This window comes from Arthrobacter sp. UYP6 (genome assembly GCF_040547315.1).
GTDB lineage: Bacteria > Actinomycetota > Actinomycetes > Actinomycetales > Micrococcaceae > Arthrobacter_B.
The window spans coordinates 1-45,545 of the sequence record NZ_JBEPPM010000026.1; the positions used below are offsets into that span (position 1 = coordinate 1).

Below are 45,545 nucleotides of genomic sequence, written 5' to 3' on the forward strand. Positions count from 1 at the left end.
GCCGGGCCAGCACCCTACCAGCCTCCTCCTGGGTGAAGGCCTCAACACCCTGCAACACCAGGGCCCCGGTAAACCCGTCCCGATACCCACCGGCATCCGCCGCCGCAGCCGCCCCCGATCCAGCCTCAGCCCCGGGCCCCACACCGGCACCGGGCTCACTGCCGGTTCCTGCGTCAGCTCCGGTTCCTGCGTCAGTTCCGCTTCCGGCCTCAGCTCCGGCTTCAGTTCCGCGACCACCACTGGCAGACCGTTCCACAGGCCCCGGCTCGGCCTCATAAACCGCCAGGCTGGGCACTGAATCTCTTCCTGACTCCCGCCCTGAATCTCTTCCCGTATTCGGGACAGCGCCCTGCCCGGCAGCGGCGGAACCACCGGTGCTGGTCTTGGGAAAAGATCCGTGCTGATCCATGACTTCAGGCTTTCACCTGCCACTGACATTCCTGGCTCCGGAAAGACTGAAATATCGCACAGCCTACTTGTCGGAGTCACCAGCAGAGCCTCCGCACTACGTGCCAAGGACCGGGAAGGCGTAGCCGCAATTCGCACCTTCGGAGTATCCAGCCTGGATGCGCGTCCGGGGATCACCACCGGATAGATCCCCAGACGCCTCCTACCACCTGTCAGCGACTCCAGCAGGCACACCACTTCCCTGCAACAATTATAACGATTCAAAAATCTATTGACGGACTGGCATATCCAGCCATAGGTTGGTCTCAATCGCGGGAAACCGCATTCCAAGCTGTACTCACAAAGAGGTGTGGTTGATGTTTGGCGATTCCATCAGCAAAGATCCAACGTCTTGAAGAAGGGCAGTCTGGCAGCACGTGCCTACGACTTCTTCGACACCTTGACGTGGATCGCCCTGCTGAATCTGGCGTTCATCGGTTTCACTGTCCTGGGAGGCATTGTTTTCGGGTTTGGGCCTTCCTTCGTCGCTGGGTCTGCACTGGTCCGGAGACGGGCCAGCGGTGAGGCTTTCAACGTGTTTCCTGCTTTTTGGAGGCATTGGAAATCTGATTTCGTCAGGGCGAATGTTGCTCTGCTGCCCGCAGCAGTGGTACTGGCATCACTGTTGTCCAGCTGGGAGTTCTTTCGCAGCGGTCAGGATGGTTTTTCTTCGCTGCTGGCGCCGGTAGTCCTCGTTGTTGCAGGCATCTGCGCCACCATCGTGACGGTGTTCGTGCCGATCCTGAACCACTACGACATCAGGACTGTCGCAGCGGTTCCGGCAGCAATCACACTGACGCTTACCAACCCGCTGCTGCTCATTCTGAATGGGCTCATCCTGTCCGGGGTAACGGTCGCCACCATCCAGCTGCCCGGTCTGGTGCCTTTCTTTTCCTTTGGGTTGGCCATTTACCTGACTACCCGGGTGGCTCTCGACTTTTTTGTTCGCAATGAGGCCCGCCTCGCTGCCTCCCCCGCTTGAGCCGGCAGGTTTCTAGCCCGATATAGATAACTGCACTCACCCGCTGCGGCCGGCATCATGCCGCGATAAAAGCTCTCATCTCTACTTGCTGCATCCATCAAAGGAGATCACAATGCAACGCAAACCTCTCACGGGACTGGCCATTATTCTTAGCGCGGGCATGGCCCTTTCGGCCTGCTCCTCCACCCCGGAGGAGGCCCCATCCCTGGATACCGTCTCCATCATGGTGCCCTTCTTGGAGCCTCAGCCGCCGGAAAAGGGAGATACGGTTCAGACCAAGCTTGAAGAAATTACGGGAAAAAAACTCGACATCAATTGGGTCCCCAACGCCGACTATGAAGAGAAGACCAACATCACCCTTGCCGGAGATGATCTTCCGCACGTAATGATCATTCAGGCCAAGACACCTGGCTTCGTCAAGAATGCTAAGGCGGGCGCTTTCTGGGAGCTCTCGAACTATTTGGATGAGTATCCCAATCTTGTGACTGAAAACCCCGATATTGAACGCAATGCCAGTATCAATGGCGAAGTGTACGGCGTTTACCGGGCACGCGACGCGATGCGAACCTCTGTCATCCTGCGCAAGGACTGGCTGGAGAACCTCGGCCTGGAAACGCCCACTACGGTTGATGACCTTTATGAGATTTCCAAGGCCTTCACCGAAAACGATCCGGACGGCAACGGGGTCAAGGACACCTATGGCCTTATTGTTCCCAAGTGGCCCGGGACCGTGAACTCAAACAGCCCTTACGACGTCGTGGCCACTTGGTTTGGCGCCGGAAACACCTGGGCCGAGCGGGACGGAGAGCTGGTGCCCAACTTCGCCACTGAGGAGTTCATTGAAGCAAATCAGTACCTAAAAAAGTTCGTGGATGAAGGCCTGATCAACGGCGACTACGCGACCATGGACTCGGCAACCTGGAATGAACCGTTTTTCAACGGCAAGGGCGGAATCATCATCGACGTGCACTCGCGCGCTTCGGTGCTCATCGACCTCTTCAAGACGCAGGATCCAACCACCTTTGAGAACTTCGTAGACATCGCCGGCAACCTTGAAGGCCCTGACAGTGAGCTTCATGCCCACCCGACCCCCGGGTTCTCTGGTTTCCTTGCCATTCCCAAAGCGACGGTCAAGACCGAAGCAGAACTGAAGGAAGTCCTTAGCTTCCTCAACGATCTCAACTCAGAGGAGGCCGCAATCCTCATCAACAACGGCATTGAAGACGTCAATTTCACGCTCGATGGCGACCTGACCGTCCCCAAAACCGAGCTCGGTGCTGAAGGCGCGGAAGTCGCCCAGGCGGTCAAGAGCTACTCCCAGCTGGGAACCAATGTGGACGGAATCAAGTATTACCTTCCCAAGCAGGCAACCGCATACGAACAGGAGATGTTCGACAAGCGGCTGCAGCTGCAGGAATCAGATCTCGAATTTGCAGATCAAAACCCGGCCTCAGCTTTCGTCTCCGAAACCCAGGTTGCCAAGGGGGCACAGCTGGACAATATCGTCACGGACGCCCGGATCCAGTTCCTGGCAGGACAGATCGATGAGCAGGCGCTGCGCGACGCCGTCGAGCGCTGGAAGACCAGCGGGGGCAACGACATCATCGCCGAAATCAACGAACAGACCAATTCGACCAAATAAGCATCATCAGGGGGTGCGGCCACATTGGGCGCTGCACCCCCCCGGCCCCCTAGTAAGGACACACCGTGACCAGCATCCTTCAAAACGCGGACCCAATATCCGCAGCCTCCGGACCATCGGCCCCGGCATCACGCAAGGTCTCGTTCAAGGCTCGCCTGGTTCAATACCGGTGGCTGTACCTGCTGCTTATGCCCGGGGTCATTTACTTCGCCGTTTTCCGCTACTGGCCCATGTGGGGCGCACGCATCGCGTTCAAGGACTTTGTTCCCTTCCTTGGCATCGATGGCAGCCCCTGGGTAGGGTTTCAGCACTTTGAGGATTTCTTCACCAACCCGGATTTCCCCCGACTCCTCTCAAATACCCTCATCCTTGCAGCGCTTTCCCTTTTCGTTGCGTTTCCGCTGACCATCATCATGGCCCTGCTGCTCAACGAATTGCGTCTCCAGATCTACAAGCGCACCATCCAGACTCTCGTCTACATTCCCCATTTCCTTTCCTGGACCATTGTGGCGTCGCTGAGCTATCTTCTGCTGGCAATGGATGTAGGCCCGCTATTTACCGGACTGAACAACCTCATGGGTACCAATATCGATTTCCTGGCCGATCCGGACTGGTTTCGTCCGATCATTGTTGCCCAGGAAATCTGGAAGAACACCGGCTGGGGAACCATCATTTTCCTTGCGGCCCTGGCCACCGTAGATCAGGAGCAATATGAGGCCGCCGTCATTGACGGTGCCGGCCGCTTCCAGCGGGTCTGGCATATTACGCTGCCCAACATCCGCGGCGTCATTGTTGTCCTGCTGATCCTGCAGATCGGTCAAATCCTCAACACCGGATTCGAGCAGATCTACCTCATGTCGAACAGCCTGAACCGAAACGTGGCAGATGTCTTCGACACCTATGTGTACTTTGTGGGCATCACCCAGGGTGCTTACAGCTACAGCACCGCCGTGGGGCTGTTCAAGGCGCTTGTGGGCGTCATCCTCATCTTTGGCGCGAATTCGCTCGCCAAGCGGTTCAATCAGTCGGGACTTTTCTAGATGGATAATCGATACAACACAAAACCGGGACGCGTTTTCGACGCTTTCAACATTGTGCTCTTGGGCGTGGTGGGGGTTCTTGCGCTCCTGCCGTTTCTCTTTGTCATCGCGGGGTCGTTCGCAACAGAAGCAGAGCTCACTCGGCGATCATTCTTTCTCTGGCCCGAAGAGTTCACCCTAGGATCCTACGAAGCGATCCTTCAAACTCCGGCCTTTCTCCGGGCAATGGCCACCACCATTGGCGTGACGGCAACCGGGACGGTCATCCAGCTCGCGCTGACTGTGTGCATGGCCTATCCGCTCTCCAAGCGTGCGCTGCCCGGCCGCAACATCATCCTCAGCCTAGTGGTGTTCACCATGGTGTTCTCCGCCGGAATGATCCCCACTTTCCTGGTGGTCAAGGACCTGGGGCTGCTGGATACATGGTGGGCATTGATCCTGCCCATGGCCGTAAACCCCTTCAGCCTGATCATCATCAAAAACTTCTTCCAGGAGCTGCCTGCAGAATTGGAGGAATCGGCCAAGATCGACGGCGCCTCGGAGCTGCGCATCCTCTGGAGCATTCTGCTACCGCTGTCAAAGCCCGTTCTGGCTACGTTTGCCCTCTTCTACGCCGTGGGCATCTGGAACGACTTCATGTCTCCTTTGCTCTACCTCAATGACAGCAATATGTGGACCCTCCAAATGTTCCTGCGCCAAGTGACAGTGGCGTCTCAGGCCATGCTGGACAACCCTGATCCCAGTTACATTCCGCCGTCCCAAGGAATTAAATTTGCCGTGGTGGTGGTTGCCACTGTTCCTATCCTCTTGTTCTACCCGTTCCTCCAAAAGCACTTCGCTAAAGGCATCATGATTGGCTCGGTGAAGGGTTGAGGATACTGTTGGCCGGAGATTCCACGGTGGCCGCCTGCCCTCCGGAGGAGTACCCCATGAGCGGCTGGGGCGCGGTGCTTGCTGCCTTCCTCGACGAGACGGACACGGTGATGAACTTCGCCAAAGGCGGCGCCACCACCGAATCGTTCATCAGCGAAGGCCTGTGGGGCGAGCTCCTGAAAGAGCTCGAGCCGGAGAACCTGGTGCTGATCCAATTTGGTCACAACGACCAAAAGCAGCCTGCTCTCCTGGCGCCCGACGGCGGTTACACCTACAGGTTGGCCGGTTTCCTGGCCGATGTGCGGTCCCGCGGAGCGCTGCCGGTCCTTTGTACTTCTGTTGAGCGCTGCTGGTTCGAGGACGGCCGGTTGGTCCCCTCACACGGCGCCTACCCCCAAGCGGTGCGGGCCTTGGCTGCCCGGGAAAATGTTCCGGTTATCGATCTCACCGTTTTTTCGGCCTGGCTGTACGAATTCCTGGGCGAGGACGCGGCGCCGAGCCTCTTTGCGGAAGGAGACAGGACACATTTCTGTATCCGCGGAGCCAGTGACATCGCCTCGTATGTTGCCCGCGCGCTGCGGGCGTACACGGGCCGGGATGCACTGTTACCGCCGCGGGGACTAAATCTGTGAGCTTTTATACGAACGCTTTGCAGTCCCCCGCCGATTTGGCCGGATGGATCCCCGAGGGCCCCGCGGCTATCAGCCAGGGTCCATCTGGTGTGGTGCTTGCCAGTTCCGCTACGAACCCTGATCAGGACTCTGCGCACTGGACCCTTTGGTGTCCCGTTCCCTTTGCTGACAGGGTGCGCATTTCATGGGATTTCCGGCCCATCGAAGATCCCGGTCTGGCCATGGTTTTTTTCTCAGCGCAGGGGCACTCAGGTGAGTTGTTCGGGCCGGGGCAGCTCCCCCGTGACGGCCGCTACCCGCAATACCATTCAGGGGATATCAATGCCCTGCACCTTTCCTACTTTCGCCGCCGATGGCCCCAGGAGAGGGCTTTCCGCACCTGCAACCTGCGCCGGAGTTCGGGATTCCACCTGGTTGCTCAGGGCGCGGATCCGTTGCCGCCTGCTGTGGACGCGGATGGGTTTTACCGCCTCGTCATCGACAAGGACGGCCCGGACGTGCGCTTCAGCATCAATGGGCTCCCTCTTTTCACCTGGCACGACGACGGCACCCCCGGCGGCGCCCCGCTCACCGGCGGACACTTTGGGTTCCGGCAGATGGCGCCGCTGGTGGCCGAGTACCGCAACCTCTCCGTCTGCACCCTCAATCCACCGACCTGACCCTTCCTGGAGGAACCCCCATGCATGATCCCGTTGTCCTCAATTGGCTGGAGCCAATCGATGTACCCGACACCGCCCCCCTGCCCAGCGGGATGACCTTTGGGGTTCCCTTTGCCCGGGGCACGGTGTCCAACGCCGGCGCACTGACGCTGACGGATGCCGGCGGCCGGGCGGTAGTCCACCAAATATGGCCCGCGGCCACCTGGCCCGACGGATCACTCAAGTGGGCCGGTATAGCAACCGGAGCCCTGCCTTCGGCTTCTTCAAGCGGCCCACTGCTTCTGGCTACATCGAGGCAGCTGGATTCAGCAGCAGCGCAGGAGACTGCCGCTGAAGGCAGCCGGGTCTCGGTGGAAAGCTCGGAAACGGATATCAGGGTTGATACCGGGGCGCTGGTCTGCGTCGTGGGCCGCACCGGCCGCGACTTCCTGAAATCCCTTGCCCGGGACAACGTTGTTGTTGCCGCCGGCGGCCGGCTGATCAGCTCCACGGTGGACACAGTGGATGAAAACGCCACCTCTGTCACTCGCTCCAGCTACGAATCCCAAGTGAATGACGCCGTCGTCGAATCCAGCGGGCCGGCTCGCGTGGTGGTGCGGATCGACGGGGTACATGCCGGGGACGGGCGGAACTGGCTGCCGTTTGTCGTCCGCCTCTACTTTCATGCGGGGGCCAGAAGCATCCGGATGATGCACACCTTTACCTGGGACGGCGACGAGCACAGCGACTTCCTCTCCGGACTGGGGGTCCGCTTCACTGTGCCGCTCCAGGGGCAACTGCATGATCGCCACATACGCATTGCCGGAGCTGACGGCGGATTCCTCATGGAGGCGGTGCGTGGCATGACCGGGCTGCGCCGAGATCCCGGTGCTGATGTCCGCGCTGCCCAGATTGCCGGTGTTGCCACTCCCGATCCGGAAACTTGGAACCCTGAGGTCAGCGGACGGCTGGACCTCATCCCGGCTTGGCCGGACTACTCGCTGGCCCAGCTCACTAGCGACGGGTTCAGCCTGCAAAAACGCACCGGACAGAACCACCCCTGGATCGGGATCTCCACCGGCACCCGCTCTGAAGGATTCGCGTACCTCGGTACGCCCAATGGTGGCTTCGGCATTGGAATCCGTGATTTCTGGAAGTCCTACCCTGCGGGAATCGACATCCGCGGCGCGGACAAGTCGGCCGCTGAGCTCACACAATGGCTGCATTCCCCGCAGGCACAGCCCATGGACCTGCGCTTCTACCACGACGGGCTGGGGCAGGACACCTATGAAAAGCAGCTCGAAGGGCTGGAAATCACCTACGAAGACTATGAAAAAGGGTTCGGAACGCCCCACGGAATCGCACGCACCCACGAGGTGACACTCTTTGCGTACGATGCCACACCGGCGGCCCTCCGCCTCGCTGCGGACGCCCGATGGGCCTCCACGCCCCCGCTGCTCCAGGCAACACCCGCCCATATCTCCTCCGCCCGCGTTTTCGGGGACTGGGCCCCCGTCAACCGCAGCAGCACCGCAGCGGCGGCACTGGAGGACAAGCTGGATTTCCTGTTCGATTTCTACGCAGGGCAGATTGAGCAGCGCCGTTGGTACGGCTTCTGGAATTACGGCGATGTGATGCACACTTACGACGCCGACCGCCATGTCTGGCGCTACGACGTTGGCGGATACGCCTGGGACAACTCCGAACTGTCACCGGATCTATGGCTTTGGTACGCCTACCTCCGGTCCGGCAGGGCGGACATCTTTCGCGTGGCAGAGGCCATGACCAGGCACACCGGCGAAGTTGATGTGTACCATTTGGGCCGATGGGCCGGGCTAGGGACCCGGCACAATGTGCAGCACTGGGGCTGCAGTGCAAAACAGCACCGGATATCCAGTGCTGCCTACAGGCGTTTTTATTACTTCCTGACCGCGGACGACCGCACCGGAGACCTGCTGGATGAATTGGTGGACGGAGAACGGAACTTCCTGAAGCTGGATCCGACCCGGAAAGTCCGGGACGACATCTATTCACCGGATCCCGCGGCCTTAGCCGTTGGTCTCGGCACTGACTACGGCGCTCTCGCTGCTGCATGGCTGACGGCGTGGGAACGCCACGGTGATCCGGAAGCGCGCGCCAAGCTCCTGGGCACTATGCAGGACATCGGTGCGCTAAAGTACGGCTTCCTGACCGGAGAAGCCCGCTATGACATGCATAGCGGACGCTTCGATGCCGGACGTGAGCGGATCAGCGTCTCCCACCTCAGTGCAGTCTTTGGCTTGGTGGAGATAGCCAGCGAATTGATCAGCTTGGTCGACGTTCCCGGATTTGAGCAGGCCTGGCTACAGTACTGCCGCCTTTTTCTGGCTCCGCCGGAGGAACAGGAAGCTGAAGTTGGCCAGCCACTGGCTGGTATATACCTGACTCAGGCGCACAGCCGGCTCACGGCTTACGCCGCTGCACGCCTCTCCGACCCCGCCCTCGCTCGGCGGGCGTGGGTGGAATTTGCTGCCGGCGGGGAGCTGCTGGGAAATGATGTCGCTTTTCAGCTGCATCCTGTCTCACCTCCGCACGTGCTTGTGCCGGTGACCGAGGCCAGAACGGTATCCACTAATGATGCTTCCCAGTTTGCTTTGGCCGCTATCCAGCTGCTCGCGCTGGTGGGCAGCTACGCCCCTGAACCGTAGGCGGCACCCAGGCGGACCAGCAGAAAATACGTCCAACAAATTCGTCCTAATTATTGGCGCGCAGCGGTGGTACGTTCGGAATTCGACAGACAGCAACTCCCTCTGGAGGAACCATGACTGATCATGTGGCACCCGTCAGCGATTGCTCCGTCCACAGCTGCGACTACAACCACGATGGCTGCACCGCATATGCCATTACCGTGGGCGGAACCCCCAACCATGCCAGCTGTTCCACGTTCATCGACACCACGGCAACCGGGGGCCTGCCCAAGGTCCTGGCCTCCGTCGGAGCCTGCACGCGGAGCGAATGCCGGCACAACGACCACCTCATGTGCACCGCTCACGACGTCAAGGTGGGCCCCGGAGCCGAGCAGGCCGACTGCCTGACGTATTCGGCCAAGTAACTGGGCGTAGTGTCTGCGCCCACAAACGGGCGCAGACACAGCGGCGCCGGGCGGGAACCCCGGAAATGTGATCCAAGCCTCACAAAGCCTGTAGCGTTAGAGGCCATCAACCCGCCCCAAGGAGAAACATGCCAGGCTTGGACACCGCCTTGACACCGCTTCGCTTCCTGGAACGGGCAGCCCAGGTGCACCCGGACAAGACGGCGGTGATCGACGGCGACCGGCAGCTGACCTATCGGCAGTTCGCCGCAGAGGTAACCCGCGCCGCCCATGCACTGCGCGCCTCCGGATTAGAGGAGGGCGGCCGGGCGGCCTATCTGGGCGCCAACTCCGCGGAGCTGCTGATTGCCCATTACGCAGTACCGCTGGCCGGCGGTGTCCTTGTTCCGCTGAATACGCGCCTCTCTGCTCACGAGGTTGCCTATATCTGCAACCACGCCGGCGCGTCCCTGCTGTTTGGCGATCCGGATCTACTCCGCGGCCTCGGCCCTGCCGATCTGACCACCGTTCGTGAGGTGATTTCCTTCCCCCTGCAGGACGGAACCGCGGACACGGTGGAGGGAACGACGTCGTACGCCGTTTTCCTGGCCCGCGGCACCGACAATCCGCTCCCCTGGGAGGTCGAGGACGAAAACACTGTCATTAGCCTGAACTACACCTCAGGCACCACAGGGCGGCCCAAGGGCGTCATGTATACGCACCGCGGGGCGTACCTGAATGCGCTCGGCGAAGTGCATCATCAGGGCTTCGGTGCCGATACGGTCTACCTCTGGACGCTGCCGATGTTCCACTGCAACGGCTGGTGCACCACATGGGCACTGACTGCTGCCTCGGGAACGCATGTCTGCCTGCGCGCGGTCCGCGGTCCGGACATCTGGCGATTGATCGACTCCTGCGGGGTGGACCATCTGGCGGGCGCCCCCACGGTCCTGAGCGCCATCGCCACGGCGGCTGAAGCGCACGAACTTGTTCATCCGCTGACCATTGTCACTGCCGGCGCCCCACCCAGCCCCACCATCATCAAGAAAATCCACCAGCTGAAAGCTACTGTGGTGCACGTTTACGGCCTCACCGAATCCTACGGACCGTATGCAGTCTGTGAACCGCAGGCCGCCTGGCGGCCACTGGACGGCGACGCCCTGGCTCGGAAGATGGCCCGGCAGGGCGTGGGCATGCTGACCTCGGACCGGCTGCGTGTTGTCCGCGACGAGGTTGGAGCGTCAGGAGACCTCATCGATGTGGCGGACGACGGCGTGGAAATGGGTGAGATTGTCATGCGCGGGAACTCCGTGATGAACGGCTACTACCGCGACGACGCCGGGACCGCTGATGCCTTCCGCGGCGGCTGGTTCCGCACCGGCGACCTGGGCGTCATGCATGCCGACGGCTACGTCCAGTTACTGGACCGTTCCAAGGACGTGGTGGTTTCCGGAGGCGAGAACATCTCCACGATCGAGGTGGAGCAGGCCCTGGCCAGCCATCCGGCCGTGGCCGACGTGGCGGTAATCGGCGTTCCGGATGACCGCTGGGGTGAACGGCCCAAGGCCTTTGTGGTGCTTGCCCCCGGCGTGACCGTCACAGCAGAGGACCTCCTGGCTCATGTGAAGGAGCAGATCGCCTCCTACAAGGCACCGCGCAGCGTGGAATTCATTCTCGACCTGCCCAAGACATCCACCGGCAAAATCCGCAAGAATGAACTGCGGTCCCTGGAGTGGGAAGGGCACGAGGCCAGGATCAACTAGGCTCCCAGAACCAGGTCAACCCGGAAAAGCAGAGGAGAACACATGGCCGCCGTCGTGCTGGGCTGGAATCCGGCCACAGCGTTTGGGGCCGGGCCCGGCCGCACTGACTTCGCGGCAGCTGCTGCCACAGTGGACAGCACGGGTCTCTTTGGCACCCGCTGGCGGGTGGGGCGCGGACAGCGGCTGGACCTCGGCACCGATGTCTGGCTCTTTGCACAGGGCCGCCACGGCCGGGGGCTGTTGGGGCACGGTATCGTGGCCTCGGCTCCGCAACCCGGTGCCGCGTTGCCGGCCCGGCTGGGGCTGCTCGCCGGCATCGTCTTTGACCTGCTCCTGACGCCGGGCGATGCCTTGCCGGCCGAGCTGCTGACTGCCAGCGTTCCGGACCTGAACTGGAACGCGGTGCGCAGCACGGGAACGATTGTTCCAGCCCAGGCCCAGGCCTCCCTACGCTCAGCCTGGGCCTCGTATCTGCGTTCGCTCCCGGTTCCCGAGGGGTGGCAGGGAGCGGTGGACCCCACGATTCCGCTCCCGGGGAGCATGCCTCAGGACACGCTTCGCCAGGTGGCGGTGAACCGCTTTGAACATGACCCCGACGCCGTCCAGCGGTGTGTGGCGTTCCACGGCACCTCCTGCGCAGCGTGCGGACTCTCGATGCAGCAGATCTACGGCCCCGCAGGCGCTGAGTATATTCAGGTGCACCACATCGTTCCGCCCGCCGCCATCGGTCCGGATTATGTCCTGGACCCGGTCTCCGACCTGCTGCCCATGTGCCCCAACTGCCACGCAATGTCCCACCGCGGCGCACCCGACCCGTATACCCCGGCCGAACTGCGGCAGATGCTTGCCTCATCGGCCGGTCCCCGGCGAGCTCCCAATCCCCTGCCCGGTGCGGTGGCCACGCCCGACCAGCTGTCAGCGCTGGCGGACGCCGAGCGACTCCGGGAGGCGCCGGAGAACCGCCGGGAGGCAGCGGAGGACCGCCGGGAGGCAGAGCAGATCATGAATCCCCGGCCAAACACACAGTAGAATCGGTACCCCATGAGCATTCCTGCGAGCACCTCGAAATCAGTCCGCGTGGATGCCTGGCTGTGGGCCGTCAGGGCCTACAAGACCAGGTCCGCCGCTACTGCAGCCTGCCGGGCCGGTCATGTGCGGCTCAACGGCAATCCTGCCAAAGCGGCCCAGCCGGTCCAGCCCGGAGACACCGTCAGGGTGCGCCAGCCCGGCTACGAAAGAATCCTCGAAGTCCGCCAGCTGATCGCCAAGCGGGTGGGTGCGGAGGCCGCGTCCCACTGCTTTACCGACCACACTCCCCCGCGCCCGGTGGGCCCCGTCCTCGGAGTGCCGATGCGGGATCGGGGTGCCGGGCGTCCCACCAAAAAAGACCGCCGCGAGATCGACCGGCTACGCGGCGAGGGCTAGGCCGGGGAACGCCGCAGCTGGTCGTCCACGAACCGAGGCGCTGCGGCAAGCATACCGGCGGCTGCCATGACGGCGGAGGAACCGATCAGGATGATCAGCGGTACCGTCCAGCTTCCCGTTGCTTCATGGAGTGCACCTATAGCGAAAGGTCCCAACGCCGCCAGCAGGTAACCCACCGGCTGGCAGAATCCGGAGAGTTCAGCTGTGATCCGCGGAGTGCGGGAGCGCGCGATAATCAGGGCCAGCGCCGTCGGAAAACAGAAGCCGCCGAGGCCAAGCAACAGGGCCCAGAGCCACGGCACTTCCGCCGGAAGCAGCAGCAGGCCAAGGTAACCGGCGCCGGTGCAGGCTGCCAGCGCAGCGATGTAGAGCGGCAGCCCCGGCGCGCGCGCCACCAGTGAGGGCATGATCAGTCCGCCCGGTATTCCAAGGGATGCGATGATCGCCATCATCAACCCGGCCTGGGATTGGCTCAGCCCTGCATCACGGTAGATTTGCGCGGCCCAGCCGAACTGTACATAGGCATTCATCGACTGCACGCCGAAAAATACGCACAGAGCCACAGCGGTCCGGGACGAGGTGATCCGCCGATGTCCCGGGCCACCCGCTTCTTGGCCGCTGACTGGGGCTCCTTCCCCCACCCCTGCACGCCGGTCCCGAACGGAAATAAGGATCCAGGGAACCAGGGCAAGCAGCGCCGCAGCGCCCCAGACGCGGATGCTGATCTGCCATCCGTTGGGGCCGCTGGCGGATAGCGGCCCGGCAATCAGCAGCGGCAGAGTTGCTCCCACCGCCAAAGTGGTGCCGTACACCGAGTTCAGCAGGGCGGTCCGGGTGCCTCCGTGTCGTTTGATGAACGCGGGCACCAGAATGTTGCCTACCGCCATACCGGCAAACGCCAGCACCGTGAGCAGCATGAACACCACCGGGGATTCCACCACTGAGCGCAGCAGCAATCCCGCTGCCACAGCCACCAGCCCCGCCGTAATGGTCCGGCTGATGCCTGCCCTTCGGGAGAGAGCCACAGCCAGCGCCCCGATCACGGCGAAGGTGAGCCCGGGCAGAGCGGTCAGGACTCCGGCCTGGACCGACCCCATCCCCAGGGTTGACTGGAGTTCGGCCAGTACCGGGCCAATCGACGTCGCTCCCGGACGCAGGTTGACCGCGATCAGAACGACGGCGGCAGCAGCGGCCCAGAGAGGCAGCGGAAGGCGGGATTTACGTTGGTCCATGGGTTTCCCGGCCGTCCGGTTTTCAGTTTCACTCACTGAAGCTTTCTAGCATGTACCCGGCGAAACACCATCTGCACCGCTTCCGGTGCGTGTCACACGATGAATCCGGGCTAGGCGTATGGACGGGCTAGGCCCGGGCAGGCTGCTGAATCCGGCTGTCACCGGTTTCCACAAACCGGTGGTGCCAGGACAATGCCTCATCCAGCAGGTGCGGGGTGTGCTTGCCGAAACTCTCCCGGCACGCACGGTCAAAATAGTCCTGCAGCAGCGGCTGGAAATCCGGGTGCGCGCACTTATCGATGATGGTGCGGGCACGCTGCTTGGGCGAGAGGCCGCGCAGATCGGCAAGGCCTCGTTCCGTCACAATCAGCATGGTGTCGTGCTCGGTGTGGTCCACATGGCTGACCATCGGCACAATTCCGGAAATCTTGCCGCCCTTGGCTGTGCTCGGCGAAAGGAAGGCAGACAGGAAACCGTTACGGGCAAAGTCGCCGGAGCCGCCGATCCCGTTCATCATTGCTGTCCCGGCTATGTGTGTTGAGTTCACATTGCCGTAAAGGTCCGCCTCAATCATGCCGTTCATGGCGATGCAGCCCAGCCGGCGGATGAGCTCGGGGTGGTTGGAGATTTCCTGGGTGCGCAGGATGATCCGCTTGCGGTAGAACTCAATGTTGGAGTTGAACTCCTCGATTCCCGCCGGGCTGAGGGAGAAGGAGGTTGCGGAAGCCACCCGGATCACACCGTCGCGGATCAGATGCAGCATCCCGTCCTGGATTACTTCTGTATAAGCGGTCAGCCCGGTGTATCCCGAGGTGGCCAGACCACCCAGGACCGCGTTGGCAATGTTGCCGACGCCGGACTGCAGCGGCAGGAGCTTGTCGGTCAGCCGGCCGGCCTTGATCTCATCCCCGAAAAAGTCGATCAGGTGCCCGGCAATCTGCTGCGAGGTTTCATCCGGTGCGGCGAAGGGCGTCATGCGGTCCGGAGCGTCCGTTTCCACGACGGCGATGACCTTCTCCGGATCCAGCCGCAGGTAGGGTTCACCAATCCGGTCATCCGGATTCACCAGCATGATCGGCTTGCGGTGCGGGGGCAGGGCGGTGCCGTAGTAGACATCGTGCATGCCGTCCATGGCTGCAGCCTGCTGGATGTTCACTTCGAGGATGATCTTGTCCGCCTGCTCGATCCAGGTCTTGTTGTTGCCGACTGACGAGGACGGGATCAGGGAGCCGTCTTCATTGATGCCCACCACCTCGATCACTGCAAGGTCAATGTGGCCGTAGAACCCAAACCAGGTGTACTGGGCCACGTGCCCCAGGTGGATATCAATGTACTCAAGTTCGCCGTCGTTGATCCGCTTCCGCAGGGTGGGATCGGATTGGTACGGCAGGCGCAGTTCCATTCCGCCGGCCTTGGCGAGCACGCCGTCGAGCTCGGGGGCGGTGGAGGCGCCGGTCAGTACCTTGATCTGGAAGTCCTCGCCGCGGGCATGGGCTTCCTCCATCTGGAGGGCAAGCGCCTGCGGCACCTCCTTGGGATACCCGGCCCCGGTAAAACCGCTCATCGCCACGGTCATGCCTGGTTTGATGAGCGCTGCGGCCTGCTCTGCTGACATCCTGCGCTCAAGCAGTCCTTCGTGGCGAATACGGTCGTGCATGGTGGCCTTTCCTTAGATGGGACCAACCAACACTATCCGCTGTGAGGTGTGCGTCATATTTACTGGTCATCCGCGCCACACCGGACGTGCGGTCAGGGCACCCGCCGCTGCTCCGGGCGCCCTGCAGACCGCCGCGGGCCGCGACGGAGGTTCAGCGTAACCGGCCCAAGACCCCGGAACCGGCAAGGACATGATAAAAGTCCACCCCAGGTCGCCTGACCAGTATTCTGCTCAATCTGATCGAGGGCGGACACCGGTTCTGTCTGGCGGCGGCGTGACTGCTCAGGTGAGGGCCGGGTGCGGCAAAGCCCCGGGCTACACTTCCCAAAGCAGCCGGTTAAGTTATCGGTTGAGGGAACCGGAGGAACCATGAGCACCCCCAAGCTCGAGACCATTACCCAGTGGCAGACCTTTCGCAGCGCCCGCAACGCCGAGCTGGCGCAGAAGCACGGTTGGCTGACCCTGACGTCGCTGCAGTGGCTGACGGAAACGCCGTCCCCTGTGGAGCACCTCCCCGGGCTGTGGTCCGTGGAAGGTGACGCCGCGGTCCTGTCCGCAACCGGCGGCGACGGCCTTACCCTGGCCGCCACAGATGCTCCCGTTGACGGCACCGTCACTGCGTCCCTTGCTGACGAGGAGTCACTCATCTGGGTTCACTACGGCGGTTCCAACGGAAAGCAGATCGCGGTGGAGCTGGCCCGGCGAGGCGGTCGCTATGCCCTGCGCACCCGTGACGCGGCCGCAGCAGTCTTCACCGCATTCCGCGGCGTGCCCACCTTCGGCTACCGTCCGGATCTGGTGGTTGAAGGGCGTTTAGAGGCGTATCCAGAGCCGGTGGAAGTTCCCATCCGCACCGCACACCCCGCCGTCGACGGCGTGCACCTCACCGTCGGTGAAGTGGTGCTCCGCCTGCCCGGGTCGGGGCAGGACTACCGGCTTCAGGTGAGCGACGAGGGGCGCGGGCGCCTGGCCCTGACCTTCCACGACCCGACCAACAATGTGAGCACGGCCGGCTGGCGGAAAGTCGCCTTCGACGCACCGAAACCGGGAACTTCCACGGTCACGGTGGATTTCAACCGCTCTGTGAATTATCCCAGTGCCTTTACACCGTTTGGGACCTGCCCCATGCCGGTAGGCGGCAACATCATCGGCGTTCCCGTCGAGGCCGGAGAACAAGACCCCGGGACGCGCATCTAACGTCCGAAAGGCTTCCGTGATGACTGCAGACCCCATCAGCCCAATGCCCAACCGGGCCCCCTGGGGCAGCGGCCTGCACAAGACCCGGATCATGGCCGTGCTGGGGGTGGGTGGAGGGTTCCTCGGAGGGCCCCGCCCGGAGCTGTCCCGGGTGACGGCGGTGACGGAGACCCTGGTGGAGAACGGTATCCGCTGCCTGGCACTGACTGCAGGCGGGGCGGACGGCCTTCCGGATCTGGAACGGCTCGCCGCCCGGCTGCCCGCCGGTGTTGAGCTGGGCCTCGGGGCGGCCATGACCCCGGATGACGTGATCCGGGCGGCAGCTGCCGGAGCCGGATTTGTGCGCTCCCCGCAGGTGGCCCCCGACGTGGTCCATGCTGCCCGGCGCTGCGGTCTCGCCAGCTATCCAGGCGCTCTGACTCCCACCGAAATCCACCTCGCGTGGCGGACCGGTGCCACCGCTGTCCACCTGTTTCCGGGCAGCGTCCAGGGCCCTGGCTATCTGGCCGCCGTTCGGCGGGCGCTGCCGGGGATCCCACTGATCCCTTCCGGCGGCATTGGCTGCGACGATGTGGCCGAATGGCTCGCAGCCGGTGCCGCCGCCGTCGGGTTGGGCCGTTCACTGTTGGGTGATGCTCTGCTCCCGGGAGGCAATCTGCGGTTGCTGGGAGTACGCACCCGCTTGGTCTGCGCAGCCGCGGCCGGGGCGCACAGCTGAGATCATGGAAGCAACACACTCGACGATCTCTCACCGGAAATGAGTCCCCATGACACTCAAAGAGCAGCTCCAGGCCGATATGAAGACCCATATGAAGGCAGGCAACCGCACCGCCCTGATGACGGTGCGCAACGTGCTCGGCGAAATCGAGACCCGGGAAAAGTCCGGCAAAACTCCGGTGGAGCTTGATGATGCACAGGTTGTAGCACTGCTGCAGAAGGAAGCCGCCAAGCGCCGGGACACCGCCGGAATCTACAGTGAAGCCGGTGAAAACGAGCGCGGCGACGCCGAGATCGCTGAGGCTGAAATCATCGAAGCCTATCTGCCGGAACCACTGACCGCAGCTGACGTGGAGGCCATCGTGGACGAAGCAGTGGCTGAGCTGACGGCTGACGGAACGGAGCTGACCATGCGCCAGATGGGTCAGGTCATGAAGCCGGTGACGGCCAAGGTGGCCGGCCGCTTCGATGGCAAGGCCGTCAGCGAGATTGTCCGCAGCCGCCTGGCCTGATTCCGGAGGAACCCGCCGAATCTACCCCGCGGCCGCCACAAACGCGGTAGCCGTGTTGGGCGCAATCTCCGTCATTCCAGCGTCCACGATCAGCGGTCCGGCGCCCGGGGCCTTCGCGAGCGTGTCAAACTCGGGGCCCTTGGCGAGCCGGACGCTGGCCCGGGTTCCGGCGTCGTACCAGGCCGTGCGCTCTTCCGCGGACAGCGTCAGGTACCAGGCCAGCAGGGCGTGCGCAGCCTGGGCGCCGGCCTTGCCAGTGGACATCTCCAAATCAGCGTTGACGACAATGAGCGGTGAGCCCGGGCCGCCGGGCACCGGGTCGCCGTCCGGCAGGTGCGTGCCGGACACCTGCAGAGCGCGCAGCTTTTTGGGCATCTCCTCGTAGGTCACCGGTTCAAAGGCAACGGCTTTTGCCCGGCCGACAACGACGGTCCCGGACGGTGCCGACGCAGCCATCTTCTCGAACACCTTAGGCCCGGCGCGGCGGACCGTTTTGGTGAACCGGCCAAAAACCCAGTTTTCCCAGGCCTCATCTTCAGACCTGCGGGCGTAGGCGCTCACGCTGGCCACGGCTGCGGCAGCCACCGCATCGAGGTGGGCTGCGGGATCTTCCTTGTCCACGAGCAGGACGATCGGCTGGACGGTGTCACTGGGTTGCATGCCCCTAGTTTTTCACGACCTCGCCGCCGGTTTTTTACACCCCGGCTGCTCCGCGCCGAAACCTCAGGGTGACCAGCTCGAAGGGACGCAGGAGGAGCCCCACCGGTTCCCCGGCCCCGGGCCGGCCCGTGAGTGGTGATCCGGGGACGGCGGGGCGCTCCAGCAGATCCGTGGCCACGACGTCGTCATAGGCGAAGCCCACCACCACCTCGGCTCCCGCCCGGCTGCCGTGGGCCTCATACAGCCGCACTATCACGTCGCCGCTGCGGTCTTCGGCAAGCTTGACCGCTTCCACCACCACTGCCGGGTTATCCACCACAACAACCGGGTCCAGCGAAGTACCGGACACACCGCTGATCCGCCGCAGCGGAAGGTTTAACCGGTATCCCTCGGCGAGCGCCTGGGCGATTCCCGCCGCCGGACGCAGGGAAAACCGGAAGCTGTGCCGGCCCTGATCCGCCGTGGGATCCGGGAAGAGCGGGCCGCGCAGCAAGGAGAGCCGCACGGTGGTGCACGTCCTGTTGCCCACCAACTCACGGAACGTGTCATGGCCGTAGGTGGAATCATTGGCCACGGCCACCCCATAGCCCGGCTCCCCCACATGAACCCAGCGGTGCGTCACTGTTTCGAAACGTGCCGCGTCCCAGGAGGTGTTGGCATGCGTGGGGCGGTACACGTGGCCAAACTGGATTTCCGAAGCCGCCTGGCCTGCGTGAACGTCCAGGGGGAAGGCAAGCTTGAGTAGCTTTTGCTGCTCGTGCCAGTCCACCTCCACCTCCAGATCCACCGCCGTACCGTCGGGGCTGAGGGAGATCCGCTGGAGGATGGCCGAGTTCCCGAAGGAGCGGGTGATATTTAGGGTCCGGCCTCCGCTGCCCTCCTCGAGGTCCATGGCATCGGGCTGCATGAGATCCGTGGTGCTGTACTTGTAATGGGCGTCCAGGTCCCAGGCATCCCACTGGTTGGGGGTGTCCCGGAACAGCTGGAAGAGGTTGCCCGGCCGCCCGGGAAGGAAGGCATCGCGGCCACCGGGGAGATCGGTGAGGGAACGAAACAATCCCGTCCCGTCCACGGTCAGCCGCAGCCGGTCACTGCTGATGACCCAGCCGTCGGCAGAACGCCGCCAGGTCCACGGAACCGGTTCGGGCACCGGGCCGGCGCCGCCGGCGGCCACACCTGCCACGGGAAACGGGCTGGCGTTGAGCACCGCCTCACGCTCGCCGTGGCCCAGCAGCGCCCGCGCCGAGTTCTCGATCAGGATTTCCAGCCCGGCCGCCACCAGGGCGTAGTTCCGCTCGGCCTCCTGGTAGACCCAGGCTATGGAGGTGCCGGGCAGGATGTCGTGGAACTGCTGCAGCAGGACAGTGTGCCAGGCCTGTTCCAGTTCGTCGTAGGGATAGTCGGCGCCCGCAGACAGGGAAGCTGCGACAGCCCACAGCTCGGCTTCACGCAGCAGGTGTTCACTGCGGCGGTTGCCCTTCTTGGTGTTGGCCTGGCTGGTGTAGGTGCCCCGGTGGAACTCCAGGTACAACTCACCGGACCAGACCGCCGGGTCCGCCAGCTCAGCCTGCGCCACCGCAAAAAAGTGCACCGGGCTGGAGAGCGCTACCGCGGGCGATCCCTCCAGCGAGGCGGTGCGCCGCGCGGCTGCCAGCATTTCCCGGGTTGGCCCGCCGCCGCCGTCGCCCCAGCCAAACGGCACCAGCGAGGTGTTGGCGAAGCCTTTTTCCTTGTACTGGCGCTGGGCGCGCGCCAGTTCCTGCCCGGACAGCTCGGAATTGTAGGTGTCCACCGGCGGGAAGTGGGTGAACAGTGCCGACCCGTCGATTCCCTCCCACCAGAAGGTGCTGTGCGGCATCACGTTGGTTTCATTCCAGGAGATCTTCTGGGTCAGGAACCAGCGGGCCCCGGCCGCCTTGGCAATCTGCGGCAGGGCTGCGGAATAGCCAAAGGAGTCCGGCAGCCACACCACCTCCGATTCCCTGCCGAAGTTCTCCAGGAAAAATCTCTTTCCGGCCAGGAACTGGCGGGCCATCGCCTCACCGCCGGGCATGTTGGTGTCCGCTTCCACCCACATGCCGCCGGCGGGAACAAACCGGCCGGCAGCCACCTGCTCCGCCACCCGGGCGAACAGTTTCGGGTAATACTGCTTCAGCCACGCGTACTGCTGGGCCGAGGACGCGGCGAAGACAAACTCGGGGTCCTGCTCCATCAGTTCCAGCACATTGGCGAAAGTCCGCGCGACCTTGCGCACCGTTTCCCGCACCGGCCACAGCCAGGCGCTGTCTATGTGGGCGTGCCCGACGGCGTGGACCCGGTGTGCGCTGGCAGAGGCGGGCGCGGACAGCACTTCGGCCAGCTCTTCCCGGGCGGCCGCGGCCGTTCCCCCGATATCCGAGGGGTCGACGGCGTTGACCGCCCGTTCCATGGCCCGCAGGATGTTATGGCGCCGGGGCAGGTCCAGCGGCAGTTCATGCATGAGGCCGTTGAGCGTGAAGAAGTCCTGGGCCAGATTCCATGTTTCGACGTCCAGCAGGGCGGCGTCCGCCATCCGGAACACGTAGAGGGGATTCCCGCCTGCTGTCGCCGGATCCCCCATCGGTGTTGGAGCATAGCTGAACCCGGCAATGATGTTGGGGTTGGAGGCCGCTTCCACGTAGAACTCAAAGGGTTCTCCCGGTCCCTGCCGGAGCGGGACATAAAGATTGCGCGGTTCCACGGCCTTCACAATCTCGCCGCTCGGGGCGTAGACCAGTGCTTCCGCCTGAAACCCCGGGCCGTCGCCGCTGAACCCCAGGTCAAGGAGCAGTTCCGGCCGGGCCGGTCCGGTCCCCTTCCCCGCGGCCGGCACCGTTCCCCGCACACGGAACCAGCTGGTTCCCCACGGAGCACCCCACGGTTGTCCCACGCTAAAGGGCAGGAACTCCCCGTTCACAGCCTGGGCGAACGGCACCGGCTCGCCGGGAGCCTCCCAGAGCGCAAGCTCCGCAGGTGTCCGGTTTCTCCAGAGGCTGCCGGGCAGGCGTTCCCGGAGGAACCTGTTGATGCGGGCTTCAACCAGTTCACGGCTGTCATGCACGGGGAACCTTCCTTTCATCTCCCTGCTTCGGGCAAAGGATCCGCCCTTTCCTCGGAGGGACCGACAAGGGCAGGTACCGGATGCTAACGTGGCGGCACGAACCGGCGGAAGCCATCCGTCCGGATCCCCCGCCCTCGGCAACCACAGGAGGCACACCATGGGGCAGCTGGTGTATACGTGCATCACCTCGCTGGACGGTTACGTAGCCGATGAGGACGGGAACTTCGACTGGAGCATGCCAGACGAAGAAGTCCACGCCTTCGTCAATGACCTGGAACGGAACATCGGTACCCAGCTCTACGGGCGCGGGCTGTACGAGGTGATGGCTGCGTGGGACACCATGCCTGTTGCCGAAGAGCCGGAGGAGATCCAGGATTACGCCGAAATCTGGAAGGCGGCGGACAAGATTGTCTTTTCCCGCTCGCTGCAGAGCGTGGATACGTCCAATACGCGCCTGGAGCATGAGTTCGACGCCGACGCCGTCCGGCGCCTGAAGGAAGCTTCGGACCGGGATCTGTCGGTGGGCGGGCCCGATCTGGCCGGCCAGGCACTGCGGGCAGGGCTGGTGGATGAGGTGCAGCTGTTGCTCTCACCGGTTATCGTCGGCGGCGGGAAGGCGTTCCTGCCCGCCGGGCTCCGGCTTGGCCTGGATCTGCTCGAGGAGCGGCGGTTCGGCAACGGTGTGGTGTTCCTGCGGTACGGGATCCCGCCCCGGATCGCTCCAGGCGGTTAGGAACCCAAAGCGCTACAGGCTCACGGCGGCGGTTATTTCATTCACGAAGGCCTCCGTTTCGGCGGCATTCCGGAAACCGTAAGAAACCTCGCGCACAGCGTCCTTCCGGGACACCGGGACACTGTGGTACTTGAGTGCCTCGAAGCTCCCCGGTTCGGTGACCGGCTCTACCAGCGAACGGTGCTTCAAGTGGGAAAATTGGCGCAGCGTCGGATCAATGCGCCACTGCGCCGTTTCAATCCAGAAATGGTCCCCCATCCCGGAGCTGCCGCTGGCCACCCGGACATCCTCGATGCCCGCGCCCGCCATCAGCCATGCCAGGGTAAAGGACGCCGGAGCGCCCAGGCCGGACCCATAGGGGATATGGGCCTCAGCCACGGCCGCTGTCTGCTCGGCAAGGCGGGTGGCTTCCTGATGGCTGAGTGATCGCATGGTTCCATGATCCCAGCCGGATGCCGGGAGAACCTATTTGGAGGTTTGGGCCGATCCGATGCCGGCTCTTCCCGGGCGCCGGGGCCGTTGAAGCTCCCACGCCCTGCCTCAAGTCCCGCGGCGGTTGTACCGTTGAAATCATGAGCGACCGCGACACCCACCAGCGGCACAGTTCCCACCCGACCGGTGCCATCCGGTCCATCCCGACCGGCAAGAATGCCGAGGCGCTGTGGCGTGCCATGCAGCGCGAACACGGCCTCTACACCATCTCCGAAGCCGCAGCCCGCCTGGGATTCGGATATGGCCCCAACCTCCGCGCCGGCCGGTTGACCGGAAAGGGCAGGGTACTGGCCGTGCAGCGCAACGGCACGTTCCTGTATCCGGGCTTCCAGTTTGACGAGCCCGGCGGACGCACCGTCCCGGCAGTCAAGGACGTGGTGCGCATGGGACGTTGGGCCGGCTGGAAGGATGAGCAGGTTGCGCTGTGGTTCTACACCCCAAACCGTTCCCTGCAGGGTAAGCGTCCGGTCGATGTCCGCGATGATGAGGAAAAGTTGATCAGCACCGCAGAGAAGGACATGGGCGGCGGATCCGGCGGGAGCCCGGCCCCGGCGTCTTAGCCGGCCGTCTTAGCCGGGCCAGCGTCCGGTCTCGAACAGCTGCCTCAGAACAGCCGCTGCGGGGGCAGGATCCAGTCCCCGGGAGGCCAGCCAGGCGTCGTCGCCGTATGAGGCGGCGTACCGGTCACCGGAGTCACACATCAGCGACACGATACTGCCGGCGCGGCCTTCGGCCTCCATTTGTGCGCCCAGCTGCCACACGCCCCACAGGTTGGTGCCCGTGGAAGGACCGGCGTGCAGGCCCGCGGACTCAAACAAATGGCGGGCAGCCGCAACCGAGGCAGCGTCTGGAACCTGGATCATATGGTCGATGACGGCGGGGACAAAGCTTGGTTCCAGCCGCGGCCTGCCGATGCCCTCGATCCGGGAGGGACCGCCGACGGCGGGGACTCCCGGATTCTGCCAGGCCGGAAAAAACGCGGAGTTCTCGGGGTCCACCACGGCCAGCCGGGTGCCATGGCGGTGATACCGGATGTAACGGCCGATCGTCGCGCTGGTGCCGCCGGTCCCTGCTCCCACCACAATCCACTCCGGAACCGGGAAATCCTCCAGCTTCAGCTGCCCGTAGATGGACTCGGCAATGTTGTTGTTTCCCCGCCAGTCGGTAGCCCGTTCCGCGTAGGTGAACTGGTCCATGTAGTGGCCCCCGGTGCTGCGTGCAATTTCCTCGGCAGCTGCGTACACCTGCGACGGATCGTCCACGAAGTGGCAGGTGCCGCTGTACTGCTCAATCAGCGCAATCTTCTCCGCGCTTGTACTGCGTGGCATGACAGCCACAAACGGCAGGTCCAGCAGCTGCGCAAAATAGGCCTCGGACACGGCGGTGGAACCGCTGGAGGCCTCCACAATGGTCATGCCGCGGCTGATCCAGCCGTTGACCAGCCCAAAAAGGAACAGTGACCGGGCGAGCCGGTGCTTGAGGCTGCCGGTGCGGTGGGTCGACTCGTCCTTGAGGTACACCTTCACCGACCAGCCTGCCGGTACGGGAATCTCAAAAAGGTGGGTGTCGGCCGAGCGGTTGCTGTCGGCCTCAATGCGCCGGATGGCGTCTTCGGACCAGCGGCGGTTAGGAGCCTGGGAAATCATCACCCGATTCAGCCTACCCGTGGTTCCGCCCCGCCGAGTGTGCTCCTACCGACCCTGCAACAGGTGGGAAAGCCGGTCCAGCTCGGAGGACGTCTCCAAGACCATCTTTTCGGCGGTGGCCAGCAGACCCAGGATGTTCTTGGGGCTTGCATCGTCAGAGTCATGATGGGTACCGGGCAGCAGGCGGGTCTGGACTCGAACATAGTTCTCGCCCAGGAGTTGCCGCAGGCTTTCACGGACTAACTGCCCGGGCCCTTCAAGCACCATGGAGAAGTCCCGGTCCAGGCCCTGGACATCAGCAGTGCTGTGGGTCTGCTCCGAACTCAGCAGCAGCCCGGAGGACGTCTGGCTGGTTCCGGTGCCCAGCGACACCATCAGCACGCCGTCGTCGGCCTGCGGAAGGGACCTCCCCAGCGTGTAGGCGACCAGTGCCGGGTCATCGGCCGCCAGGCCGCCGTCCACCAGCTCACGGGCCTGGCCGCCCGGGTCGGTATAGGTGACGGCAGGAAAATACCGCGGCAGTGACGACGTCGCCCGGGCCGCGAGCGCCATGTCGGTGTCTCCCAGCTGCGCCTGGTCCAGGCCGCCGCCGGTGAAGTGCAGCGCCTGGGTGTGCACCAGATCGCACGTCACCACCGCTACCGGCCGGTACGCCTGAGACAGCTTGGTGCTCCCCATGACCTGGCGCAGGAATTCCTGCAGCGGTGCGGCGGAGTAGGCCGCGGCCCCGGATGGGGGCGAGGGCCGGTCCGCGCCGTGCCCGCGGGGGAAGATCTTCTTGACGCTGCCCACGTCCAGATGCCGCAGGTCTGCTGCGCTATAAGGGGCTCCGCCGTCGCGGGGGCAGGTCAGGGCCAGAGCGATCATGCCGCCCACAGAGGTGCCCACAATGAGGTCAAAGAGGTCGGCGGTCCGTTGCCCGGAGCGCTTCTCCAAATGGGTCAGCCACATGACCGGGATGATGCCGCGGACACCGCCGCCATCGATCGAGAGAATGCGCAGCATGGCGGCTCCTGACGGATGCGAGGTGGTGCCAACGTGCGCTTAACCCTGCCCCGTGCGGCTGACGGCGGTCAAGATCGCGGGCCGGACAGGAGCCGGACCACGGCCAGGAAGAGCGCCACGCCCGCGGCGGAACCGAGCAGGATCAGCACGACGCCGATCCCGGCAAGTCCAGAGTCGTCGGCCCTGGCGCTCAGGGCAAACCCGCCGGCGATGCCTAGGGCCACCGCCGGAACGTTTCCCGCCGCCGGCAGGAAACGCCTCGCGGTGAATATCAGGGCACCCGTCGACAGCACAAAGCCCGCCACCTGCCACCACGAGTACGGTCCGCTGAGTCGCCCGGTGACGGGATCGACGTCGTACGTGGTGTCCCAGCCGAGCCACACGAACCAGAGCACGCCGGCTGCCACGAGAGCCAGCACCGCACCGGCCCATCGTCGGCCGGTGGTCGTGGCTGGGCGTGCGGCGGTCGGGGTGGAAGTCATGGCCTCATCGTGTCACTCTTCCAGGCCGGAACGGTGGAAGGCGGCGGCTGGCATCCGTTGGCTTGGTGACCGCCCTGTGGCAGGGTGTCGGCATGGGCGAAATGATGGAACTGGGTAGTGGGTCCGCAGCAGTTCACTCCTATGTGTCCCGGCCGGAGGGAACCGTTCGGGGCGGTGTGCTGATCATTCACGAGGCGTGGGGGCTGGTGGGCCACATCGGCAGCGTTGCGGACCGGTTTGCCGAACAGGGATATCTGGCGGTCGCACCGGATCTGCTGGGCGAAGACGGTATTACCGATGACGTCGCAACCGAGCTCGGCGAGCAGCTCTTCAGCCCGGATCCGGAAAAACGCCACACCGCACAGCCCAAACTGCGGGAACTGATGTCACCGTTCCGCAGCCCTGACTTCGCGGCCAAGGCCTCGGCCCGGATTTCATCCTGCTTCGAATATCTGGAGTCTTCGGCCGGCGTCAACGGACGGGTGGCTGCGGTCGGGTTCTGCATGGGAGGCACCCTGGCACTGTCCCTTGCAGTGCGGGAACCGCAGCTTCGTGCCTGCGTGTCGTTTTACGGCCGGGCAGATTTTTCGGCGGCCGATCTCACAGCCATTAGCGCTCCGGTGCTGGCGTTCTACGGCGACCAGGACACCGACCTGATAGGCGCGCTTCCGCAGCTGGAAGCTGCAATGGCCACGGCAGGCGTCGATTTTATGGCAAGAACCTACCCCGGCACCGGGCATGCTTTCTTCAATGACACCAACCGGCTCGCCTACAACAAGGAAGCGGCCGACGACGCGTGGCAGCGGACGCTGGACTTCCTGGCTAACACGTTGTCCTAGGAGTCAGCGCCAGTAATTATTGGCGGCGGCGATGGTGGCGAACTCCGTGGCCACCACCTGTGTGGCGTTGAGCAGTCCTTCAGGGTTGTTCGCGTAGGAGTCGCGGATAATCTTCTGTTCGTGTTCATCGGGCTGCATCGCGAAGGACGTCTTCAGCGCGAGGTTGAGGGCGAGCTGGCGTCCGTCTTCGGGCGTAGCGCAGATGAGGGTGTTGTTGGGAACGAGCTCCATGGTGTCCGTCCTCTCCGGATTTACGTCCGGTCGAAGAAATCGCGCCGGGGACCCATCCTGCGGGGTCTGATTCGCGGCGCGCTGTCTGCTTCATTCTGTGCGGCGGTGGCTGCCGGAGACAAGGGCTGCGCGGGCAAGGCGTCAGGAAACCCTCCGATTCCCGGAAGGCCCCCTGACGCCGCGCTGCCATGAGAGTTACGGTGCCGTATCCACCACCGTGGTGGTGACCGCGGTCCACCCAATCGCGGTTCCCGCCGGGATACTCCCGCGGCCTTCGAGCAGCATCTCCCGTTCACCGATCACCAGACCGGTTTGCTGATCAATGATGATCTCAATGCGGGAGGAGCGTCCCTTTGCCTTCATTCCCAAGGCGATGCCGCTGCGCCCGTCCAACGTGGCTTCCCGGTCCACAACAGTGACTCCGGGTATCAGCGCCGCTGACTGGTACAGGGCTGCACGCAAATCCGCAGGAATAACACCGGTGCGCAAGGTATCGGCGATGGTGACAAATGCTTCCTCGTCCGGACTGTTACCGGCGCCCTTACTGCGTTCATAAATCAGGTCCAGCAGTTGGCGGGCATCGCGGGGGGCGCTCTCAACGGCTTCGTCCAACGGGATATCGAAGAGAATATATTGCGGCGAACCATAGAACCTGCCGCCCGGTGCTCTCAACAACTCAGCTCCACCGGGATCACCCGGCTCCAACGGCTCCCGGCCTTCCGCTTCTTGGCGGGAGGCCTCGTCAAAGAATTGCTCGGGCGCGATCGGGTCGCGACTCCAGATCCATTCCGCATTACGGTCCGCCGGCACATAGACCTGACCGTCTTGACCATTCAGCCAAAAGAATTCCTCACCGGCAGCCGTGACATTTGTCGTGCCGAACACAGCCTTGGTATCAATGAGCAGGTACTGCCCAGGCGCAACCACGGGGTCGGAGGTGGTGATGGTGGCTACCGCAGCATCACTGAGCACTTGGGTCGCCTCCGCCGTCGCGCCCGGGCGTTCGCCTGATCCGACGACGTCGACCACCACCAGCCCTGTCGCAATCGCTGCCGCTGCGGTGATGGTCAGAAGAGTGCGGCGCCACGGCCGACGGGGCCGCAGCACATTGGTCGCCGGCGCTTCGTTGGCTGCCTCTTCGGCAGCAGCCTTCCGTATCAGCTTCTCCCGGCCGGCGGCCAAGGTCTGCGGAGGAACGGTTCCGGTGGTGTTACGCGTTGCGCGGAGCAGGTGCAGTTCGTCCATGATCACTGTCCATTTCGTCGAAAAGAGCAAAGCCGAGGTCCGCACGGAGCTTGCGCCGGGCACGGTTGATGCGGGAGCGGACGGTGCCGATAGGCACGCCGGTAGCGGTGGCAATTCCGTCATAGGTGAGGTCCGCCCAGGCATAGAGGAGGATGGCTTCCCGGTCGATCGGAGCCAGCGCCTGAAGCGCCGCTCCCATCCGGAACCGGTCGCCGTCGGCGTCCACTTTCGCGTCCACCGCTTCCAGCCTGTCCGCGCAGTCGCCCCGGCGGCCGTCCTTGGCAAGGGCGCGCAGCATTCTCGCTTCGGCCCGGTGGTGCCGGCGGAGCAGGTTCGCGGCGATCCCAAAGAGCCAGGGCCGCACGGCTTCCGCCTGCCCGCTAAAGCTTGCCCGGCGTTCAAAGGCAATCAGGAAGGTTTCCGCCATCACGTCCTCGGCGGCAAAATCACCGGCACGGCGGGCCGCATACCGGTAGATGTCCGGCGCATGCCGGTCATAGAGTTCCCCAAATATGGCGGGGTCGCTGCGCGAGAGCTCCACAATCTCTTTGTCTGTGTTCACACCCTGTAATGCCCGCTCACCGCAGTTGGTTCACGGTTCCCCCGATTTTCTTTTCGACGTTTTGCTTTCTTCGACACTGCATTAAACGACGACGGCGCCGGCCGGACCGTGGAAGCGGTCCGGCGCGGCGCCGTCGTGCGTTGTTCTGTGCGGGTCTCCCGCGGTGGAGAGGTGCTGCTAAGCCTCAGGCTTAGAGCTTGGAGGCAACCAGTCCGGTCAGGTCCACCAGGCGGTTGGAGTAGCCCCACTCGTTGTCGTACCAGCCAACAATCTTGACCTGGTTGCCCATGACGCGGGTCAGACCGGAGTCGAAGATGCAGGAGGACGGGTCGCCCACGATGTCAGAGGAAACAATCGGATCCTCGGTATAGGTGAGGATCCCGGCCCAGCGCGGGTCCTGTGCGGCCTTGGCGTAGGCGGCGTTGATTTCCTCGACCGTGGCTTCCTTTTCCAGCGTGACCGTCAGGTCGGTGACGGAGCCGGTGGGGACGGGAACGCGGATGGCGAAGCCGTCCAGCTTGCCCTTGAGCTCCGGCAGGACCAGGCCAATGGCCTTGGCAGCGCCGGTGGAGGTGGGAACCATGTTCAGGGCTGCGGCACGGGCGCGGCGCAGATCCTTGTGCGGGCCGTCCTGCAGGTTCTGGTCTGCCGTGTAGGCGTGAACCGTGGTCATCAGGCCCTTTTCGATGCCGAAGGCGTCGTTGAGGACCTTGGCCAGCGGGCCCAGGCAGTTGGTGGTGCAGGAAGCGTTGGAGATGATGTTGTGCTTTGCGGCGTCGTAGTCGCCGTCATTCACGCCCATCACCACGGTGAACGCATCACCCGAGGCGGGTGCGGAGACCAGAACCTTCTTGGCGCCCGCGGTGATGTGCTTCTGCGCATCCTCGGCCTTGGTGAAGAAGCCGGTGGATTCGATGACGATGTCCACGCTGAGCTCGCCCCAGGGCAGGTTGGACGGATCGCGCTCGGCGAGGACCTTGATGGTCTTCCCGCCAACCACCAGGTTGCCGTCCTCGACGGAGACCTTTTCGCTCAGGCGTCCGGCAACGGAGTCGTACTTCAGCAGGTGCGCCAGCTGGGCGGGATCGCCGAGGTCGTTGACTGCAACAACCTCAAAGCCTTCACCGTGCTCCAGAGCTGCTCGCAGGAAATTGCGACCAATGCGACCAAAACCGTTAATTCCGACACGTACCGTCATGGGGGCCTCCTCAGGCTCGTCAGGATTAGATTTAGATACTAAATTTATTACCTCCTATAATTATGCTGTTATCACGGCCACACGTCAAAAGGCACCTTCATGGACCCCTCCGCCAACACCCCTCAGCTGCTGCGCCGCACCAACCTCCGCACTGTGCTGGAGGTGCTGCGCACTGCCCCGTCCGTGACCGGCACCGATCTGATCGAGGCGACCGGCCTCACCCGCGCCACGGTGATCGCCGTCTGTGACGACCTGATAGCCCGCGGCTGGGCCCGGGAATCGGCTTCTCCCCGCACCGAAGGCCAAAAGGGCCGGCCGGCCCGGCGCTTTGAGTTCAACGAAAACGCCGGCTACGTCCTGGGGCTCGACGTCGGCATCGCCACCATCCGTGTCCTCGTCGCCGATCTGGCCGGAACCGTCGTCGGCGGCTCCGAAGCGCGCTTCCCGCGTCACGGCGGCGAGCCGGCAGAACGACGGCGGGTGCTCACCAACGCTGTTGACGCAGCGCTCGACGACGCCGGTACGACCTCCGCGGCTGTGCTCTGCGTGGGAACGGGCATCGCCGCACAGGTGACCGGTGACGGCGTGGTTGCCCCCGGGCAGGCGACGGCACCGATGTTCGAACTCGGGCTCCAGCGTGAATTCGGCGAAGTCCGCGGCTGGCCGCTGCTGGTGGAGAACGATGCCAAGCTCGCGGCCCTTGCCGAGCGCTGGCGCGGCGTGGGCGCCGGGGAGAAGAACCTCGCCGTCATCCTCGCCGGCGAGCGCCTGGGCAGCGGCGTCATCGACGCCGGCCGGCTGCTGCACGGGGCCCGCGGGGGGACCGGAGCCATGGGCGGACTGGAACTAGTGGAGGGCGTGGGCAACGAGGACGGCATCGCCAAACTGGCACGCGTCTGGGGCAGCGCCGCCCTGAAGGATGGGCATAGCGGGCGGATCCGGGAGCTGGTGGGGCCGAAGACCAACCGGGCATCGGCCCGTTACGTGTTTGAGGCCGCGGCGGCCGGTGATCCGGTGGCGGAGGACATCCTGGACCGGATTGCCCGGCGCATGGCCCGGGTACTGGCTCTGGTGTCCTCGTTCTTTGATCCCCGGCTGATTGTCATCGGCGGTGCGGTGGCGGCGTCGGCCACGGCCCTGCTGCCGGCCATGACGCGGGAACTTGCCGGCTATGTGGCAGACCCGCCACGGCTTGCCGTTTCCGACATGGGAAAGCTGTTGGTACCCACCGGCGCTGTGCGGCTGGCCCTGGACTACGTGGAGGAACACATGCTGGAACTGGTGCCGCAGGTGCGGCGCGCCGGCGCAGTGCGGTGGAGTAAGCCCTGATCCGCGTGATCAGTTCCAGGTTTACCCGGCGGCTGGCCGCGGCCGGAGGGCTCCGAGGCGGCACCGACCTACATCAGTGCCGGTTGGCGGCCCGGGTTGTTGGTGACGGGTTCACGGTTTATTTAGTTCGCGGCCGGTTCACGCCCTGCGGCGCTGCACGTGCGTCGAGCCGGCGGACAGACTCCCGCACGGCGCCGTGCAGCATGATCTCCAGGTCGCCGACCACGCTGTAGGGGTGTTCGACCATGCCGTCCGCGACCCATCGCAGCACCACGGCGAGCACGGCCGAGGTGCAGAAGTCGACCACCAGGACGCGGTCCTGCGGGCGCGCCGGTCCGCCGCCGTTCTGGTCCATCACGGCCTCGGTGATGGGTCGCATCTGCCGAAAAAGGAAACGCTCAAGCCCGGGCTGGCCCACCCCGGTGAGTACCCCGAGCGTCGATGAGCGGTTGTCGCGCATGTACAGCAGCAACCGTACAAGTCCGTCGGCCCATCCCACCTCAGCCGCGAAAGCGCGGACCTGGCGGGCAACCTCGGTCTCGAACACCCAGACCGCGAGGTGCCGCACGTCGGGGAAGTGGTAGTAGAACGCCTGTCGCGTCAGACCGCAGTCGCGTGTCAGTTCTGTGACCGTCACCTTATCGAGCGGTTCGGTGCGCAGCCGGGCCTTGAGAGCGGCCGCCAGAGCCGCTCGCGCCCTCACATGACGCTGCGCTTCGGTGCCCTCATCGGTCATGTCTGACGGTACCACCGGGCGTTTTTAGACACATCGCAACAGGTGTCTAATGACCGCACGGTGCGGCCTTTTTTACCGTAGAAACCAACGGCACGCATGCCGCGGGCCGATAAGGAGAGGTCCCAAAGATGTTCTTGTTCGAATCCATTCCCTGGTATTCCTGGGCGATGTTCGGCGTCGTCCTGGTTGCCCTCATTGCGCTCAACGAGGTGACGCGACGTTGGAAGTGGGCCGGTCTGGCCTTCTTCGTGGCGTTGCCCATCCTCCTGACCGTGTTCGTGTGGCCCACGACGGCCGGAGAAGGCTCGTCCACAGGCACATGGTTCCACTGGGTGAAGGTGTACTCGGCACTCCTCGGGTGCCTGGGCTTCATGCTCATCCGGTACGTCCCGCGGTTGGCGAAGAACCGCTGGATGCTGATGTTCCCTGCGCTGATCCTGGCGATCAACATCGCCGAGGCTGTTATCCGCGACTTCGAGGTAGCGGGTCTGCAGGGCATGCACGACGGCGTCTTCATGGTTGGCGGTCCGTGGAACTACATGAACGCCATCGCCGGCATCCTGAACCTGCTCACCATCTGCGGCTGGGCGGGCATCATCATCTCGCGTGACAAGTCGAAGGACATGATCTGGCCCGACATGATGTGGTTCTGGATCATTGCGTACGACCTGTGGAACTTCGCCTACGTCTACAACTGCGTCGGTGACCACTCGTTCTACGCCGGTGCGGCACTGCTCATCTCCTGCACCATCCCCGCGTTCTTCCTCAAGAAGGGAGCCTGGCTGCAGCACCGCGCCCACACGCTGGCGCTGTGGATGATGTTCACGATGGCGGTCCCAACGTTCGTCAGCACGTCGCCGTTCGCCGTCGAGTCCTCGCACAACCCGACCGCACTGTTCGTCGTTTCGGCCATCTCGCTGGCGGCCAACATCGCCGTCGCGGTCTACCAGGTGTTCACCATCATCAAGCGGCACCGCAACCCGCTGCGCGACGAGCTGTACACCCACCTGCGCCCGTACCAGGAGGTGCGCGATGCGAATCTCCCCGGCGTTCAGCCGGGTGCTGTGCAGGGATCCCCGGCAACGGGCCGAAGCGTCACAGTCTGACCTCGCTGTCCGGCTCCGGCCGGTTGCGCAGTGAACACAACGCGCCAAACACCACGCGCCGTGGTCGAGCCTTCACGGGCTCGGCCACGGCGCCTTTGTCTGTGCGTCTTTACGTGCAAGGTGCAGAAGGCCTTGCCGGATTCGAACCGGCCCCGTGCCTCTGTAGTTGTCCAGATTCCGGGGCCAGGATCCCTCCAGTTTGGGAAGGATCGTCCGGTTTGGGAAATCCCTGCAGCGGCTAACCGGAGGGAATTCCCAAACCGGAGGGATAACTTGAAGCGGAGGGATTCTCGAAGGGGACGGGATCGTAGGCAACCAGACAAGAAAAACCCCTCCCGATCAGCGTCATGCCCGATCAGGAGGGGTTTTCGGTAAGCGGTGGAGCCCCCTGCCGGATTCGAACCGGCGAACCGCTGATGTCGTGTTACCGTTTTCCGGGCCATCCCGGCAGCTCCCGGAAAGGCTGAAATCAGTGCTGTTGGCGGAGTTGTCGCCGCCGCGGGTCTACAGGTTCCCGCCGTAGTAGCGCTATCCCACCGACGGTCGGTCGATGGCTATGGCGAAACTTCATAACGCTTACGTGTGCGGCACAGGAGTTATCCAGCACCATTCTCCTGCCGGGGGGACGCCCGGAAAAGAGATAGCCAGAAGCCACCTGGCTCCTGGCTATCTCCTTCAAAGTGCCGGGGTATTGCCGGCGAAGACGGTTATTGCAGGTTCTGGATGGCGTACTCAGCTTCCTCCGGCGTGAACTTTCCGCCGTATTCGCTGATCAGCTGATCCCGGACTGCATCCGGAGACAGGGCCATGTTGTCCTGGTAGGACTGGGCCTGTGCCAGTGCGTTGGCGTTGAAGTCCGCTTTCACATTGTCGACGGCGTACTGCGCTGCCTCAGGGGAGAACTTTCCGCCGTACTCGCTCACCAGCTGATCATAGAGACCGACCTTGCTCAGGTGCGCCATGTCCGAGTAGCTCTTCGCCTGCTTGAGCGCCGACTGGTGGTCCTTGGGAACGGAAGTGTCGGCAGCGGGTGCCTTTGCTTCAACCGGAGCGGCGGGAGCTGCGGGAGCCGCAGGAGCCTCAGATACTGCCGGGGCCTGCTGGGTGACAGTGCTTCCCGACGTCACCGCGGCGCTCTCGGCAACCGACCCAAGGGCGAGCACTCCCGTGGCAAGCAGGATGATGGAGACAATAGCGTTGAGCGCCCAGAGGCAGGCAGTGACGATCCACGCCATCTTCTTGTTTTCCCGGTAGCCGGCCAGCGGACGACCCTGCTTGTCGGTCTGGTTGCCGGTCAGGGTGATGATCAGGTCGACCAGCGACCAGATACCGAAGCCGCCAGCGGTGATCAGCTTCAGGATACCTGTCCCGATCTTGCCCAGGTAGAAGCGGTCAATGCCCAGACCGCCCAGCAGGAGTGCGAGCACCCAGGTTGCGACGAAGGACTTCTGCGGGGTGGGCGGGGTTCCGTACTGGGCGGGGGCGGCCATGTAATTCTCAGTGCTCAAAGATCTGCCTTATCTGTTGGGTGACGATGGGTTGGTCTGCATGCAACGTCAGCAGCTGCCGGCACCGAAACGTCAGGCTGCTAACCGTGGAAATCCGGGTCGCTAAAGCACCTGCACTGATCGGGATGGGCGGCGAGAGCTGAGGAGAAATACCTCTCCCCCGAGAACCTGGACCAGCGCGGTGCATCGTCATAGGAGTGGCCGTCGATAGCAGTGTAGTGCTTGTCTGCAGGACCGCTGTGTTCGACGGGCCGGGTTCCGGTATCGGGTTTTAGCTGCTGGTTCGAACGTATAGACCCCATGTGTGCGGCAAAGACGGTATCCGGCTCCACCGCACCGTTCGCCGGGTTCTACGCATGTCCCGCACTGAAAACTGCGACTGCAGCTTCCGGACTGGAAAGGAGCCCATGGCCAGAGAGACAAGCGCCGGACAGCTCCTGGGCGATGGATGGAACGACCACGACCGCGCGCCGGCTGTGCCCGCGAAACTGCTCTCGGACCTCTAGTTGCTCTACCGGGTCATGATGGCGGTGAGTGTGGCTGTCTGCGACGGAAGGCGGACTGACAAGCGACAACCGTTTGGGTGGAAAGCGTGTTGTAAACGTGTAGTGAGCCCGCGACAGCTCATAGAAAAACCCCTCCCGATCAGCGTTATGCCTGATCAGGAGGGGTTTCGGTAAAACGGTGGAGCCCCCTGCCGGATTCGAACCGGCGACCCCCTGTTTACAAGACAGGTGCTCTGGCCAGCTGAGCTAAGGGGGCGGCGCCGGCAAGCCGGCTAACCGCCGTCGTCGTGCCTGAAAAAGCCAAACACGGCAACTGCGCTAGTTCAGGTTAACCCAGAGCGCCCGTTCCCGCGAAACCCGCAGGAGGTTCCACGCGAAACGGGCGCCCGGGCAAGACCGGAAACGAATTATTTGGTGGCTTCGATTGCGCCCTCAACTGCGGCGGTGAAGTCATTGGGGTTGGTCTCCGCACCGTTGACGTACACGGTGGGGGTTCCGCCCACGTAGTCCACGCGGGCCAGACGGTCCGTGTAGTTCACAAAAGCCCGGAAGCCGTCGTTCTGGATGCAGTCGGAGGCGTCCGCTGCGCCCACCGAGTCGGCCATGTCAGCCAGCTCCGCGTTCTTAATTTCGCCGTTGTCGTAGTTGGCGAAGACGGCGCTCATGAAGTCCCAGTAGGACTCGGGGTTGGTGTCCGCAACGCAGGCGGCGGCGTTGGCACCGCGGGACGAGTAGTTAGTGGGTGAACCGCGGTCCAGGAACGCAACCGTGCGGTACTCGAAGGTGACCTCACCGGCGTCAAGCCAGGTGGTGATCTGCGAGTTGTAGGCCTTCTCAAAGTCGGCGCAGTGAACGCAGTTCACATCGACGTAGACCACGATCGGAACCGGCTGTCCGGCCTCGGCGGGAGCAACGCCAGGCGGAACCGGCGCATCTTCCTTGGCCTCGGTCGGAGCCTCCGGCAGCGAAGCCACGTCAACGGCGAACGGCTCCGTGGGCTCCAGCGAGTCGGTGGAGGTCACGGTGATGCCGCCGTACTCATTGGCGTTGGCCGGAGATTCACCCGTCTGGGCGTCGGAACCGTTGCCGCCGCGAATGGAGTTCATCACAATCAGCGCCACAATCACGATGACGGCCACCACGGCCACCACCACCCCCCAGCGGACCAGGAGCTTGTTGCGCCGCTCCTTCTTTTTCTGGGCTTCACGCAGGGCGCGCGCCTGTTCGCGTGCAGCAGCCGTGCGATCGGCCTTGCTGGGCTTGGGGTTCCGCTCAGTCATAGTTCCTCATGTCTCTTTTACGCCTGCCCGTTTGGGCATGCGGCCGGCAGGCATCAGTTTAGGCCAATCGCCTCTCCTGCCCTTACTCCCAACGGCTGCTGCGGGCACAAAGTTTCCGGCCTTGGATAGAGTGGCCTAAATACTTAAGCCAACAAGGGGTGCATATCGTGAACGCTGCTGCCGCCGATTCCGCAGGAAATGATGCCACGGACGGGTATGGCGACTTCGACTTCATCGTAGTGTCCAACCGCCTCCCCGTGGATCGGGTAAGCACCGACGACGGCGAAAGCTGGCGCCGCTCCCCCGGCGGTCTGGTCACCGCACTGGCTCCAGTGATGGCCAAGGCCGACGGCGCATGGGTGGGCTGGCACGGAGCTCCGGACGAGGAGCTGGACGAGTTCGACCATGACAACATGCATCTGCTGCCGGTGCCGCTGAGCGCTCCCGAAGTGGAGCTCTACTATGAAGGCTTCTCCAATGCCACCCTGTGGCCGCTGTACCACGATGTGATTGCGCCGCCGGAATTCCACCGTACCTGGTGGGATTCCTACCGCACTGTGAACCGCCGCTTCGCCGACGCCGCCGCCACCATGGCAGCGAAAGGTGCCACCGTCTGGGTCCAGGATTACCAGCTGCAGCTGGTTCCGCAGATGCTGCGCAAGGACCGCCCGGACCTGAAGATTGGCTTCTTCAACCACATCCCCTTCCCGCCGCTGGAGATCTTCGCCCAGCTGCCGTGGCGCCGGAACATCATTGAGGGCCTGCTCGGCGCGGATCTGATCGGGTTCCAGCGCCCCTCCGATGCCAGCAACTTCCTGCGCTGCGTCCGCCGCTTCGCCGGGCACACAGTCCGCCAGCAGCAGGTGCACGTCACCAACGACGACGGCGTCTCCTACGTCTCGCGGGCGGAGTCCTTCCCGATCTCCATCGATGCGGACCAGATCACGGAACTGGCGAAGCGCGAGGACGTGATCGAGCGTTCCAAACAAATCCGCAGGGAGCTCGGAGATCCTAAAACCGTGCTCCTGGGCGTGGACCGGCTGGATTACACCAAGGGCATCAGCCACCGGCTCAAGGCCTACGGGGAACTCCTTGAGGACGGCAAGATTCGGGTTGAGGATGCCGCCCTGATCCAGGTGGCCTCTCCCAGCCGCGAGCGCGTGGAACAGTACCGTCTGCTGCGCGAAGAGGTTGAAGGCGCCGTCGGCCGGATCAACGGCACCTACGACACCATGGCAAACACCGCCATCCGCTACCTGCACCACAGCTATCCGGTGGAGGAAATGGTGGCCCTGTACCTGGCAGCGGACGTCATGCTGGTCACGGCGCTGCGGGACGGCATGAACCTGGTGGCCAAGGAGTACGTTGCCGCCCGGATCAACAACACCGGGGCCCTGGTGCTCAGCGAGTTCGCCGGTGCGGCGGACCAGCTGCGCCAGGCTGTACTGATGAACCCGCACGACATCGACGGGCTGAAGGGCTCCATCCTGACAGCCATCAATATGCCGGACCGCGAGGCTCAGCGCCGGATGCGCCTGATGCGCCGCCAGGTCCTGCAGAATGACGTTGAGCGCTGGTCCAAGAACTTCCTCAACGCCCTGCAGCAGACCGATTCGGAGACTGCACAGTGAGCAGCCTTTCCCCGGATCTTTCCCGGGCGCTGACGCAGCTGGCACACACCGATGTTCTGCTGGTGGCACTGGACTTCGACGGCACGCTGGCTCCGCTGGTGGAGCACGCCGACGACGCCCGGCCGCTGGCCGCCTCCGCTGCGGCGGTGTCCGCGCTGGGGGAGCTGCCGGACACCTTCACCGCCCTGATCTCCGGGCGTGCCCTGGATAGCCTCCGCCGGGCCGCCGGGCCGGAGCCGGAAACCCTGCTGATCGGCAGCCACGGCGCCGAAGCCTGGACCGGCCCCAACGCGAAACCGCTGCAGCTGACTCCGGAGCAGGCGCACCTGCTGTCCCGGGCACGCGAAGCCGTGGAAACGGTGACCCGCTCCCATCCGGGCACCTGGCTGGAAGCAAAGCCCGCCGGCGTCGTCCTCCACACCCGAAGCGCACCGGATGACATTGCCTCAGCGGCGACCGACGCGGCACGGCGCGGACTGGGAGCGCTGGACGGCGTGCAGATCACCGACGGCAAACGGGTCCTCGAGGCCTCGGTGGTGCACACCAACAAGGGCGAAGGAATCCGCGCCCTGCGTGAACTTACCGGCGCGACGGCGGTGCTCTTCGCGGGCGACGACGTTACCGACGAGCACGGTTTCTCAGCCCTGCAGCCCGGAGATCTTGGCATCAAAATCGGCCCCGGAGACACCCGCGCAGCGTTCCGGGTCGAGTCTCCGGATGCCTTTACGCCCGTCCTGGAACAGCTGCTGGAACTGCGCCGCGCCGGAAGCTGACGGCGGATATGCGGGGGTATGGCATACTAACCCTGTGACCGCGGCCACAACCGCTGCCACTTGCTCTTTAACTCAATAGCACTTCACAACGGATCGTCGGGCACGTACCTGCCCGTGAAGGAGAAATATCATGGCAACGGTAACGTTCGACCAGGCCACACGCCTGTACCCGGGCACTGACCGCCCGGCAGTGGACAACCTCAGCCTGGAAATCGCCGACGGCGAATTCCTGGTTCTGGTCGGCCCCTCCGGCTGCGGAAAGTCGACCTCCCTGCGCATGCTCGCCGGACTCGAAGACGTCAACTCCGGCCGCATTCTCATCGGTGACCGCGACGTCACCGACGTACCACCCAAAGACCGTGACATTGCCATGGTTTTTCAGAACTACGCCCTCTACCCGCACATGTCCGTGGCGGACAACATGGGCTTCGCCCTGAAGATCGCCGGCATCGCCAAGGAAGAGCGGATGGAGCGTGTCCGCGAGGCAGCTAAGTTGCTGGACCTTGAGGATTACCTGGACCGCAAGCCGAAGGCTCTCTCCGGTGGTCAGCGTCAGCGCGTTGCCATGGGCCGTGCCATCGTGCGTAACCCGCAGGTCTTCCTCATGGATGAGCCGCTGTCCAACCTCGATGCAAAGCTCCGCGTCCAGACCCGCACCCAGATCGCGTCGCTGACCCGCCGCCTGGGCGTCACCACCGTGTACGTCACCCACGACCAGGTCGAGGCCATGACCATGGGTGACCGCGTGGCAGTGCTCAAGGATGGCCTGCTGCAGCAGGTGGATACCCCGCGCAACCTGTACGACCACCCCAAGAACGTCTTCGTGGCCGGCTTCATCGGCTCTCCGGCCATGAACCTGCTGGAACTGCCCGTAGTGGACGGCGGCGTCGCCTTCGGCGGTGCCATTTACCCGGTATCCAGCTCAGTCCTGGGCCAGGCTGCCGGCAACACGGTCACTGTTGGTGTCCGCCCCGAAGACCTGGAAATCGTGGATTCCTCCGGCTCCGGCCTGAAGGTGGAAGTTGACGTGGTGGAGGAGCTCGGCGCCGATGCTTATGTCTACGGCCACACCACGCTCGATGGCACGGACCGGGACATGGTGGTCCGCGTCGACGGGCGCCGTCCCCCGATGAAGGGTGACACCCTGTACGTCCGCCCGCAGCAGGGCCACGTACACCTGTTCGACACCAGTAACGGTGAGCGGCTGGCCGACCAGGCCTGAGTCTTTCCAATGATTATGCGGTGGCCCCTCCACCTGAACTAAACTCGTGTACGGGGCCACCGCCGTCCTGCTTAAACAGGACGATCAACAAAGGGCTTGTGCTGATGACCGAACCTGCAGGCGCCAGCTGGCGCGACGAACCAACGGATTATGAGCAGCCGGGCAAGCTGCCGCGGCTCAAAACTTCCACGCCGGAGAAGGCCCTTGCCTCCCTGAATATCACGGCGGCGTCGATGGACCCCGCACTGCTGGACCTGCCGTGGCACCTCCCGCTGGAGGACTGGCCCAAAGAGAACCTGGCGGCCCTCCCCCGTGGTATTTCCCGACACGTTGTCCGTTTTGCCCGGATGGGTGATGCGTTGATCGCGATCAAGGAAACCAGCGAGCATGTGGCCCGGCAGGAATACCACATGCTGCGCAAACTCCGCCGGCTCAATGTTCCCAGTGTGGCGCCGGTGGCAGTGATTACCGGCCGCTATGACACCGAAGGCAATGAGCTGCAGCCGGTCCTCGTCACCCGGCATCTGCGCTTTTCGCTGCCCTACCGCGCCGTCTTCTCCCAGACTCTGCGCGAGGTCACCCTCACCCGCCTCATCGATGCCCAGGCCCTGCTCCTGGTGCGCCTGCATCTGGCAGGGTTTTACTGGGGCGACGTTTCGCTCTCCAATACTCTTTTCCGCCGCGATGCCGGGGCTTTTGCCGCGTACCTGGTGGACGCTGAAACCGGTGAGCTCTACCCCGAGCTGTCCCGCGGGCAGCGTGAATACGATCTTGAGATTGCGCGGGTGAACATCGCCGGGGAGCTGATGGACCTCGCCGAGGGCGGCCTGATCGAGGAGAGCGTTGATCCGCTGGCCACCAGCGAGCGAATCATGGACAGTTACCGGAACCTCTGGGCCGAGCTGACGGAGAAGGAGTCCTTCGAACTCGGCGAACGCTGGCGCGTCAATGCCCGCATCCGCCGCCTGAACGACTTGGGGTTCGACGTCGACGAACTCACCATCAAAACCACTGCCGACGGCACCCAGGTCCAGCTCCAGCCCAAGGTGGTCGACGCCGGCCACCACCAGCGCCGGCTACTGCGCCTGACCGGGCTGGATGCCCAGGAGAACCAGGCCCGCAGGCTGCTCAATGACATGGATTCCTACCGGGCGGACAACAACCCGGACCTGGATGAGGAGCTCAGCGCGCACCTGTGGGTCACCCAGGTCTTCGAGCCGATCGTGAAGTCCGTTCCCCGCGAGCTGGGCAGCAAGCTTGAACAGGCCGAAGTGGTGCACGAGGTGCTTGAGCACCGCTGGTACATGTCCGAAAAGGAGAACCGCAACGTTCCCCTGGCCGAGGCAGTCCAGTCCTACATGGACACTGTGCTGCGCCACCGCCGGGACGAAGCGGCAATCCTGCTGAGCACCGACACACGGACCATGAACATCCTCGAATCCGGCGGCTCACCGGAACAGATGGCTGACGGATAGCCCTCCTCCCGTCCGGAAAAGGTCCGCCCGGTCCTGTGGTCCAGTTCATGGCACCAACGCCTCAGCCTCCGCTTTAATGGCGTTAATGGAACTGACAAAAGACCTGCCCGAGACAGGAGGACCCTACCTCAATATGTCCACATCAGCAGAGACCCGTCTTCAGCGGGGTGCGCTTCGGACCATCCCCGTCCACGACGGCCAGCCCGGTGCGCAGTGGTGGCGCTCCTCGGTGATCTACCAGATCTATCCACGGTCCTTCCGCGACCTGCGCGGAGACGGAGTGGGCGATCTGCCCGGCATCACAGAGGAAATCCCCGCACTGTCGGACCTGGCCATCGACGCCATTTGGCTCTCCCCGTTCTACCGTTCTCCCCAGAAGGATGCCGGCTATGACGTCGCGGACTACTGCTCCGTGGACCCCATTTTCGGCACCTTGGAAGACTTTGACGCCCTGGTTGCCAAAGCCGGGGAATACGGGATCCGCGTCATCGTGGATCTGGTGCCCAACCACTGCTCGGACCAGCATCCCCTCTTCCAGGCTGCGCTGGCCGCCGCGCCCGGTTCACCTGAACGGGACATGTTCATCTTCCGGGACGGCACGGGAGAGAACGGCGAGAATCCGCCGAACAACTGGCAGTCCCACTTCGGCGGACCCGCGTGGACCCGCATCACCAACCCGGACGGATCACCGGGTCAGTGGTACCTGCACCTCTTCGATTCCTCACAGCCGGACTTCAACTGGGACAACCCGGCCGTTCGGCAGGAGTTCGAGCGGATCCTGCGATTCTGGCTGGACCGCGGTGTGGGCGGGTTCCGGGTGGATGTTGCGCATGCGCTGATCAAAAAATCCGGGCTGCCGGATTGGGGCGGAACCGCTGACGGCGCATCGTCCGAGGGCTTCCCGGGATACGAGGCGCCCATGTTTGGTCAGGCGGAAATCCACGACATCTTCCGGTCCTGGCGGAAGCTCCTAGACGAGTACGACGGCGACCGGGTGCTCTGCGCCGAAGCTAACGTTGACCCCCTGGACCGGCTGACGGACTGGGTCCGCTCGGACGAAATGCAGCAGGCCTTTAACTTCGCCTACCTGACCCATCCGTGGGATCCTGAGAAACTGCGGGAGATCATCGATTCTTCATTGCGCGCCTTCGATAAGGTCGGTGCCCCAACCACCTGGGTGCTGTCCAATCACGACGTCGTCCGGCATGCGTCCCGCTTCGGGCTGGAAGGCAACACCCTGCGCAGCGGTGACGGCATCGGCCCCCGCGACACCCAGCCGCAGTATCAGCTGGGCGCCGCCAGGGCGCGCGCTGCCACCATGCTGATGCTCGGCCTGCCGGGCGGTGTGTACCTCTACCAGGGTGAGGAACTGGGGCTGCCCGACCACACCCTGATGCCGGATGAGTTCCGGCAGGACCCCACGTACCACCGCACAGCTGGTCTCCGGGTTGGCCGTGACGGCAGCCGTGTACCGCTCCCCTGGAAGGTCAGCGAGCCGTCGTTTGGGTTCAGCAGCACCGGAGAGACCTGGCTGCCGCAGCCGGGCTACTGGGGCCGGCACTCACGGGACATTCAGCGCAGGGATGAGTTCTCGTCGCTGAATATGTATCGCACAGCGCTGCAGCTGCGGCGCGAGCTTGGCCTGGGCGCCGGCTCTCTCGCCTGGTGGCCGGAACATGATGCCGAGGGATTGGTGGCTTTTGTTAACGGCAACGTTCTGGTGGCAATGAACATGGGTGAGAAGCCGGTGCAGCTGCCGGAGCTGCCCGTTTTGGCCGCCAGCTCCGCGTCCGCTATGGAAGGGACCCGGATCCGGCCGAACAGCACGGTCTGGCTCCGACTCTCCTAAGCGCGGGATGCGGGAAGCACGCCCTCAGCGGGGGATGATGGCCTTCCCGGGATTGAGGATCCCTGCGGGGTCAAAGACCTCTTTGATTCGGCGCTGCAGCTCCAGGACTTCCTCCTGCTGTTCCTGGGCCAGCCAGCGGAGCTTGAACTGGCCCACCCCGTGTTCGCCGGTGATGGTGCCTCCCATCGCCAGGGCCAGGGTTATGGATTCATCAAGGGCAGCGTCCAGCCGTTCAACGGCGGCGCTGCCCTCAGCCTTCTGAACCCAAAAGGTGGGGTGCAGATTGCCGTCCCCGGCATGTGCCACCACTTTCAGCCTGACCCGGTGCCTGCGGGCCATGGTGTTGAGCCCGGCAATGTAAGGCACCAACCGGGACCTTGGCACTGCAACGTCCTCTCCCACCCGGTGCTCGGTGTGGACGGCGTCTCCGCGGCTGTGCCGGCGGAGATCCAGCAGTTCCAGTGCCTCAGCTGAGCCCTCCAGACTGACGGATCCGCCCTCTGCAGTCAGCGCTGAGCGCACCACATCGGCTTCGGCGTCCGCCCCGTACCCGTCTGTCTGGACCAGCAGCAGGGCAGCACCCCTGGAGCGCAACGTGGACCCGTGGGCGCCGTCCAGCGCCACCATCGTCTCGGCGTCGAGCAGCTCCATAATGGCTGGCTGGACGCGTGCACGGCCAACAGCCAGCACTCCGGCAGCAGCGCTCTCGATATCCGGAAAGAAGCCGGCCAGCGTGCATACCTGTACGGGCAGATAGCGCAGCCGCACGGTAATGCCCACCACGATCCCCAGGGTTCCTTCGGAACCGGTAAACAGGCCCGTCAGGTCATACCCCGCCACACCTTTGAAGGTCTGGTGCCCGGTGGCGATGAGCGTTCCGTCCGCCAGGACGACGTCGAGCGCCAGTACGGAGTCCCGAGTCACCCCATATTTGGCGCACCGAAGACCGCCGGCGTTGGTCGCCACGTTGCCGCCGATTGTGGAGATCCGGTAACTTGCCGGATCCGGGGCATACATGAGGCCAAACTCGGCTGCGGCTGTGTTGAGTTCGGCGTTGATGACGCCCGGTTCCACTCGGGCCAGCTCATCATCGGGGCGGATTTCGAGAATTCGGTTCATCCGTTCCACGCTCAGGATGATGCTTCCCGCGGTGGCGTGGGCTCCCCCGGAGACTCCGGTTCCGGCGCCGCGGGGCACCACTGCTGTGCCGGTGCGCGAGGCCCACCTCAGGACCTGCTGCACTTCGCTGACGGACTGCGCCCAGACAACGGCCAGCGGGTTGTTGTATTCAAGGACCGGCCCCTGGTCGCTGCCGTACGCAGCGAGCACCTCCGCTGAGCTGTCCATAGCGATTCCGGGCAGGGAGCGGGAGAGATCCAGAAGTGTGTCAGCGGTCATACAAGGATGCTACCGGGAACCCATGAAGCGCGCGTAACGGTCCAGGATCTGCGGCCAGGCGACAGAAAATGCATCGTGCGTTTCAACGGGGTCCGCTACAGTTCCGAATCCGGAGTGTGTCACCGTGACGCTGGTTGTCGCTTCGTCTATCGGCACGAAGCTAATGCGGGCCTCCGTCGGCGTCTGAGCGCTGTGGCCCTTCACCCAGTCCAGGACGATTTCCGCATCCTGCACTCTGTTGGTGACCGTCGCCCATACCGCGGTTTCACCATCGGGCCCACTTTCGATCAGGGAACCCGACTCAATCTCAGGGTGCGTGCCTTCACCGAGTTCCGTGAACTCCTCCGGCCACCACAGATGGAGGTACTCGGTAAACCCGTTGAATGCTTCGTGGAGCTCGCGGGGCACTCTGCGCTCCACCACTACGTCCGGTACATCGATGTGCTTCTTGGCCGGTTCGGGCTGCTCGGCGTGCGAAAAGAGGGAAGAGTTCATCATCCAAGCCTAGCCTCGCCGCCTCCACCCCCTCCCCATCCCCCGTCCTCCACCGCCACCTCCTTCCCCGCGAGATGGCAGTAGATGCTCTTCCCGGGCCCCACACGGGCATCTACTGCCGGTTCGATGAGAGATTCACCACCCCCCTGCCGAACCCCCGGCGGAACCCGAAAGCCGGGTTAAACAGGTAGGGCCCCGCAACCATGCGGGGCCCTACACTTCAAATATTGTCCGGCGG

The 45,545-nt window shown here is 63.9% G+C and carries 41 protein-coding genes, 1 tRNA gene and 1 pseudogene; 24 read left to right on the forward strand and 19 right to left on the reverse strand.

Features of this window, described 5'->3' with window-relative positions; genetic code table 11:
• Positions 1–295, reverse strand: a pseudogene (locus ABIB35_RS17415) (hypothetical protein); the annotation flags it as partial.
• A gap of 504 nt (positions 296–799) precedes the next feature.
• On the opposite strand from ABIB35_RS17415, the gene ABIB35_RS17420 reads away from it, so the two are divergent.
• From ABIB35_RS17420 to ABIB35_RS17470, 11 genes are all read left to right on the forward strand, one after another.
• Positions 800–1,429, forward strand: coding sequence for a YesL family protein (locus ABIB35_RS17420; protein ID WP_354182994.1), 630 nt, complete (start codon positions 800–802; stop codon positions 1,427–1,429).
• A 112-nt stretch (positions 1,430–1,541) separates the two neighbouring features.
• A complete protein-coding gene (locus ABIB35_RS17425) occupies positions 1,542–3,071 on the forward strand; it encodes an extracellular solute-binding protein (RefSeq protein ID WP_354182995.1) in 1,530 nt (509 codons plus the stop codon).
• Between the two features lie 65 nt (positions 3,072–3,136).
• Complete coding sequence (locus ABIB35_RS17430; RefSeq protein WP_354182996.1) at positions 3,137–4,111, forward strand: ABC transporter permease; 975 nt, start codon at positions 3,137–3,139, stop codon at positions 4,109–4,111.
• Positions 4,112–4,984 (forward strand): carbohydrate ABC transporter permease, encoded by an 873-nt coding sequence (locus ABIB35_RS17435; protein WP_354182997.1) that lies wholly within the window; start codon positions 4,112–4,114, stop codon positions 4,982–4,984.
• Between the two features lie 56 nt (positions 4,985–5,040).
• Positions 5,041–5,616 carry a rhamnogalacturonan acetylesterase gene (locus tag ABIB35_RS17440; RefSeq protein WP_502915826.1) on the forward strand — a complete coding sequence of 192 codons (576 nt, stop codon included), beginning with the start codon at positions 5,041–5,043 and terminating at the stop codon, positions 5,614–5,616.
• Positions 5,613–6,275, forward strand: a complete 663-nt coding sequence (locus ABIB35_RS17445; RefSeq protein WP_354182999.1) for a DUF1961 family protein — start codon at positions 5,613–5,615, stop codon at positions 6,273–6,275. The genes ABIB35_RS17440 and ABIB35_RS17445 overlap by 4 nt, the downstream gene beginning before the upstream one ends.
• 20 nt (positions 6,276–6,295) lie before the next feature.
• The gene (locus ABIB35_RS17450) at positions 6,296–8,941 is read left to right on the forward strand and encodes an exo-rhamnogalacturonan lyase family protein (RefSeq protein ID WP_354183000.1); all 2,646 of its coding nucleotides are present in this window, start codon (positions 6,296–6,298) and stop codon (positions 8,939–8,941) included.
• Positions 8,942–9,054: 113 nt separating this feature from the next.
• Positions 9,055–9,345: a DUF1540 domain-containing protein gene (locus ABIB35_RS17455; protein ID WP_354183001.1), complete on the forward strand. Its 291-nt coding sequence runs from the start codon at positions 9,055–9,057 to the stop codon at positions 9,343–9,345.
• Positions 9,346–9,473: 128 nt separating this feature from the next.
• A complete protein-coding gene (locus ABIB35_RS17460; protein WP_354183002.1) occupies positions 9,474–11,087 on the forward strand; it encodes an AMP-binding protein in 1,614 nt (537 codons plus the stop codon).
• Positions 11,088–11,129: 42 nt separating this feature from the next.
• Positions 11,130–12,116 carry an HNH endonuclease gene (locus ABIB35_RS17465; RefSeq protein ID WP_354183003.1) on the forward strand — a complete coding sequence of 329 codons (987 nt, stop codon included), beginning with the start codon at positions 11,130–11,132 and terminating at the stop codon, positions 12,114–12,116.
• A gap of 12 nt (positions 12,117–12,128) precedes the next feature.
• Positions 12,129–12,512, forward strand: coding sequence for an RNA-binding S4 domain-containing protein (locus tag ABIB35_RS17470; protein ID WP_354183004.1), 384 nt, complete (start codon positions 12,129–12,131; stop codon positions 12,510–12,512).
• Here ABIB35_RS17470 and ABIB35_RS17475 read toward each other — a convergent pair.
• Together ABIB35_RS17475 and scpC are read right to left on the reverse strand one after the other, a co-directional pair.
• Positions 12,509–13,780 carry an MFS transporter gene (locus ABIB35_RS17475; protein ID WP_354183005.1) on the reverse strand — a complete coding sequence of 424 codons (1,272 nt, stop codon included), beginning with the start codon at positions 13,778–13,780 and terminating at the stop codon, positions 12,509–12,511. The two genes, ABIB35_RS17470 and ABIB35_RS17475, sit on opposite strands and share 4 nt — an antisense overlap.
• Positions 13,781–13,871: 91 nt before the next feature.
• Entirely contained in the window at positions 13,872–15,401 is a 1,530-nt protein-coding gene (gene scpC, locus ABIB35_RS17480; protein WP_354183006.1) for a succinyl-CoA:acetate CoA-transferase ScpC, read from the reverse strand.
• Positions 15,402–15,770: 369 nt separating this feature from the next.
• Between scpC and ABIB35_RS17485 the strand changes: the two genes are divergently transcribed.
• From ABIB35_RS17485 to ABIB35_RS17495, 3 genes are read left to right on the forward strand one after another with little or no spacing between them, the layout of a single operon-like run.
• Complete coding sequence (locus tag ABIB35_RS17485; RefSeq protein WP_354183007.1) at positions 15,771–16,598, forward strand: DUF1684 domain-containing protein; 828 nt, start codon at positions 15,771–15,773, stop codon at positions 16,596–16,598.
• 19 nt (positions 16,599–16,617) lie between these two features.
• A complete protein-coding gene (locus ABIB35_RS17490) occupies positions 16,618–17,316 on the forward strand; it encodes a bifunctional 4-hydroxy-2-oxoglutarate aldolase/2-dehydro-3-deoxy-phosphogluconate aldolase (RefSeq protein WP_354183008.1) in 699 nt (232 codons plus the stop codon).
• Between the two features lie 49 nt (positions 17,317–17,365).
• A complete protein-coding gene (locus ABIB35_RS17495) occupies positions 17,366–17,827 on the forward strand; it encodes a GatB/YqeY domain-containing protein (protein ID WP_354183009.1) in 462 nt (153 codons plus the stop codon).
• Between the two features lie 21 nt (positions 17,828–17,848).
• Here ABIB35_RS17495 and ABIB35_RS17500 read toward each other — a convergent pair whose 3' ends face one another.
• Together ABIB35_RS17500 and ABIB35_RS17505 are read right to left on the reverse strand one after the other, a co-directional pair.
• Positions 17,849–18,487 (reverse strand): peptidyl-tRNA hydrolase, encoded by a 639-nt coding sequence (locus ABIB35_RS17500; RefSeq protein WP_354183010.1) that lies wholly within the window; start codon positions 18,485–18,487, stop codon positions 17,849–17,851.
• Positions 18,488–18,521: 34 nt separating this feature from the next.
• Positions 18,522–21,566 (reverse strand): alpha-mannosidase, encoded by a 3,045-nt coding sequence (locus ABIB35_RS17505; RefSeq protein ID WP_354183011.1) that lies wholly within the window; start codon positions 21,564–21,566, stop codon positions 18,522–18,524.
• 157 nt (positions 21,567–21,723) lie between these two features.
• Between ABIB35_RS17505 and ABIB35_RS17510 the strand changes: the two genes are divergently transcribed.
• A complete protein-coding gene (locus ABIB35_RS17510) occupies positions 21,724–22,299 on the forward strand; it encodes a dihydrofolate reductase family protein (RefSeq protein ID WP_354183012.1) in 576 nt (191 codons plus the stop codon).
• Positions 22,300–22,311: 12 nt separating this feature from the next.
• On the opposite strand, the gene ABIB35_RS17515 is transcribed toward ABIB35_RS17510, so the two are convergent.
• The gene (locus ABIB35_RS17515) at positions 22,312–22,731 is read right to left on the reverse strand and encodes a hypothetical protein (RefSeq protein ID WP_354183013.1); all 420 of its coding nucleotides are present in this window, start codon (positions 22,729–22,731) and stop codon (positions 22,312–22,314) included.
• A 140-nt stretch (positions 22,732–22,871) separates the two neighbouring features.
• On the opposite strand from ABIB35_RS17515, the gene ABIB35_RS17520 reads away from it, so the two are divergent.
• Positions 22,872–23,351 carry a hypothetical protein gene (locus ABIB35_RS17520; protein WP_354183014.1) on the forward strand — a complete coding sequence of 160 codons (480 nt, stop codon included), beginning with the start codon at positions 22,872–22,874 and terminating at the stop codon, positions 23,349–23,351.
• 9 nt (positions 23,352–23,360) lie between these two features.
• Here the strand turns inward: ABIB35_RS17520 and ABIB35_RS17525 are convergent, their stop codons facing one another.
• The 3 genes from ABIB35_RS17525 to ABIB35_RS17535 form a co-directional block, all read right to left on the reverse strand.
• Positions 23,361–24,437, reverse strand: coding sequence for a PLP-dependent cysteine synthase family protein (locus tag ABIB35_RS17525; protein ID WP_354183032.1), 1,077 nt, complete (start codon positions 24,435–24,437; stop codon positions 23,361–23,363).
• 45 nt (positions 24,438–24,482) lie between these two features.
• On the reverse strand, positions 24,483–25,442 hold the full coding sequence (locus tag ABIB35_RS17530) for a patatin-like phospholipase family protein (RefSeq protein WP_354183015.1): 960 nt from the start codon (positions 25,440–25,442) through the stop codon (positions 24,483–24,485).
• A 68-nt stretch (positions 25,443–25,510) separates the two neighbouring features.
• The gene (locus tag ABIB35_RS17535; RefSeq protein ID WP_354183016.1) at positions 25,511–25,924 is read right to left on the reverse strand and encodes a hypothetical protein; all 414 of its coding nucleotides are present in this window, start codon (positions 25,922–25,924) and stop codon (positions 25,511–25,513) included.
• A gap of 65 nt (positions 25,925–25,989) precedes the next feature.
• Between ABIB35_RS17535 and ABIB35_RS17540 the strand changes: the two genes are divergently transcribed.
• Positions 25,990–26,763: a dienelactone hydrolase family protein gene (locus ABIB35_RS17540; protein WP_354183017.1), complete on the forward strand. Its 774-nt coding sequence runs from the start codon at positions 25,990–25,992 to the stop codon at positions 26,761–26,763.
• Positions 26,764–26,766: 3 nt separating this feature from the next.
• Here the strand turns inward: ABIB35_RS17540 and ABIB35_RS17545 are convergent, their stop codons facing one another.
• From ABIB35_RS17545 to gap, 4 genes are all read right to left on the reverse strand, one after another.
• Positions 26,767–26,994 carry a hexameric tyrosine-coordinated heme protein gene (locus ABIB35_RS17545; protein WP_354183018.1) on the reverse strand — a complete coding sequence of 76 codons (228 nt, stop codon included), beginning with the start codon at positions 26,992–26,994 and terminating at the stop codon, positions 26,767–26,769.
• Positions 26,995–27,189: 195 nt separating this feature from the next.
• Positions 27,190–28,239 (reverse strand): CU044_5270 family protein, encoded by a 1,050-nt coding sequence (locus ABIB35_RS17550; RefSeq protein ID WP_354183019.1) that lies wholly within the window; start codon positions 28,237–28,239, stop codon positions 27,190–27,192.
• Complete coding sequence (locus tag ABIB35_RS17555) at positions 28,205–28,801, reverse strand: RNA polymerase sigma factor (RefSeq protein WP_354183020.1); 597 nt, start codon at positions 28,799–28,801, stop codon at positions 28,205–28,207. Before ABIB35_RS17555 ends, ABIB35_RS17550 begins: the two co-directional genes overlap by 35 nt.
• Positions 28,802–28,991: 190 nt before the next feature.
• Entirely contained in the window at positions 28,992–29,999 is a 1,008-nt protein-coding gene (gap, locus tag ABIB35_RS17560; protein WP_354183021.1) for a type I glyceraldehyde-3-phosphate dehydrogenase, read from the reverse strand.
• Between the two features lie 99 nt (positions 30,000–30,098).
• Between gap and ABIB35_RS17565 the strand changes: the two genes are divergently transcribed.
• Entirely contained in the window at positions 30,099–31,328 is a 1,230-nt protein-coding gene (locus ABIB35_RS17565) for an ROK family transcriptional regulator (RefSeq protein WP_354183022.1), read from the forward strand.
• Positions 31,329–31,446: 118 nt separating this feature from the next.
• Here ABIB35_RS17565 and ABIB35_RS17570 read toward each other — a convergent pair whose 3' ends face one another.
• Positions 31,447–32,064, reverse strand: coding sequence for a TetR/AcrR family transcriptional regulator (locus ABIB35_RS17570; RefSeq protein WP_354183023.1), 618 nt, complete (start codon positions 32,062–32,064; stop codon positions 31,447–31,449).
• A gap of 128 nt (positions 32,065–32,192) precedes the next feature.
• Here ABIB35_RS17570 and ABIB35_RS17575 point away from each other — a divergent pair, with 128 nt between their 5' ends.
• Entirely contained in the window at positions 32,193–33,170 is a 978-nt protein-coding gene (locus ABIB35_RS17575; protein WP_354183024.1) for a DUF5692 family protein, read from the forward strand.
• 707 nt (positions 33,171–33,877) lie between these two features.
• On the opposite strand, the gene ABIB35_RS17580 is transcribed toward ABIB35_RS17575, so the two are convergent.
• The 3 genes from ABIB35_RS17580 to ABIB35_RS17590 form a co-directional block, all read right to left on the reverse strand.
• Positions 33,878–34,678: an Ltp family lipoprotein gene (locus tag ABIB35_RS17580; RefSeq protein ID WP_354183025.1), complete on the reverse strand. Its 801-nt coding sequence runs from the start codon at positions 34,676–34,678 to the stop codon at positions 33,878–33,880.
• A 685-nt stretch (positions 34,679–35,363) separates the two neighbouring features.
• Positions 35,364–35,440: transfer RNA gene (locus tag ABIB35_RS17585), tRNA-Thr, on the reverse strand.
• Positions 35,441–35,591: 151 nt separating this feature from the next.
• Positions 35,592–36,464, reverse strand: a complete 873-nt coding sequence (locus ABIB35_RS17590; RefSeq protein ID WP_354183026.1) for a DsbA family protein — start codon at positions 36,462–36,464, stop codon at positions 35,592–35,594.
• A 167-nt stretch (positions 36,465–36,631) separates the two neighbouring features.
• On the opposite strand from ABIB35_RS17590, the gene ABIB35_RS17595 reads away from it, so the two are divergent.
• From ABIB35_RS17595 to ABIB35_RS17615, 5 genes are all read left to right on the forward strand, one after another.
• Positions 36,632–38,095, forward strand: a complete 1,464-nt coding sequence (locus ABIB35_RS17595; RefSeq protein WP_502915827.1) for an alpha,alpha-trehalose-phosphate synthase (UDP-forming) — start codon at positions 36,632–36,634, stop codon at positions 38,093–38,095.
• Entirely contained in the window at positions 38,092–38,868 is a 777-nt protein-coding gene (gene otsB, locus ABIB35_RS17600) for a trehalose-phosphatase (protein ID WP_354183027.1), read from the forward strand. Before ABIB35_RS17595 ends, otsB begins: the two co-directional genes overlap by 4 nt.
• 130 nt (positions 38,869–38,998) lie before the next feature.
• Positions 38,999–40,090 carry an ABC transporter ATP-binding protein gene (locus ABIB35_RS17605; RefSeq protein ID WP_354183028.1) on the forward strand — a complete coding sequence of 364 codons (1,092 nt, stop codon included), beginning with the start codon at positions 38,999–39,001 and terminating at the stop codon, positions 40,088–40,090.
• A gap of 104 nt (positions 40,091–40,194) precedes the next feature.
• Positions 40,195–41,565: a DUF4032 domain-containing protein gene (locus tag ABIB35_RS17610; protein ID WP_354183029.1), complete on the forward strand. Its 1,371-nt coding sequence runs from the start codon at positions 40,195–40,197 to the stop codon at positions 41,563–41,565.
• Between the two features lie 133 nt (positions 41,566–41,698).
• Positions 41,699–43,414 carry a glycoside hydrolase family 13 protein gene (locus ABIB35_RS17615; protein WP_354183030.1) on the forward strand — a complete coding sequence of 572 codons (1,716 nt, stop codon included), beginning with the start codon at positions 41,699–41,701 and terminating at the stop codon, positions 43,412–43,414.
• Between the two features lie 24 nt (positions 43,415–43,438).
• Here ABIB35_RS17615 and ABIB35_RS17620 read toward each other — a convergent pair whose 3' ends face one another.
• Positions 43,439–44,812, reverse strand: a complete 1,374-nt coding sequence (locus ABIB35_RS17620) for an FAD-binding oxidoreductase (RefSeq protein ID WP_502915828.1) — start codon at positions 44,810–44,812, stop codon at positions 43,439–43,441.
• A 9-nt stretch (positions 44,813–44,821) separates the two neighbouring features.
• The gene (locus tag ABIB35_RS17625) at positions 44,822–45,307 is read right to left on the reverse strand and encodes an SRPBCC family protein (protein ID WP_354183031.1); all 486 of its coding nucleotides are present in this window, start codon (positions 45,305–45,307) and stop codon (positions 44,822–44,824) included.
• Between the last annotated feature and the right edge of the window lie 238 nt (positions 45,308–45,545).

Excerpts from the sequence above, each read along its gene's own strand:
- ABIB35_RS17425 (WP_354182995.1), top strand. The coding sequence starts at position 1,542 with ATGCAACGCAAACCTCTCACGGGACTGGCCATTATTCTTAGCGCGGGC.
- ABIB35_RS17435 (WP_354182997.1), top strand. The coding sequence starts at position 4,112 with ATGGATAATCGATACAACACAAAACCGGGACGCGTTTTCGACGCTTTC.
- ABIB35_RS17440 (WP_502915826.1), top strand. The coding sequence starts at position 5,041 with ATGAGCGGCTGGGGCGCGGTGCTTGCTGCCTTCCTCGACGAGACGGAC.
- ABIB35_RS17450 (WP_354183000.1), top strand. The coding sequence starts at position 6,296 with ATGCATGATCCCGTTGTCCTCAATTGGCTGGAGCCAATCGATGTACCC.
- ABIB35_RS17455 (WP_354183001.1), top strand. The coding sequence starts at position 9,055 with ATGACTGATCATGTGGCACCCGTCAGCGATTGCTCCGTCCACAGCTGC.
- ABIB35_RS17460 (WP_354183002.1), top strand. The coding sequence starts at position 9,474 with ATGCCAGGCTTGGACACCGCCTTGACACCGCTTCGCTTCCTGGAACGG.
- ABIB35_RS17465 (WP_354183003.1), top strand. The coding sequence starts at position 11,130 with ATGGCCGCCGTCGTGCTGGGCTGGAATCCGGCCACAGCGTTTGGGGCC.
- ABIB35_RS17470 (WP_354183004.1), top strand. The coding sequence starts at position 12,129 with ATGAGCATTCCTGCGAGCACCTCGAAATCAGTCCGCGTGGATGCCTGG.
- scpC (WP_354183006.1), bottom strand. The coding sequence starts at position 15,401 with ATGCACGACCGTATTCGCCACGAAGGACTGCTTGAGCGCAGGATGTCA.
- ABIB35_RS17485 (WP_354183007.1), top strand. The coding sequence starts at position 15,771 with ATGAGCACCCCCAAGCTCGAGACCATTACCCAGTGGCAGACCTTTCGC.
- ABIB35_RS17490 (WP_354183008.1), top strand. The coding sequence starts at position 16,618 with ATGACTGCAGACCCCATCAGCCCAATGCCCAACCGGGCCCCCTGGGGC.
- ABIB35_RS17495 (WP_354183009.1), top strand. The coding sequence starts at position 17,366 with ATGACACTCAAAGAGCAGCTCCAGGCCGATATGAAGACCCATATGAAG.
- ABIB35_RS17500 (WP_354183010.1), bottom strand. The coding sequence starts at position 18,487 with ATGCAACCCAGTGACACCGTCCAGCCGATCGTCCTGCTCGTGGACAAG.
- ABIB35_RS17510 (WP_354183012.1), top strand. The coding sequence starts at position 21,724 with ATGGGGCAGCTGGTGTATACGTGCATCACCTCGCTGGACGGTTACGTA.
- ABIB35_RS17515 (WP_354183013.1), bottom strand. The coding sequence starts at position 22,731 with ATGCGATCACTCAGCCATCAGGAAGCCACCCGCCTTGCCGAGCAGACA.
- ABIB35_RS17520 (WP_354183014.1), top strand. The coding sequence starts at position 22,872 with ATGAGCGACCGCGACACCCACCAGCGGCACAGTTCCCACCCGACCGGT.
- ABIB35_RS17525 (WP_354183032.1), bottom strand. The coding sequence starts at position 24,437 with ATGATTTCCCAGGCTCCTAACCGCCGCTGGTCCGAAGACGCCATCCGG.
- ABIB35_RS17530 (WP_354183015.1), bottom strand. The coding sequence starts at position 25,442 with ATGCTGCGCATTCTCTCGATCGATGGCGGCGGTGTCCGCGGCATCATC.
- ABIB35_RS17535 (WP_354183016.1), bottom strand. The coding sequence starts at position 25,924 with ATGACTTCCACCCCGACCGCCGCACGCCCAGCCACGACCACCGGCCGA.
- ABIB35_RS17545 (WP_354183018.1), bottom strand. The coding sequence starts at position 26,994 with ATGGAGCTCGTTCCCAACAACACCCTCATCTGCGCTACGCCCGAAGAC.
- ABIB35_RS17550 (WP_354183019.1), bottom strand. The coding sequence starts at position 28,239 with ATGGACGAACTGCACCTGCTCCGCGCAACGCGTAACACCACCGGAACC.
- gap (WP_354183021.1), bottom strand. The coding sequence starts at position 29,999 with ATGACGGTACGTGTCGGAATTAACGGTTTTGGTCGCATTGGTCGCAAT.
- ABIB35_RS17565 (WP_354183022.1), top strand. The coding sequence starts at position 30,099 with ATGGACCCCTCCGCCAACACCCCTCAGCTGCTGCGCCGCACCAACCTC.
- ABIB35_RS17570 (WP_354183023.1), bottom strand. The coding sequence starts at position 32,064 with ATGACCGATGAGGGCACCGAAGCGCAGCGTCATGTGAGGGCGCGAGCG.
- ABIB35_RS17575 (WP_354183024.1), top strand. The coding sequence starts at position 32,193 with ATGTTCTTGTTCGAATCCATTCCCTGGTATTCCTGGGCGATGTTCGGC.
- ABIB35_RS17590 (WP_354183026.1), bottom strand. The coding sequence starts at position 36,464 with ATGACTGAGCGGAACCCCAAGCCCAGCAAGGCCGATCGCACGGCTGCT.
- ABIB35_RS17605 (WP_354183028.1), top strand. The coding sequence starts at position 38,999 with ATGGCAACGGTAACGTTCGACCAGGCCACACGCCTGTACCCGGGCACT.
- ABIB35_RS17610 (WP_354183029.1), top strand. The coding sequence starts at position 40,195 with ATGACCGAACCTGCAGGCGCCAGCTGGCGCGACGAACCAACGGATTAT.
- ABIB35_RS17615 (WP_354183030.1), top strand. The coding sequence starts at position 41,699 with ATGTCCACATCAGCAGAGACCCGTCTTCAGCGGGGTGCGCTTCGGACC.
- ABIB35_RS17620 (WP_502915828.1), bottom strand. The coding sequence starts at position 44,812 with ATGACCGCTGACACACTTCTGGATCTCTCCCGCTCCCTGCCCGGAATC.
- ABIB35_RS17625 (WP_354183031.1), bottom strand. The coding sequence starts at position 45,307 with ATGAACTCTTCCCTCTTTTCGCACGCCGAGCAGCCCGAACCGGCCAAG.